We start from the raw sequence: 56553 nt of genomic DNA, 5'->3' as shown, positions 1-56553 counted from the left end.
GCAGGCCACCGACCAGGGCAGGCTGTACTGGGCCTGTTCGGTGTTGGCCGGATGGGGCGTATGCAGCCGCCGCGCCTCGTGAAAGGTGCGAATCTCGAGGCGCTCGATGGCGGAAGGCTCGACGGTGCCCAGGCCGAGCACGGCCTCTACGGCCGGTTGCGCCCAGCGACACACCGGGTAGGCCTTGACGTACTGCTCGAACAGGTACCAGCGCCGGCCGAGGTCATTCCAGAATGACGCGACATCGTCTTCCTGAAGGGTCACCGCCGGCGCCCCGGTGAAGCCGTCCCCGGCGAGCAGGGCGGCGGTGATGCCGGTCATCGCCCCCCAGCCGGAGCCATCCTTGAGCATGGTGGGGTGATCGATGCAGCGCATCATCTGGCTGCGCGGGCCGTAGAACTCGGCGATGCCCAGCGCCTCGCCGAGCGTGGCGCGATCCTGCCCCAGCAGGCGCGAGGCCACCGCGGCGACCCCCAGGGCGTTCCAGGCGCCGGAGGTGTGGTAGTCACCCGCCGTGGCGTGCAGGGCGATGCCGGCGCGGGTGGCCACCTCGTAGCCCAGGGCCAGCCAGCCCAGCAGTGCCCTGCCACTGAGCGATTCCACCTCGGGCAGGGCCAGCAGGCCTGGCAGCAGGGCGACCCCGGCATGGCCCTTGGTGAGCACCTGGCCGTCGTGGGCATCCAGCGCGTCGATCAGCCAGCCGCCGTGGAGCGCCACCCCCGTCGGCGAGGCCCGCCCCCCGGCGAACAGCAGCGGTCGCTCGCCGCCGTGCTGCGTGGTGACGAAGCGTTCGGCGAGGGTGGCCAGCGGCGTGCGCGTGGCGCCGGCGGCGACGCCGAGCAGGTCCAGCAGGCAGCGCCGGGCCTGGGCGTAATGCGTGTCGGGCAGGGTTTCCGGGTCGAAGGCGTGAATCCAGTCGAGCGGCGTGGCGGTGGTCATGGTGGGCAGTATCCCGAATCGCGGGTCAGCGGTAGCCGTCCATCAGTTGACGGACCAGCGGCGTGTCGGCATCGCGCAGCGTGGGCAGTTCGAAGCGCGCGCGGGCGATGGCGGTGCGTGAAATCTCGGCGACGATCAGCTGCTCGCCCGCGTCGGCGGCGGCCAGCAGGTCGCCGCGGGGCCCCAGGATGCGCGAGCCGCCCCAGAAATGGCTGTCGCCTTCCGCACCGTAGCGGTTGGCCATGATCACCGGCGTGCCGTAGGTCATGGCGTAGAAGCGCACGTTGAGCACCCAGTTGTCCTCGTTGGAGAAGGACTCGCTGACGATGCCCGAGGCGGAGTTGATCGGCGCGCAGAGCACCGTGGGGCGGGCCAGCAGGGCGGCGTGGACCAGTGCCGGGTTCCACAGGTCGGCGCAGATCAGTGGCGTGGCGGTCCAGCCGGGGCGAATCGTGGTGTGGGTCAGCGATTCGCCGTGGGCGAACCACTTGCCTTCTTCCAGCCCGCCGTAGGTGGGCAGGTTCAGCTTGCGATGCACCGCGGTGACGCGGCCGTGCTGGAGGATCGCCAGGGCGTTGTAGTATTCGCCGGGGCTGGCCTCCTCGACGAAGCCGACGATGACCTGCATCTCGCTGGCGGCCTCGGCGAGGCGGGCGAGTCGCGGGTCCTCCCGGGGGAACGCCACCTCGAGCACTCGCGGGCCCAGGCCGTAGCCGGTCAGCGAGAGCTCGGGAAAGACCAGCAGCTCCAGCCCCTGGCGGTGCGCCTGGGCGATGAGCTCGTGATGGTGGGCCAGGTTGGCGTCGACGTCGCCGAGTTCGGTGTTGATCTGCGCCGCGCCGACCTTGAGCGTGTCCTGATAGTGCATGCGATCTCCTGTGTCCGAAAAGGCGCATGGCCGCCCGGAGGCGGCCATGCGGTTGCTGCCGGACGTGTTTTACAGCAGATCGTGCGTCTCGAGGAAGTCCTGGGCGACGTTCTCGATGCTCTGCTTCTTGACGTCGACGCGGGCGTTCAGCGAGGCCATGGTGTCGTCGTCGAGCAGGGTGGAGAGCCTGGCCATCTGCTCGTCGAGCTTGGGGTTGGCCTCGAGCGTTTCCTTGCGCACCACCGGGGTCAGCGAGTAGGCCGGAAAGAAGTTCTTGTCGTCTTCCAGTACCCGGAAGTTGAAGGCCGGGATGCGGCCGTCGGTGGCGAAGACCAGCGAGACGTCGACCTGGCCGTCACGCAGGGCCGGATAGGTCAGGCCGGAGTCCATGCGCTTGACGTTGGGGCGTCCGAACCGGAAGCCGTAGGCCTTCTGCAGCGGGCGCAGGCCGTCCTCGCGAGCGTAGAACTCAGCGTTGGAGGCGAAGGTCAGCTTCTCGCCATCGTTGATGGCCTTGGCCAGGTCGGAGATGGTGGCGATGCCGCGCTTCTCGGCATCCTTCTCGCGCATGGCCAGGGCGTAGGTGTTGTTGGCGTTCGACGGCTCGAGCCACACCAGCCCCTTCTTGGCGTCGAGCTCCTTGACCTTCTGGTAGGTCTCCTCGGCGGAGAGGCCCTTGGCGGACTTGTCGTTGTAGTTGATCAGCGAGGTACCGGTGTACTCCCAGTAGAGGTCGATCTGGCCGTTTTCCTGGGCCTGGCGGAGTACCGCGGAGCCCATGCCGGCGCGCTTGTCGACGTCGTAGCCCAGCCCCTCGAGGTACTGGGTGGTCATGCTGGTGAGAATCTGCTGCTCGGTGAAGTTCTTGCCGCCGACGACGATTTCCTCGGCCTGGGCGGTGGCAGCGATGCCGGCGCTCAGGGCCAGGCCGGCGAGGGTGGCGGTCAGTGTGCGCATCATGGGCTTGTTTCTCCTTGCACTTGTTGTGTGACTTGCAGTGTTCGAGCCGTTCAGGCTCGTGACGGGTTGACGCCGCGCGGCACGACGAGGAAGGCGACGACGGCGACCAGCGCGTCCACGATCACCGCGAGCAGCGCGGTGGGGATGGCCCCGGCCAGCATCATCACCGTGTCGTAGAGGTCGATGCCGGTGAAGATCAGTTCCCCCAGCCCGCCGGCGCCGATCAAAAAGGCCAGCGGCACGGTACCCACGTTGATGGCCAGCGCGGTGCGGATGCCGGCGAAGATCACGTACAGGGCGTTGGGCAGCTCGACCCGGAACAGCCGCTGCGCCGGCGACATGCCGAGCCCGGCCGCGGCTTCCATCAGCGCCGGCGACACGCCCTTCAGGCCGACATAGGTGTTGCGGGTGATCGGCAGCAGGGTCGCCACGGTCAGCCCGAAGATGGCCGGCGTCGTGCCGATGCCCAGGAAGCTCATCGACAGCGCCAGCACCGCCAGGGTGGGGATGGTGGTGCCGACGTTGAGGACCTGCATCAGCGACTCGGCGAAGCGCGCCATGCTCGGCCGCGAGAGCACGATGCCCAGCGGCACGGCGATGACGATGGCCAGGCTGCCCGACACCGCGGTCAGGAACAGGTGCTGGACCGCCAGATAGCGCACGTCGGGCAGATAGTAGATGAAATCCTCGATGACGCCACTGCGCTGGGCCCAGACCCCGGCCGCGAAGAGCAGGATGGCGAGTAGCCAGCGCCCGGCGCTTTTCAGCGAGCGAATCGGCATGCCGTTACTCCTTGGTCTCGGGTTGCGAACGCAAGGGGGCGCTGTCCTCCGGCCGCGAGCGGTAGCGGGAGCCCAGGTGGTGGGTCATCGCACGCTGGGTGATGTGCCCACAGACCCGGCCTTGCGCGTCGACGCAGGGCAGCCAGGTGGTGTCGTTGGCGAACATCAGCGAGGCGACCTTGCGCAGGTCGTCGTCGAGCTGGGCCACCGGCGGGGCGGTCTGGTAATGGTCACGGCAGTAGCCGCGGGTGGTGCGGGCGACCGAGCGGGTGATCATGCCGGCGGGCTCGCCGTGGTCGTTGACCATCAGGATCGCGTTCTGGTAGCCGAAGTCGTCGATGCGGGCCAGGGCCGTCTCCAGGGTGTCGTCCGGCTTGACCGCGCCCATCTCGTCGGAGAACACCTCGCGCACCTTGACCAGGTTGAGGCGCTTGAGCGCGCGGTCCTCGCCGAGGAACGACTCGACGAAGCCGTTGCGCGGCGCGGAGAGCAGGTCGTCGGGCGCGGAGTACTGGACCAGCTTGCCCTCGCGGAAGATGGCGATGCGATCGCCCATCTTGATCGCCTCGTCGATGTCGTGGCTGACGAACAGGATGGTCTTCTTGAGTTCGGCCTGCATCTTCAGGAACTCGTCCTGGATCACCGCCCGGTTGATCGGGTCGATGGCGCCGAACGGCTCGTCCATCAGCATCACCGGCGGATCTGCGGCCAGCGCCCGGGCCACGCCGATGCGCTGCTGCTGGCCGCCGGACAGCTCGCTGGGGTAGCGCTTGAGGAAGGCCTCGGCGTCCATGGCGATCATGTCCATCAGCTCGCGGGCCCGCTTCTTGTAGGCGGCGCGGTCCCAGCCCAGCAGGCGCGGCACCACCGTGATGTTCTCCTCGATGGTCATGTTGGGGAACAGGCCGATCTGCTGGATCACGTAGCCGATGTTGCGGCGCAGGTCCTGGGTGTTCATGCCGGTGGTGTCCTCGCCATCGAGAAACACCTTGCCCGAGGTCGCCCGGACGATGCGGTTGATCATCTTCAGGGTGGTGGTCTTGCCGCAGCCGGAGGGGCCGAGAAGGATGCAGATCTCGCCCCGAGGCACTTCCATGTTGATGTGGTCGGCGGCGACGACGGCCCCCTTGGGGGTATCGAAGACCTTGGTCAGGTTGTCGAGTCGTATCATGGAAAAACCTTGTCGAAATCGGGTTGGCGCATTCAGGCGGCGGCGACGTCACGCTCCATGCCACGCGGCGTGAGGCGCTTCTGCAGCGCCAGCAGGGCGTAGTCGACGATGATGGCCAGCAGGCTCACGGCCACCGCGCCGACGATCAGCTGGCGCGGATCGGACTGCGAGATACCGCGGCTGATCAGCGTGCCCAGGCCGCCGGCGCCGATGTAGGCGGCGATGGCCATCACGCCGATGTTCAGCACCACGGCGGTGCGCACGCCGGCCATGATTACCGGTACCGCCAGCGGAATTTCCACCATGCGCAGCCGCTGGTTCTGGCTCATGCCGATGCCGCGGGCGGCCTCGCGCAGCGCGGGATTGACGTTGTTGATCGCGGTGTAGGTATTGCGAATGATCGGCAGCTGCGAGTAGAGCAGCACGGCGATCACCGCCGGCACGTAGCCGATGCCGTAACCGAAGATCGACAGCAGCGGAATCATGACCCCGAACAGCGCGATCGAGGGGATCGTGACGATGATCGAGGCCAGATACAGCACGCCCCTGGCCAGGCGTTCGTTCTTGGTGATGGCGATGCCGATGGGCACCCCGGTCAGGGTGGCGATTCCCACGGCAACGCCGACCAGGCTGATGTGCTCCAGGGTCAGTTGCCCCAGCAGCCCGGCGTTGTCGAGAACGTAGCGAAACAGTTCCAAGCGATGTCTCCTCCATTCGCGTGGACGTCATGGATGGTCGGCGTCGACGCAGATCGCCGACGCTGCCGAAAAGCGTCCAGCAGGGATAATAACCCGGCTTTGCGTCGAAACCGCGTTAGCTTAACAGAGGGGTATAGCAATTTTTTCTGTCAATGGATGAGTAATCAAAATTCAGATTATTGATGATCGTGATTCGCCGTCGTGGGGCGCGATGCGGGCGGGATAAAGAAAGCGTCGAGGTCGGAACGGCCGGCCTGAAGCGCCTGGCTGGGCGAGAAAGCGTGAAAACAGGCAGGGAAGTCGGTGAAACGCCCCCGTGTCGGCACGGGGGCGGAGGGGAGGTCAATCGGCCTGCGGTGATGTGGCTTCCGAGGAGCGGCTGGACACGATGGCAAAGCCGGCCAGCGCCATGGCGATGGAGATCAGCGGCACGCTGTAGTTGAGCACCGCGTAGGGGGCATAGCTCCAGGCACTGACACCGAGGGCGCTGTAGACGAAGATCGCATCGGTGCTCCACGGCACCAGCGCCGAGGTGACGGTACCGCCGTCCTCCAGCGCGCGGGACAGGTTCTTGGGGTGCAGCCCCTTGTCACGGAAGGCCCCGGCATACAGCCGGCCCGGAATGATGATCGAGATGTACTGCTCGGCGGTGACCACGTTGGTCAGGAAGGAGGAGCCGACGGTGACCGCGCACAGGGCACGACCGCTTCTGGCCATCGCGACGACGCCGCCGACCAGGGCATTGAGCATGCCGGTGCGTTCCATGATGCCGCCGAAGATCATGGCGATGATCGCCAGCGAGATGGTGTACATCATCGCATCCAGCCCCCCCTGGCTGAGCAGCTTGTCGACGCCGGCATTGCCGGTGTGGGCCACATAGCCGCTCTGCAGCAGGTGGAACAGCGAGGCTACGTCGCCGCCCTGCACGAACAGATAGGCCAGGCTGCCCAGCACGATGCCGACGATCAGGGTGGGGACGGCCGGTACGCGGGCGAGCGCCAGTGCCGGAACCGCCAGTGGAATCAGGAACAGCCAGGGCGAGATCACGCTGTCGGCCTGCAGGTTGCCGATCACGGCGGCGATGGCCTGGTCGAGCTCGGCGCCCTGATGGCCGCCGGCCATGGCCGTGAACACCACCAGGGCGATGATCAGCCCGGGCACCGTGGTGTACAGCATGTGGCGGATGTGGGCGAAGATATCCGTGCCGGCGATGCCCGAGGCGAGGATGGTGGTATCGGACAGCGGCGACATCTTGTCGCCGAAGAACGCCCCCGAGACGATGGCCCCGGCCAGCGCCGCCGGCGACAGGCCCATGCTGGTGCCGGCGGCCATGCCGGCCACGCCCAGGGTGCCGATGGTCGACCAGGAGCTGCCCATCATCAGCGTGCTGATGGCGCACAGCAGCATCAGCGTGGGCAGGAAGGCCCCCGGGGAGAGGTACTCCAGACCGTAGTAGACCATGGTGCCGACCACGCCGCCGGCGACCCAGGCGCTGATCAGCAGCCCCACCAGCATCAGGATCACCACCGCCGGCAGGACCTTGGTGATGCCCTCGTAGATGTAGCCTTCGATGTGCTTCCAGGTGTGACCGTAATGCCAGGCGACCAGCCCGGCGACCACGGCGCCGATGAGCAGGGGAAGATGGGGGCTGCCGTCGAAGATGAGGATCGTCGTCATCATCGTGACGATCATCACGGCGAAGGGCAGTAGGGCGGCAAGAAAGGGAGCGGTTCGTCGGGATTCGGACATGGACAGGGTTCAGGGCAATGGTGAAAGTGGAAAGCCCGCCGGGCACGAGGTCCGGCGGGCAGGGGTAACGCCGAAGGCGTGTTCGGTTCAGGAACGTGGGTCAGGCACGGCGATAAGCCTGGGGCAGTTCGGCGAGTAGACCGCGCCCCCCGGCGAGAGTCAGGGCGAGGTCATTGAGCGCGTCCCAGACGGGCAGCGGCAGACCGCCCTTGATCGCCTGGTCGATGCGCTGGGCGAACAGCAGCAGTTTGTGTAACCGGCGATGGGGCAGGCGTTGCAGCGCCTGCTGGTAGTTGGGACGGCGCTTCTCGGGAATCATCGGCCGCTGGGCCTTGCAGGCATGCTCGAGGCTCTGGCCCTGGTCGAGATGCTGTTGCAGGGAGAGCAGGGTGCGCATCTCGCGAGTCAGCGCCCACAGTACTACAGGCGCCTCGATGCCCTCGCCGCGCAGGCCGGCGACGATGCGCACCGCGCGTTCGCGTTCGCCACGCAGGCAGGCGTCGGTCAGCGTGAAGACGTCGTAACGGGCATTGTCCTCGACACCGCCGGCGATGGCGCCGGCATCCAGTCGGGCGCCGGGCGGGTACAGCAGCGCGAGCTTCTGTAGTTCCTGATCGGCGGCCAGCAGGTTGCCTTCGGTGCGTTCGCCGAGCAGCCGGGCGGCGTCCATGTCGAGCTGCAGGCCGTGCAGGGTGGCGCGATCGCGCAGCCAGAAGCCCAGGCGCGAGTGGTCCACCGGCCATACCGGCACGAACAGCCCCAGCGCATCGAGCGCCTTGAACCACTTGCTTTGTTGCTGGCGCCGGTCGAGCCGGCCCGCGGTGACCAGCAGGATATTGTCGCTGCCCTTGGCCTGGGCGGCATAGGCCTCCAGCGTCTTGCCACCTTCCTGGCCGGGCGCCTGGTCGCCCAGACGCAACTCGATCAGCTTGCTGGTGGCGAACAGCGACAGGCTGGCGGCGGATTCGGTAAGCCGCCCCCACTGGAAGCCGTTCTCGACGTGCAGAACCTCGCGCTCCTCGATGCCCTGCTCGCGGGCGACCCGGCGCACCGTGTCGCAGGCATCGCGGTGCAGCAATGGCTCGTCACCGGCGACGATGATCACCGGGGGCAGACGCTTGGCCAGCGCCTCGGGCAGCTTGTCGGGAAAGACCTTCATGGCGCGTCGGCGAGGCTCTGCAGGCGATCGATCAGGCGGCGTGCCGCTTCCTGGCGCAGCGACTGCACGGCCTGCTCGCGGCGATCATCGCGCGCCAGCAGGTCGCTGGTGCCCGCCTCGTAGGTGGTCGACACTCTCAGGGTCTGGCGCTCGATGCGATAGGCGTCGTCGCGCTGGCGCTGGACCGAGAAGGGCACGCCGAGCTGCAGCTCGACCGTCCGGCTGCCGGCATTGTTGGCCGTCAGGTTGATCTCGTCGAGTTGCTCCGCGCCCAGGTTGAGACGCCACGGCGCCTGCGCGTGCACCGCCACGCCCGCGCCCTCGAGCGCCTGGCGTACGGCGTCGGCCAGCGGGCCCGGCGGGGCGTCCAGGGCCAGGCTGTCGAGCCCGGCCAGGTTGCGCCCCTGCCCGCGCAGCTGGAAGCCGCAGCCGGCCAGTGCACCGGCCGCCACCAGCGCCACGCTGGTATGCAGGGCGCGATTCAGGAAGGTGCGACGCTTCATCCGGGCCTCCTAGCGACCGTGGGCTTGTCAGTTGGCGACGATATTGACCAGCTTGCCGGGGACGACGATCACCTTGCGCACCGTCTTGCCCTCGATATGGCGCTGGACGTTCTCGCTGGCCATGGCCTCGGCCTCGACGGCGTCCCTTGCGGCGTCCGGGGCGACCTCGATGCGCGCGCGCAGCTTGCCGTTGACCTGCACGGCCAGCTCGACGCTGTCCTTGACCAGGGCGCTCTCGTCGACGGCGGGCCAGCGGGCGTCGATCGCCGGCTCGTCATGACCCAGCGCCTCCCAGAGCGCATGGCAGGCGTGCGGGGTGATCGGGGCGAGCAGCAGCACGCAGGCTTCCACGGCCTCGCGGGTCACAGCCAGGCCCTGCGGGCTGTCGGCAGCGTTCTCGTTCTGGAAGCGGCCCAGCGCGTTGGTCAGCTCCATCACCGCGGCGATGGCGGTGTTGAAGGTGGTGCGCCGGCCGATGTCGTCGCTGGCCTTGGCGATGGTCTCGTGGGTCTTGCGACGCAGCGCCTTCTGGGCGTCGTCGAGCGCGGCGACGTCGAGTGCCGCCGGGGTGCCGGCGTTGACGTGGTCGGCGACCAGCTTCCACAGGCGCTTGAGGAAGCGGTGGGCGCCCTCGACGCCGGCGTCGGACCACTCCAGCGACTGCTCGGGGGGCGCGGCGAACATCATGAACAGCCGCACGGTGTCGGCCCCGAAGCGGTCGATCATCGCCTGCGGGTCGACGCCGTTGTTCTTCGACTTGGACATCTTCTCGATGCCGCCCATCGCCACCGGCTGGCCGTCGCCACGGTAGACGGCGCTGACCGGGCGGCCCTTGTCGTCGCGCTGGACGTCGACATCGGCGGGGTTGAACCAGTCCTTGCCGCCGTCCGGCAGCTCGCGATAGAAGGTCTCGGCGATCACCATGCCCTGGGTGAGCAGGCGCTGGAAGGGCTCGTCACTGTTGACCAGGCCGAAGTCGCGCATCAGCTTGTGGAAGAAGCGCGCATAGAGCAGGTGCAGGATGGCGTGCTCGATGCCGCCGATGTAGAGATCCACCGGCAGCCAGTAGTCGGCGCGCTCGTCGAGCATGGCCTCGGGGTTGTCGGCGCAGGCGAAGCGCGCATAGTACCAGCTCGACTCCATGAAAGTGTCGAAGGTGTCGGTCTCGCGGGTCCAGCCGTCGCCCAGGTCATAGAAGGCGGGCATTTTCTTGAGCGGCGAGCCGGTGGCGTCGACCTCCACTTCCATGGGCAGGGCGACCGGCAGCTCGTCGTCGGTGAGCGGCACGGTCTCGCCCTCGGGGCCGTACTTGACGGGAATCGGCGCGCCCCAGTAGCGCTGGCGGGCCACGCCCCAGTCGCGCAGGCGGAAGTTGGTCCTGACCTCGCCACGGCCCTCGGCCTGGAGCCGGTCGGCGATCGCCTGGAAGGCGGCGTCGAAGTCGAGTCCGTCGAACTCGCCGGAGTTGATCAGCCGGCCGTGTTCGGTATAGGCCGCGACGGAAAGGTCCGGCGCGTTGCCGTCGGCATCGGCGATCACCGCTTCGATGGGCAGGCCGTACTTGGTGGCGAACTCCCAGTCGCGCTGGTCGTGGCCAGGCACCGCCATCACGGCGCCGGTGCCGTACTCCATGAGCACGAAATTGGCGACATAGACGGGCACTTCGCGGCCGGTCAGCGGGTGGACCGCCTTGAAGCCGGTGTCGCGACCACGCTTTTCCATGGTCGCCAGGTCGGCTTCGGAGGTGCCGCCGCGGGCACACTCCTCGAGGAAGGCGGTCATGTCAGGATCGCCCTCGGCGGCCTGGCGGGCCAGCGGGTGACCGGCGGCGACGGCCACGTAGGTCACGCCCATCAGGGTGTCGGGGCGCGTGGTGTAGACCTCCAGCGGCGCGTCACGACCGGCCACGTCGAAGGTCAGCTCCACGCCGCGCGACTTGCCGATCCAGTTGCGCTGCATGGTCTTGACCTGGTCGGGCCAGTCGACGTGTTCGAGATCGGCCAGCAGCTCCTCGGCGTAGTCGGTGATCTTGAGGAACCACAGCGGGATCTCCTTGCGCTCGACAAGGGCACCGCTGCGCCAGCCGCGACCGTCGATCACCTGCTCGTTGGCCAGCACGGTGTTGTCGACCGGGTCCCAGTTGACGGTGGACATCTTCTTGTAGACCAGGCCCTTCTCCACCAGCTTGGTGAAGAACCACTGCTCCCAGCGGTAGTAGTCGACGTCGCAGGTGGCGAACTCGCGGCTCCAGTCATAGGCGAAGCCCAGTGCCTTGAGCTGGCTGCGCATGTAGTCGATGTTCTGGTAGGTCCAGTCGCCCGGCGGCACGCGGTTCTTGATGGCGGCATTTTCCGCCGGCATGCCGAAGGCGTCCCAGCCCATGGGCTGCAGGACGTTCCTGCCCTGCATGCGCTGGTAGCGCGAGACCACGTCACCGATGGTGTAGTTGCGCACATGCCCCATGTGCAGCTTGCCGCTGGGATAGGGGAACATCGACAGGCAGTAGAATTTCTCGCGGTTGGCGTCTTCCACGGCCTTGAAGCATTCATTCTTTTCCCAGTACTGCTGGGCGGCTGACTCGGTGGCGTGAGGCTGATACTGAGTGTCCATCGTCTGCGCGGTGCACCTTGCGTTGGGGCTTCGGTTCATCGGCGCGCTCGGCTCGACCCGGCCGGGGAGCGTGACGCGTGCCGGAGACAACACCCTGCCGTACACTGTATTGGAAAGGTACAGGGGCAGGTGTGAAAATCGTCGTGGTGGCCCAAGGATACCCTAGACGTGACGTGGCAGGTAGGGGCCGGCCGGGCGAGGCCCGCCGGCTGCCGCCTCGCCCCGGCGTCGATACCCAGCGAGGAGAAACAGCACTATGAGTGACGACCAGCAGCACGACCGCCGCCTGAATGCCGCCTACGAGCGTGTGCTCGAGCGGTTGCGCGACGGCGCCGATGACCTGTCCTGGGACACGCTGCAGAAGGAGCTCGACGAGGCGGTGGAGTTCGAGGCCGAGGTCGAGACATTCACCAAGAACGAGATGGCCCTGCTGCGTGCCTGGGTGGAGCGCGACCTCAAGGACCTGCGCCGCTATCTGGCGGCCGGCGGTGCCGGTGTGGCCAGCTGGCTGGGGATCGATCTGGACGTGCTGTCACGCAAGGTGACCGATGCGCTGTTCTCCATCGCCGATCGCAGCGTGGTGGAACGCGAACGCTTCGAGGACGATCTCGAGGCGGCCCGGGCCGATTACGTCGCGGGGGAACTGGCCGCGCCCGGGCGCATGGCCTGCGTGCACTGCGGCGAGACGGTGGTGCTGGAGTCGGTGACCCGCCTGGAGCCCTGTCACGCCTGCGGGCACCGCTACTTCATGCGTTCGCCCAGCGACGAGACGCCCCCCGCGGCTTCCTGACGCCGCGGAGGCCGCCCGTCACGAGGGGCGGGCGGCAGCGGTGCGCCGGCGCCCCGGGCGCCTGAGCCCGGGCAGCCACAGCAGACCGGCCAGCAGCCAGGCGGGCCAGCTGCCGGTGCGGGTGAACGGCGTCTCGCCCTGCATTCCCTGAACCGTGCCGGTGACCGTGGCGGTCTCGAACTGCGGCGCGCGTTTCACGATCCGGCCCTCGGGGTCGATGATCGCGGTCACGCCGTTGCTGGTGGCGCGCAGCACGTAGCGGCCGTTCTCCAGCGCCCGCAGGCGCGCCATCTGCACGTGCTGGAGCGGCCCGATCGAGCCGCCGAACCAGGTGTCGTTGGACACCGTGAGCAGCACGTCGGCGTCGCGGGCGCGGCTGGCGACCAGGTCCGGGTAGATGATCTCGTAGCAGATCGCCGTGCCGATGGCGAGCCCGGCGGCGTGCAGGGGCGGCTGGTCGCCGGCGCCGGCCGAGAAGTCCGACATGGGCAGGTCGAAGAAGGCGATGATGCCGCGCAGCAGCCCTTCCAGCGGCAGGTACTCGCCGAACGGCACCAGGTGCTCCTTGCGATAGCCGCCCTGCGTGTTGCCCAGCCCGATCACCGCGTTGTAGTAGCCGCCGTCGTCGCGCTCGACGATACCGGTGAGCAGGGCACTGTCCGGGGGCAGCGTCGCCTGCAGGCGCTCGAGGAAGGGGCGGGCCTGACGCTCGAACATCGGCAGGGCGGTTTCCGGCCAGACGATCAGCTCGGCGTCGTCGGCCACCGCCCGGGTCAGCCGCGCGTAGGTGTTGGCGGCGTTGCGCTGCCCCTCGGCGCTCCACTTCATCAGCTGGGGCAGGTCGCCCTGCAGCAGGGCGACCGTCACCGGCTGGCCGGAGCTCGTCGTCCACTGCGTGGGCAGCAACAGCGGCAGGCCCCACAGGGCGGCGAGCGGGGCCAGCGTCCACCAGCGCCGGCGCAGCAGCTCCACGCCGAGGGTGCCGGTCAGGGCGGTGATCAGCGACAGCAGGAAGACGCCGCCGACCGGAGCCAGCGGGGCCAGCGGCGAGTCGACGTGGGCGCTGCCCAGCAGCAGCCAGGGAAAGCCGGTGAACAGGTAGGTGCGCAGCACCTCGCTGGCGACCCACAGCCCGGCGAAGCTCAGGCAGGCCAGGCGGCGTCCGGTCACGTGACGGTAGAGCCAGAAGGGGACGGCGTAGAACAGCGCCAGGGTCACGGCGAACAGCGCGGTGAGGAACACGGCCAGCGCCACGCCGGTGTAGCCGTAGTCATGGATCGACACGTAGATCCACGAGGTGCCCGAGGCGAACAGGGCGAACCCGTAGCACCAGCCGCGCAGCGCGGCCTGGCGGGGCGTCAGGTCGTGAAAGCCGACATAGACCAGGCCGACGGCGACGGGGCCGAGCCACCAGAGGTGAAAGGGCGCGAAGGTGAGGGTGCTGAGCACGCCGGCCAGCAGGGCGGCGAGATGGCCCAGCCACGGGCGTTGTCGGGTTGGCATGGGGCACTCCTTGTCGGGACGGGGTATACGGATTTAATGGTTGATGGGGCACCTTCACCCCATCAATCTGATACCACCCTCAGATGGTTGATAGATCGACTCCGTAGTTGAGTTCCTCTGCGAAGTCCGGCAGTCCGTAACCGATGGTTTTCTTGTAGAAAGGAGAGACCTTCGCAGTCGGTGCCTTCTTCTTGTGCTTCGTGGTGTAGAGCATTCGTGCCCGCATCACCTCGAAGGAGTAACCGCGCCCTTCACGGTTCTTGTCCTTGGCCAGTCGGTTGATGGACTCCGTGTAAGCGTTGGTGACGGGCATGTCCGTCTCGAAGTAGGTCATGGTCTCTTCGCGCCAGTTTCCCACTGCCCTGACCAGATCGCTCCAGACTTCCTTTTGGCCCTTCGGGATGGTGGCTATCCACTCGTCCAGGGCGGCTTCTGCCTGGAGCCGTGTGGTGGCGTCCCAGATGCCGTAGAAGCGCTCCTTGTGCTCGTAGGCGGCCAGCAGTTGCGGGAACGCGCCTGTCCAGGTCTCCATGATGAGGCGCTCCCGGTCTGAGACTTCGTGAGCGCGTTTCAGCAGGATTTTCCGGTCTCCCTTGAGAGTCCGGCTCTGGGACGGTTTCAGCTCCTTTCTGAGGCCCTTGCGCACTCTCTCTAGGGCATCGTTGGCCATGCGCACCACATGGAACTTATCGACCACGATACGGGCCTGGGGCAGCACAGCCTTGACCGCTGCCCGGTAGGGGTTCCACATGTCCATGCTGACGATCTCGACCTTCTGCCGGTCTTTCAGCTTCATCAGGTAGTTGGTCACCACGTCCTGGCGGCGGGTGGCCAGCAGGTCGAGCAGGGTTCGCTCCTCAATGTTGGTCAGAATGCAGCGGTAGCGCTTGTTCAGGTATAGCTCGTCAATGCCCAGGATGCGGGGCGTCTCGAAGCGGTGCCAGCGCCCCAGGAATTCGGCGCGGGCGTTGAAGATGTCGCGCACCGTCTTCTCGTCCAGGCCGGTCTGTGCCGCCACAAAGGTGTAGGGGTGGTTGAAGGATTCCTTCTCCACGTACTCATGCAGCCGCAGTGTCATACGGAATCCGTCCACCATCTCCGGTAGCTGGGGCCTGAATGTTGTCTTGCAGGCCCGGCAGGTGTATCGGCGGCGGACCACCCAGAGAGTGACCCGCTTGCCGTGGATAGGCAGATCACGATAGGGAACGTCACGCTTGCCGAACCGTACGAACTCACCCTGCACGCCGCATTCCTCGCAGGCGATGGGATCGGGCACGTCCACCTGGAAGTGCATTTCGTCGTCGGTTGATTTGCAGCCCAGTACTTGGTATTGCGGCAGGTGAAGGATGTTGTCGGGAAGTTCGGTCATGGTGTTGTATAGGCGTAGGTGTCAGTCAGATCCATCCGGCTCGGCATTGGTGTTTGCTTTTTTACCCAACAAGCTGCTGGAAACGAAAAGTAAGGCACCGAGGACAATTGCAATATCAGCCAGGTTGAAGGCCGGCCAATGCCAGTCTCGCCAATAGAAATCAAAGGAATCCACAACATAGCCGCGAAAGACCCGGTCAATCAGGTTGCCCATGGCGCCACCGAGGATAAGACTGTAAGCGATGGCTTCTCCTTTATGACGATTTTCAAGGATCAGCTTGATCAGAAAAATCGAGACCACTACCGCGATTCCGATAAAAAAGTAGCGCTGCCAGCCTCCACCATTCGCAAAAAGACTGAATGCGGCACCGGTGTTCCATAGGTGCACCCAGTTAAAGAACGGGGTCACCGAAACATACTCGCCATAGGCCATTGATTGCTGCACCAGCCACTTTACAGCCTGATCAGACGCTGCCAGCAGGCCCGATATGGACAATAGGGCATACGGCGAGAGCTTTTTGCCAATAATGAGCATTATTTAACCCTTCAACGCCAAAATGCGTCTGGCACCGTTAAGTACAATGCCCCCCGCGATGGTGCCGATAATCAGATCCGGATAATTGGAACCGGTCCACGCGACCAGGGTGCCGGCGGTGATGACCCCCAGGTTGATCACCACGTCGTTGGCCGAGAATATCCAGCTTGCCTTCATGTGCGCCCCGCCTTCCCGATGTTTGGATATGAGCAGCAGACAACTGGTATTGGCAATCAATGCGACGAATGCGATAGCCATCATCACCAGCGATTCAGGCTCACTACCGAATACAAAGCGTCTCACCACCTCTACGAGCGCGCCCACAGCCAAGATCAGTTGCAGTACACCAGCAAGATGCGCGGCACGTACCTGCATTTTCACGCTATGTCCAACCGCATAAAGGGCAAGCCCGTACACCGCCGCATCGGCAAAATTGTCCAGGGATTCTCCAATCAGGCCGGTGGACTGGGCGATCAGACCGGCAGTCATTTCCACCACGAACAGAAGTGCATTGATGCCGAGCAACCAGCGCAGGGTCCCGGATTCTTGCTTAGCAGAAGCTGCCGAAAACTCGGCGGCCTTGATGGTCTCCGGATTTGCAGCGACGGTTTCCTGAAGCGAGGCGCCTAGCCCCAAGGTCTTCAGTTTCGAGGTGACGGGCTCGACCTCGCCGTCATGCACGACCTTCAGCCGGCGGTTCGACAAGTCGAAGGACAGCGCCCGAATCTCCTCAAAGCCGTTCAGGGCTAGGCGAATCATTCGTTCTTCTGATGGACAGTCCATCTTCGGCACGGCATAAACACTGACCCATCTCCCTGGCGCCTCGGAGGAGGCCTGTATATCGGTATCCGCTGCGGACGTTGCATCACCGCCACAGGCGCCACCACAGGATTTGCTCATGATACGACTCCACTTGAACAATGTTGTGGTACCATTTAAAACTATAAAGCTACTATAAGGTCAATAGAGTAAAGAATCCGTTGGGGAGGAGGCTGATGCGCATTGGTCAGTTGGCGCAGTTGGTAGGGGTCGAAACACAGACGATCCGCTTCTATGAACAGCAGGGCTTGTTGCCGCCGCCTGATCGGCAGGACAACGGTTACCGTGTCTATACCGAGAAGCATGGTGAGGGGCTGGCCTTCATCCGTCGCTGCAGAATCCTGGGCCTGTCACTGGCTGAGATTCACGAACTACAGAGCTATCAGGACGACCCTCATCAGCCTTGTACCGCCGTCAACGCCTTGCTCGATGATCACATCTCTCATGTGCGGTCGCAGATAACCGCTCTGCAAGCGCTTGAGAAACAACTCGTTTCACTGAGAGCGAGTTGCAACGATGACCGGGAAGTTGAGGCGTGTGGGGTTCTTGCTGGAATTAGCGAAGGAAACATGCACCAGCAGTAGGTGAAGCATCAACCAGATAATCCGATGAGATGCCGGTCTGTCTCACTCTCATGCAAAGGTAAGATCAACCATTTAATCCGCTTACCCTCGGGACGCTGCCCCTTATACCAGACCCGGCGGCGAACTCGAACCGTGCCGGCTCAGTCCTCGAGCGGCTCGTCGGCGAGCAGGGCGAGCGGTTCGGCCTGCAGCAGGCGAATCCGCCGGTTGTCGGCACCCAGCACGGTGAACCGCCAGCCGCCCAGGTCGGCATGCTCGCCGCGCCGCGGCAGGTAGCCGAAGCACTGCATCACCAGGCCGCCGACGGTGTCGAACTCGTCGTCGGAGAGGCTGGTGTCGAAGCGGTCGTTGAAGTCGTCGATGGGCGTCAGGGCGCGAATCGCGAAGGAGCCGTCACCCATGTCGCGGATGTCGTCTTCCTCGTCGGTGTCGTGCTCGTCCTCGATGTCGCCGACGATCTGCTCGAGGATGTCCTCGATGGTGATGATGCCCGCGGTGCCGCCGTACTCGTCCACCACCACCGCCATGTGGTTGTGGGTGTCGCGGAATTCCTTGAGCAGGCTGTTGAGGCGCTTGGACTCGGGGATGAACATCGCCGGGCGCAGCACCTCGCGCAGGGCCAGGCGCATGCGCTCGCTGTCGTTGACCTGCAGCAGCGGCAGCAGGTCCTTGACCAGCAGGATGCCGAGCACCTCGTCGAGGTTCTCGCCGACCACCGGGTAGCGGGAGTGGCCGGTCTCGAAGATCACCGGCAGGTAGTCTTCCGGGGGCTGGTCGATGCCGATGGCGGTGACCTGAGAGCGCGGGATCATCACTTCCCGGGTCTGCTGGTCGCTGATCTGGAAGGCGCCCTCGATGATCGTCAGGGCATCCTGGTCGAGGCGCAGGCGGGCGGCGGCCTCACGGAGAAACACCAGCAGTTCGTCGCGGGAACTGGGCTCGTCGGCATCGCTGGAAAAGGCGCTGAACAACTTCTCGAGCCAGGACTTGCCGCCCTGGCTGCTCGATCGGTCTTCGCTCATGCGTCGGGTCTCGTGTCCTCGCTGCGGCACTCGTCGGCGTCGAGCGCGTAGGGGTCGGGAATCGCGAAGTCGGCGAGGATGCGGCGCTCGAGCGCCTCCATCTCCTCCGCCTCGGCTTCATCTATATGATCGTGGCCGAGCAAATGCAAGGTGCCGTGCACCACCATGTGCGCGTAATGGTGCTCGAGCGCCTTGCCCTGGTCGCGGGCCTCGCGCTCGACCACGTCGTGGCAGATCACCAGGTCGCCGAGCAGCGGCAGGTCGAGGCCGGCAGGGGCCTCGAAGGGGAACGACAGCACGTTGGTCGGGCGATCCTTGCCGCGATAGTCGCGGTTGAGGGCCTGGCTCTCGGCCTCCTCGACGAAGCGCACGGTCAATTCCGGCGGCTCGTGGGGTGCGTCAAGGTCGTGGTGGCGGCGATGGTGCGCGAGCGCCGCGGCGGTCCAGGCCTGCAGCTGATCCGCCTCGGGCAGGCCGTCGGCGCGGACCGCCACCTGCCGGTCGATGACCGGCGGCGGCAGGCGGCTCATGCGTCGCCTCCCGCGGTGCTGCCGCCTGCAGCGGCCTCGCTGTCCCGGGCCTCCTGGCGCGCCTGTTCGCGGGCCTCGCGCCGGGCGCGCTCCTCGGCCTCCTGCTCGGCCTCGAAGACGTCGTAGGCCTCGATGATGCGCTGCACCAGCGGGTGGCGTACCACGTCCTTGGCGTCGAAGTGGGTCATGCCGATGCCGGACACATCCTGCAGGATCCGGGTGACATGGATCAGCCCGGACTTCTGGCCGCGGGGCAGGTCGACCTGGGTGATGTCGCCGGTGATCACCGCCGTGGAGCCGAAGCCGATGCGGGTCAGGAACATCTTCATCTGCTCGCGGGTGGTGTTCTGGCTCTCGTCGAGGATGATGAAGGCGTTGTTGAGGGTCCGGCCGCGCATGTAGGCCAGCGGCGCGATCTCGATCACCTGGCGCTCGATGAGCTTGGCGACCTGCTCGAAGCCGATCATCTCGTAGAGGGCGTCATACAGCGGGCGCAGGTAGGGGTCGATCTTCTGCGCCAGGTCGCCGGGCAAAAAGCCGAGCTTCTCGCCGGCCTCGACGGCGGGGCGGACCAGCAGGATGCGACGGACTTCCTGCTGGTTGAGCGCCTCGACGGCGGCGGCCACGGCCAGGTAGGTCTTGCCGGTGCCCGCCGGGCCGATGCCGAAGTTGATGTCGTGCTTGCGGATGCTGGCGACGTAGCTCTGCTGATTCAGGCCGCGTGGCTTGATCAGGCTGCGGGGCGTGCGGATCACCACCTCGGCGCCGTCATCGCCGCCTTCCTCTTCCTCTAGTGCCTCGACCCCCGACTCCTGCAGGAACAGGTGCACGGTGTCGGGCTCGAGCTGGCTGGCCTCGGTTTCCCGGTAGAGGTGCTCGACGACGTTGGCGGCAGCCTTGACCCGCGGGCCGGGCCCGGCGAGCTGGAAGGTGTTGCCGCGATTGCGCAACGTGACCCCGAGCCGCGATTCGACCAGCTTGAGATGCTCATCGCGCTCGCCGCAGAGGTTGGCCAGCCGCATCGGGTCGTTGGGTTCCAGGGTCAGGGTGATGACGCGATTTGCCGGAGTGCTTTGTTGGCTCAAGAACAGGGAATCCGTGCGTGATGGATGAGGGGATCAGCTTACTGCCCCGGAGCGGGCCGGGGCAATGTGCGTGGACGGCCATGATCTGCTGCGCGTCAGTCATGCGGCGTTGAAACCGTGATCAGACTGTTTATTCAGCGAGCTAAACTGCGCGTCTTTTCACGGTTTCGCCTTGTCTGTCCTGAGCTCGCGAGATCATGCATCGCCCCCGTCCGAAGAGAGAGGGGTCAGAAACATTCCGGCGAGGCCAGTTCGCCGCGCAGCGAGTTGGGCAGGGCCTCGGTGATCTCCACATCGACGAAGGCGCCGATCAGCTCGGTGGGGTTTGGCGCGCGGAAGTTGACCACGCGGTTGTTCTCGGTACGCCCGGAGAGCTGGCCCGGGTCCTTCGGCGAGAAGCCGGTGACCAGGATGCGCTGGGTGGTGCCGACCATGCGCCGGCTGATCTGCATGGCGTTCTGGTTGATGCGCTCCTGGAGGATCGCCAGGCGCTGCTTCTTGACCGCCTCGGGGGTGTTGTCCTTGAGCTGTGCCGCGGGGGTGCCGGGGCGCGCCGAGTACACGAAGCTGAACGAGACGTCGAAGCCGATGCGACCGATCAGGTCCATGGTCGCCGCGAAGTCGGCCTCGGTCTCGCCGGGGAAGCCGATGATGAAGTCCGACGAGAAGCTGATGTCGGGGCGCAGTTCGCGGATGCGCTCGAGCTTGGCGACGTACTCCTCGACGGTGTGTCCGCGCTTCATCGCCGCGAGGATGCGGTCCGACCCGGCCTGGACCGGCAGGTGCAGGTGGCTGACCAGCTCGGGGATCTCGCCGTAGGCCTCGATCAGGCTGTCGGAGAACTCCACCGGGTGCGAGGTGGTGAAGCGGATGCGGTCGATGCCGTCCACGGCGGCCACGCAGGCAATCAGCTCGGCGAGGTCGATCTCGTCGCCGAGGCTGTTGCGGCCACGGTAGGCGTTGACGTTCTGGCCAAGCAGGTTGATCTCGCGCACGCCCTGTTCGGCGAGGTGGATGACCTCGTCCATGACCGCTTCAAAGGGGCGCGAGACTTCCTCGCCGCGGGTGTAGGGCACCACGCAGAAGGTGCAGTACTTCGAGCAGCCTTCCATGATCGAGACGAAGGCGGTGGCGCCGTCGGAGCTGGGCTTGGGCAGGTGGTCGAACTTCTCGATCTCGGGGAACGTCACATCGACCACCGAGATCGGCTCGGCGCTCTTGCCGCGCTGCTCGAGCATGTTGGGGATGCGGTGCAGGGTCTGCGGGCCGAACACCATGTCGACATAGGGCGCGCGCTTGCGCAGGTTCTCGCCTTCCTGGCTGGCCACGCAGCCGCCGACGCCGATCACCAGGTCGGGGTTGCGCTCCTTGAGCTTCTTCCAGCGGCCCAGCTGGTGAAAGACCTTTTCCTGGGCCTTCTCGCGGATCGAGCAGGTGTTGAGCAGGATGACGTCGGCCTCCTGCTCGTCGTCGGTCAGCTCCATCTGGTGCGATTCGCCGAGCAGATCCGCCATGCGTGCGGAATCGTACTCGTTCATCTGGCAGCCATGAGTCTTGATGAAGAGTTTCTTCGCCATAGAGTCGCGTCGGCGCCGGGCGCCCGACATGTCCGTGAAATGGGGGTGAGTGCAGCGGCCGGGTCGGCCGGGATCGGAATGCGGCGATTATACGGACCCCGGGGCTGACTTGGCCAGTCCGCGTGCCGGGGCGTCCATGCTCTGTGGTATTCTTCGGGCACGGCCCGGGGCCGACGCGACGGGTGAACCTGCTAGAAACGGGAGAGACATGGCGGCAAAATCGATCTACCGGGTGGTCTTCCACAATCAGGGGGAAATCTGGGAACTGTATGCCCGGGATATCTACCAGAGCGACCTGTGGGGGTTCATCGAGGTCGAGACCTTCGTCTTCGAGGATGCCTCGAAACTGGTCGTCGATCCGTCCACCGACAAGCTGCGCCGGACCTTCGAAGGGGTCAGCCGCAGCTACATTCCGATGAACGCCATCGTGCGCATCGATGAAGTCGAGCGAGAGGGCACGGCCAAGGCCGTGAAGGCGGACGGCAAGGTGGCGGAGTTTCCGCGCCCCTTCACCCTGCCGCCGCGGGATGATTAAAAATTGACCGATCTGTTGCCCTGGCAGACGACTCGGACGATCGCGTGACGCGGTCACCGGGTTTTCCCAAGGTTTATCCACAGAAAGTGTGGATGATCGGCGACACGGCCTTGTAGCCGGGCATGGATGTCCCCGGTGATATCGCAACCTCGTGTCGAGCCAGCGTTTTTTCGAGCCTCCCGACAGCCACGAGACAACGTCGAGACATGTTCAAGTTCAAAACCTTGCTGATAGGCCTCGTCTGGGGCCTGAGTGCGGTCGGCGCCGTGTCGCCGGCCCTGGCCCAGGCGCCGGACGAGACGCGCTGGGTGGCCGATGACCTCAGCGCCTATGTGCGCAGCGGCCCGACGGACGGCTACCGTATCGTCGGCAGGCTGACCTCCGGCGCGCCGGTGACGGTGCTCGAGACCCAGGGCGACTACACCCGGGTGCGTGCCGAAAGCGGCGACGAAGTGTGGATTCGCAGCGACCAGCTGCAGAGCGACCGGAGCCTGCGCCAGCGCGTGCCGGCGCTCAAGGAGAAGGTCGCCACGCTCAGTGACAAGCTCGATGGCATCAACCAGACCTGGCAGTCGCGCACCGCGAGCATGACCGAGACGCTCAAGGCCCGCGAGCAGCGCATCGAGGACCTGAGCCAGCGCAACACGACGCTGGACCAGAAGCTGACGCAGACCGAGGCGACCCTGCGCCGCCTGAAGGCGCGGCTCGACACCCAGGAACAGGACCTGCTGATGCGCTACTTCCTGTATGGCGGGGGCGTGGCCGGCGCCGGGCTGGTGGCCGGCCTGCTGGTTCCGCACCTGCCGCGGCGGCGCAAGAAGCGCGACCGCTGGTTCTGAGCCGCGATCCGGGGAGATTGGCATGAACAACGAATGGCGCAATCGCTGGCGGGAAGGGCGCATCGGCTTTCATCGCGACGCCGTGCACCCGGCGCTGGAGCGCTACTGGCCGACGCTTGCCGTGGCCAGCGACAGCAAGGTGCTGGTGCCGCTGTGCGGCAAGAGCCTGGACATGCGCTGGCTGGCCGAGCGCGGGCATCCGGTGCTGGGGATCGAGCTGGCCGAGGAGGCCGTGGCGCAGTTCGTCGCCGAGGGCAGCGGTGAGGTCTCGCGCTATCGTCACGGCGTCTTCGAGGTCTGCCGACAGGGGCACGTGGAGCTATGGTGCGGCGACTTCTTCCACTTTCACATCGATCAGGCGCTCGAGGTCGAGGCCTTCTACGATCGCGCCGCGTTGATCGCGCTGCCCGAGGCCACGCGCCAGCGCTATGCCTTCCATCTGGCCCAGTTGCTGCCGCCCGGGGCCCGGGGGCTGCTGATCAGCCTGACGCGTCAGGATGGGCCGGACAAGGGGCCGCCGTTCTCGGTGGCGGCCGACGAGGTCGAGCGGCTCTTCTCGCCCAATTTCGAGCTCGACCGGCAGGCGGTGTCGCCGCCGGACGCGCGCGGCTTTGCCGAGGAGGTCTGGACCCTGGTGCGCCGCGGGCCCGAGCGCGACGCACCGGCCGGCGAGTGAGGGTCAGCGCGCCAGCAGCTCGCCGATCGCGGGATCGCTGAAGGCGCGGTTGAGCGCATTGGTCAGCAGGTCGCTGACCATCTGGTTGTTCTCCCGGGTATCCGGCTTCAGGGCGTAGGTCTGTTCGCGCTTGGCGGTATACACCCCGGTATAGGTGGTGCCGCCGTTGCGGGCCACGGCCTGGATGCGGGCGATCAGGCGGGCCTTGTCGAGCAGGGGCTTGGCGTCGGCCTTCTCGTAGCTCAGTTGGGTCAGCGTCAGGGTCAGGCTGGGCCGGCCCTCGGCGGTGGCCTCGGTGGGCTCGAAGCCCATGCGCTGCAGGGCCTGCTGCGCCTGCTGCTGGAGGCGTGGCATCAGCGTGTGCGCGGGGACCGTGATGGTGTCGGTGGCCATGCGCTTGCCGCTGCGGGTGCCCAGCACGTCGCTGTCGCGTCCGTCCACGGTGGCCAGGGTCACCGCCTGGCCGCTGCCGGCGCGGGGCACGGCGGTGGTCACCTGCGGCTCGACATTCAGGTATTGCGGGCTCTGTGCACAGCCCGCCAGCAGGCCCGTCGCCAGCGCGAGTCCGCCCAGTGTCTTGAGGCGAAATGCCATTATCCTTCCTCCCGGTTCGTCGTGTGCAGCCGCACGAGGCGGCGTCACGGCGCAGTATAACGCGCCGGGTGCCCGGGGTTCAGGCGGTGACGGCCTGGTCGGCCGGCTGTTGGTCGACGGCGGCGAAGCGGTGCCAGCGGCGCGGTTCGACGAACAGGCGCCGGCCGCGCTGGATCGTCAGGTGTTCGAAGTCCGCGTGGCGCACGGTGGCCAGCCACGGCTCGGCGAGCCAGTCGGCCGCGAGTTCGACGCGCACCTCGGCGCCCACCGGCGCGACCGCGGTCACCTGCACCGGCAGGTGGGCGGTGGCGCTCGGCGCATCGCTCAGGTGCAGTTCATGGGGGCGCAGCAGCAGTTCATGCCGCCCGGGCGGCAGGTCGACCGCCAGTCGCGCGCTGCCGCAGGTCAGCTCGCCGTCGCGTACGTCGCCCTCCAGGCGATTGACGTCGCCGAGAAACTCGAAGACGAAGCGGTTGGCCGGGTGGCGATAGAGCGTTTCCGGCGTGTCGACCTGTTCGATGCGGCCATTGCTCATCACCACGACCCGATCGGAGAGCTCCAGTGCCTCTTCCTGGTCGTGGGTGACGAACACGCTGGTGAAGTTCAGCTCGTCGTGAAGATGGCGCAGCCAACGGCGCAGGTCCTGACGCACCTTGGCGTCCAGAGCGCCGAACGGCTCGTCGAGCAGCAGCACGTCGGGGCGCAGTGCCAGCGCGCGGGCCAGCGAGACCCGCTGCTGTTGGCCGCCGGAAAGCTGCGCGGGGTAGCGGTCGGCGAAGGCCTCGAGCTGCACCATCTCCAGCAGGCGGCGGGCGCGGGCCTGGATCTCGCCGCGACTCGGGCGTTCGCGCCGCGGCAGGGCGGTGAGGCCGAAGGCGACGTTGTCGAGTACGCTCATGTGGCGAAACAGCGCGTAGTGCTGGAAGACGAAGCCGATGCGCCGGTCACGCACGTGCACGTGGGTGACGTCGCGCTCGCCGAAATGAATACTGCCGCTGTCGGCCTGCTCGAGTCCGGCGATGATGCGCAGCAGGGTGGTCTTGCCGGAGCCGGAGGGTCCCAGCAGTCCCAGCAGCTCGCCGTCGGCCACCGTCAGGTCCAGCGGCTCGAGCGCGGTGGCCCGGCCGAAGCGCTTGGTGACGTTGCGCAGTTGGATGCTCATGAAAGCCTCTCCCGGCGCGTGGCGCGCCATTCCAGTGCCGCCTTGGCCGCGAGCGTCAGCAGGGCGATCAGCGCCAGCAGCGACGCGGCGGTGAAGGCGCCGACGGTGTTGTAGTCCTGGTACAGCAGTTCGACGTGCAGCGGCAGGGTGTTGGTCTCGCCGCGGATCGCCCCCGATACCACCGAGACCGCGCCGAATTCACCGACCGCCCGGGCATTGGTGAGGATCACCCCGTAGAGCAGTGCCCAGCGGATATTGGGCAGGGTCACGCGGCGAAAGATCGTCCAGCCCGAGGCGCCGAGCGTCACCGCGGCTTCTTCCTCGCGGGCGCCCTGGGCCTGCATCAGCGGAATCAGTTCGCGGGCCACGAACGGGCAGGTGACGAACAGCGTGACCAGCAGGATGCCCGGCCAGGCGAACATCAGCTGGATGTCGTGCGCGTCCAGCCAGCCGCCGATCCAGCCGTTGCGGCCGTAGAGCAGCAGGTAGACCAGCCCCGCGACCACCGGCGAGACGGCGAAGGGGATGTCGATCAGCGTCTGCAGCAGGCGGCGGCCGGGAAAGTCGAAGCGGGTCACCAGCCAGGCGAGGAACACCCCGAACACCAGATTGATCGGAATGGTCATCACGGTGATGAACAGCGTCAGGCGAATCGCGGCCAGGGTGTCGGGGTCGCTCAGGTTGGCCGCGAAGGTATCGACGCCCTCGGCGAAGGCCTGGGCGAAGATCGCCGCCAGCGGCAGCAGCAGGAAGAGTGCCGCGAGCAGCACGGCAACGGCGATCAGGGTGCGGCGCACGCCCGTGCGGTCTCCGATTCGTCGCATCAGGCGTTGCCTCCATGCAGGCGGCGCACGAACCGCCCCTGCCAGACGTTGAGTGCCAGCAGCAGGACCAGCGAGGTGGCGAGCACCACCGAGGCGATGGCCGAGGCGCCGGCGTAGTCATATTCCTGGAGCTTGACGAAGATCATCAGCGAGGTGATCTCGGTTTCGTAGGGCATGTTGCCGGCGATGAAGATCACCGCGCCGAACTCGCCCAGCGAGCGGACGAAGGCCAGCCCCGTGCCGGTGACCAGTGCCGGCCACAGATAGGGCAGGATGACCCGGCGGAACGCCAGGGTGTCGCTGGCGCCCAGGGCCAGGGCGGCCTCGTCGACCTCGGCGGGCAGGTCCTCGAGGACCGGCTGCACCGTTCTCACCACGAAGGGGATGCTGGTGAAGGCCATGGCCAGGGCGATGCCCACCCAGGTGTAGGCGACCTCGATGCCCAGTGGCGCGAGCAGCCGACCCATCCAGCCCTCGCCCGAGTAGAGCGTGGCCAGGGTGATGCCGGCGACCGCCGTGGGCAGCGCGAAGGGCAGGTCCATCAGCGCGTCCAGCAGACGCTTGCCGGGAAACTCGTAGCGCACCAGCACCCAGGCCAGCAGCAGGCCGAAGGCGGCGTTGATCAGCGAGGCGACGGCGGCGCCGCCCAGCGTGACCAGATAGCTCGCCACCATACGCGGGGCGCTGATGATGGCCCAGTACTCGGCCGGGCTGAGCTGCGAGAGCTGGCCGACCAGGCTGGTCAGCGGGAGCAGCAGGACCAGCGAGACGAACAGCAGCGTGACGCCCAGCGAGAGACCGAAGCCCGGCAGGACCCGCTTGGACGACGCGCCGCTCAGGGAGGCGAGCGTGTTCATCGGCGCTGCAGCTGATCCAGGATGCCGCCGCTTTCAAAGTGTGTCTTCATCGCCTGCGGCCAGCCGCCGAAGACGTCCTCGACGCGCAGCAGTTCGGTTTTCGGGAAGCGGTCGGCGAACTCGGCGCGTACCGTGTCGTTGTTGACCCGGTAGTTGAAGCCGGCCAGCAGTCGCTGGGCCTGTTCGGTATACAGGTAGCTCAGGTAGTCATGCGCCAGCTCGGTATTGCCGTTGCGCTCGGCGTACTCGTCGACCACCGCGACCGGGAACTCGGCGAGGATGCTTACCGGCGGCACGACCACGTCGTACTGGTCGTCGCCGTACTCCTGGCTGATGTTGTTGACCTCGGACTCGAAGCTGATCAGCACATCGCCGATGCCGCGCTCGACGAAGGTGGTGGTCGCGCCGCGGCCACCGGTGTCGAAGACCTTCACGTTATGCAGGAAGCGCTTCATGAAGTCGCGGATCTTCGCCTCGTCGCCGTCGAACGTCTTGTCGGCGTAGGCCCAGGCGGCTAGATAGGTGTAGCGGCCGTTGCCCGAAGTCTTGGGATTGGGGAAGACGATATCGACGTCATCGGCCACCAGATCATCCCAGCTGTCGATGTGCTTGGGGTTGCCCTCGCGCACCAGGAAGGCGGTGGTCGAGTAGTAGGGCGAGGCGTTGTTGGGGAACTGCTGTTGCCAGTCCTTGGCGACCAGGCCGGCATCGGCGAGCACGTTGACGTCGGTGACCTGGTTATAGGTGACCACGTCGGCCTTGAGCCCCTGCATGATGGCGCGGGCCTGCTTGGACGAACCGCCGTGTGACTGCTTCACCTCGACGGTTTCGTCGTGGTTGGCTTCCCACCAGTCGACGAACTTGGGATTGATCGTGGCGAACAGCTCGCGAGCGATGTCATAGGAGGAGTTGAGCAGCTCGCGGTCGGCCGCGAAGGCCGGCGAGGCGACGCCCCCGGCGAGTGTGGCGGTGATGGTGGCGGCCAGCAGGCCGCGACGCACTACGTTCGGTGTAAGCATGGTCGTTCCCTGAATAATTGGAGTTGCAGAAAGGCTAATCCAATCATTATGGAATGACAATTATGTCTTTTATTCTTTTTTTATCTATTTGTCGGCAGCTTCGATCTAGCGGGATGTGGGTGCGGTACGGCCGATCAGCCATAGCCCGATCACCGGGCCGGGCAGCAGCAGCCAGCCCAGCCAGGGGCCGAGCCGGGGCCACAGCGGCATCAGGGCCAGCAGCGAGAGTACCGAGATGCCGAAGCCGATGGCGTTCTGCAGCGTCAGGCCGGTGCCCAGCCGGGACGGCGGGCAGGCGCGGGCCGAGAGCGCCGAGAAGTGCGGCGAGTCGATGACCGCCAGGGCGCTCCACAGCCCGAGGAAAGCGACATGCCAGACTGGCGAAAGGCCTTCCAGCCAGGGGTAGAGAAGGGCGCAGAGGGCCGATCCGGCCAGCCCCAGCGCGGCGACGCGGCGGCTGCCGTGGCGCTGACTGAGCCAACCGCCCAGCCAGCAGGCGGGGCCGCCGATGGCGATCAGCGCGAAGCTGCCCAGGGCCAGCGTGACGGCATCGATGCCGGGCACGGCATGGGTCAGCAGCAGCGGGATCAGCGCCCACAGCGTATACAGCTCCCACATGTGGCCGAAATAGCCGCCGGCGGCGCGCCGGTAGCCGGGGATCCGGAACACGCTGACGTCGAGTGCGACACCCTGGCCGCGGGGGGCACGTCGGCCGGCGCGCATGGCATCGGGTTCGCCCAGGGTCAGGATCATGGCGCCGCCGCCGAGCGCCAGCAGGGAGGCGCCCCACACCGCGCTGGCCCAGGGCAGGTCGAGGCGGCCCAGCAGGCTCAGCCCGTGCAGGGCGTGGGGCAGGGCCGTACCCAGCACCAGCATGCCCACCAGCCAGGAGAGCGCCAGCCCGGCCCGCTCGGGCGCCCAGCCGACCATCAGCTTCATGCCGACGGGATAGATGCCGGCGAGGGCCATGCCGGTCAGCAGGCGCAGGCCGGTCGCCGGCCACAGGCCGCCGGCGAAGGGCAGCAGGGCATTGCTGGCGGCACCCAGCAGGCAGGCGGCGAGAAACAGTCGGCTGGCATCGACCCGGTCGGCCAGCCCGCTCAGGCCGATGCCCAGCGTGCCCAGCAAAAAACCGCCCTGCACGGCGCCGGTCAGCCAGCCCAGGTCGGCGGGCGACAGTGCCCAGGTCGCCTGCAGCGACTCGATCACTGCGTTGGGGGTGAACCACAGGGCGGTGCCGAACAGCTCGGCGATGGCGATCACGACGATGGGCATGGAAGGCTCCGTGCAGACCGGCGAAGGCTTCGATTGGCCCATGCCGGTGACGGGCTGTCGATGGCACATTAGTCGTGCCGGAGAGTGTGCCGGAATAAAGACGCCCCGGGAGGTACCGGGGCGGTGCGGGGACGCGCGGGGGTTACAGGCCCATCGCCGAGGAGGTCGAGCGCCGGGGGTCGGCGCCGCCGTAGAAGGTGCCGTCGTCGATCAGGATCGACTGTGCGGCGCCCATCGCGTCCTGCTGATGGACGGTGTGACCCATCGCCTCGAGCAGGGCGATGGTATCGGGGCTCACGCCCTGTTCGATGCGGATCTCGTCGGGCAGCCACTGGTGGTGGATGCGCGGCACGCTGACCGCGGTCTGGACGTTCATGTCGTGGTCGATGACGTTCATCAGCACCTGCAGCGTGGTGGTGATGATCCGCGAGCCGCCGGGGCTGCCGGTGATCAGGAAGTTGTGGCCATCCTTCTTGACGATGGTCGGGGTCATCGACGACAGCATGCGCTTGTTGGGCTCGACCTTGTTGGCCTCGCCGCCGATCAGGCCGTAGGCATTGGGCACGCCGGGCTTGGCCGAGAAGTCGTCCATCTCGTTGTTGAGCAGGAAGCCCGCGCCCTCGACCACGATGCCCGAGCCGTAGCTGAAGTTGATGGTGTAGGTGTTGGAAACCGCCAGGCCGTTGTCGTCGGCGATCGAGAAGTGGGTGGTCTCGTTGGATTCGTAGGGCAGGGGCTTGCCGGGGGCGATCTCGGTGCTGGGCGTGGCGCGGTCGCTGGGGATCTCGGCGCGCAGTTCATCGGCGTAGGCCTTGGAGGTCAGCCCCTCGAGCGGCACGTCGACGAAGTCGGTGTCGCCCAGGTACTTGGAGCGGTCGGCATAGGCGCGCTTCATGGCCTCGGCCATGACGTGGATGGTGTCGGCCGAGTTGAAGCCCATCTTGCCGATGTCGTAGCCCTCGAGGATGTTGAGCATCTGCACGATGTGCACGCCGCCGGAGGAGGGCGGGCTCATGGCGTAGACGTCGTAGCCGCGGTAGGTGCCGTGGCTGGGCTCGCGAATTGTCGGCTGATAGGCGGCGAGATCCTCGCGGGTCATCAGTCCGTCGTGATCCTGCATCTCGGCGGCAATCAGACGCGCCGTCTCGCCCTCGTAGAACTCGCGCGGGCCCTTGGCGGCGATGCGCTTCAGGGTGGCGGCAAGATCCGGCTGACGATAGACGTCGCCGACGTCGTAGTTACTGCCGTCGGGCTTGAAGAACTTGGCCCGGGTCGCCGGCCACTTCTCGAGGCGGTCGCGGGCCTGCTCGACGCCGTCGACGAAACGCTGCGGCAGTGGAAAGCCGTTCTCGGCCAGGTCGATCGCCGGCGCCAGGGCCTCGGCGAGACTCAGGGTGCCGTATTTGTCGAGCGCCAGCGCCAGCCCGGCCACCGTGCCGGGCACGCCGGAGGCGTTGTGGGTGAAGCGCGACAGCCTGGGCACCGCCTCGCCCGCGTCGTTCTGGAACATCGTCTCGTAGGCGGCGGAAGGCGCCTTCTCGCGATAGTCGATGGCGATCACCTTGCCGCTCTTCTCGTCGGAGATCAGCATGAAGCCTCCGCCGCCGATGTTGCCGGAGCGCGGCTGGGTGACTGCCAGCGCGAAGCCCGCAGTCACCGCGGCATCCACGGCGTTGCCGCCGTCGGCGAGTACGTCGTGGGCGACCTGCGAGGCGAGGAAGTGGCTGGTGGCGACCATGCCGTGGGTGCCGACCTCGGGGTGAAAGCGTTCGCCCTCGAGGATCGCGCGTGAATCGGCGAAGGTCAGCGGTACGCTGGTCACCAGGGTGGTGGCGATCAGCAGGCGAAAGGTGCGTCGCCACAGTCGGCGCGGGCGGGAACGGACGATCGGCATCGGGGGTCTCCCTGACGATTCTAATGGAAGGGTCGGTTTCACTATCGACGCCGATGCCGGAACCTGCAAACCCGGCGCCCACAATACCCCGTGCCGTGGGTTAGAATGGCGCTTTCGCCAACCCGACGAACGAGCCATGCCTGACGTGACCCACGACTTTCAGATCGCGCCCTCGATCCTTTCCGCCGACTTCGCCCGCCTGGGCCAGGAAGTGGAGGACGTGCTCGCCTCCGGCGCCGACATCGTCCACTTCGATGTCATGGATAACCACTACGTGCCCAACCTGACCATCGGGCCGATGGTCTGCGAGGCGCTGCGCAAGTACGGCGTGACCGCGCCCATCGACGCCCACCTGATGGTCAAGCCGGTGGATGACCTGATCCGCCAGTTCATCGATGCCGGGGCCACCTATATCACCTTCCATCCTGAAGCCTCCGAGCACATCGATCGCTCGTTGCAGCTGATCCGTGACGGCGGCTGCAAGGCCGGGCTGGTGTTCAATCCGGCCACGCCGCTGCACTACCTCGACTACGTGATGGACAAGCTCGACATGGTACTGCTGATGAGCGTCAACCCCGGCTTCGGCGGTCAGTCGTTCATTCCCGGTGCGCTCGACAAGCTGCGCGAGGCACGCCGGCGCATCGACGCCAGCGGTCGGCCGATCCGCCTGGAGATCGATGGCGGCGTCAAGGTCGACAACATCGCCGAGATCGCCCGTGCCGGGGCCGACACCTTCGTCGCCGGTTCGGCAATCTTCAAGGCGCGCAACCCCGACGAACCGCACCGTTACGATGGCGTGATGCGCGCGTTTCGCGACCAGCTCGCCCGGGTCTGAACGCCGATGGACGACGCCGAGCCGCTCGCGTCGGCCGGGGAACGCAGCGCGGCGCCATGCTGGCATCTGTACGTCGTCGAGACCGCCGCGGGAGCGCTGTATACCGGGATTTCGACGGATGTCGAGCGGCGCTTTCGCGAGCATCAGCACGGCCGGCGCGGCGCGCGGGCGCTGCGCGGCAAGGGGCCGCTCAGGCTGGTGTATCGTCAGGCTGTGGGTGGCCGGGGCGAGGCGCTGCGGCTCGAGGCCTGGCTCAAGCGCCAGAGCGCTCCGGCCAAGCGCGCCTGGCTGGCGGCCAGGCGCGAGGCGCGCAGCATCGACGAATCGCGCTCCGCGGGGCTCAGTGAAGCTTCATCTTGGGGCGCAGGAAGCGATTGAGACCATCCACCACCACGGTCATGCCGGTCTTGACGGTGCCGTGGATCGAGCGCTGGTGCATGCGGTACAGCGAGGCGTAGAACAGCTTGGCCAGCCGGCCCTCGACGAACAGGCTGCGTGCCGAGGCGCCACGCATCAGGCTGCCCACGGCGTCGAAGTGGGCCAGCGAGATCAGTGAGCCACGGTCGCGGAACACGAAGTCCTTGAGAGGCTTGCCGGCAAGTGACGCGAGCAGGTTGCGATAGAGCTGGCTGGCCTGCTGGTGAGCCGCCTGGGCGCGCGGCGGGACACGCTTGCCGTCGGCCTGGGGGCAGGCCGCGCAGTCGCCCATGGCGAAGATGTGCGGATCATCGACGCTCTGCAGGGTCGGCTCGACGCGGATCTGGTGGTTGCGCTCGGTGGCCAGGCCCAGTTTGGAGAGAAAAGCCGGCGCGCGGATGCCGGCCGCCCAGACGTTGAGCGCGGTCTGGATGCGTTCGCCGTCGGCGGTAACGAAGCCCGATTCGTCGGCACAGGTGACCCGGGTGTTGACGTGGATATGCACGCCGAGCTTTTCCAGTTCGCGGTGGACCGTGCGCCCGAAGCGCTCCGGCAGGGCTGGCAGGATGCGCGGTGCGGCCTCGATCAGATGGACGTCGAGCTTGCCGCTGTCGAGCGATGTGAAACCGTAGTTGTGCAGCATCTTGGAGGCATCGAAGAGCTCCGCGGCGAGCTCCACGCCGGTCGCCCCGGCGCCGACCAGGCCCACCGACAGCTTGGGATGGGTGCGTCGCTCGGGATCGCTGTAGCGCATGAAGGTCTTGAGCATGTCCTTGCGGAACGCCTCGGCCTGCTGCGGGCTGTCGAGAAAGTGGCAGTGCTCGGCGACGCCCGGGGTGCCGAAGTCGTTGGAGACGCTACCCAGGGCGAGCACCAGGTAGTCGTATTCGATCCGGCGTGCCGGCAGGACCACGCTGTCGTCGTCATCGAGGATCGGTGCCAGGGTAATGGTGCGCGCCTCGCGGTCCAGGTCGCTCAGGGTGCCGCGTTGAAAGCGATAACCGTGGGCCTTGGAGTGGCCCTGGTAGGAGACCTCGTCGAGGCCCGAGTCGAGCACGCCGGTGGCGACTTCGTGCAGCAGGGGTTTCCAGATGTGGGTGGGGTTGCGGTCGACGAGAACGATGTCCGCCTGTCGGCGCTTGCCGAGACGCCGGCCCAGCCGGGTTACCAGCTCCAGTCCGCCTGCGCCGCCGCCGACAACCACGATACGTGGTGTAGCCATGGGTTACTCCTGTAGGTGGGTATATCAAGCGAGAAAGCGGGGTCGCCAGGGTCAGGAGAACGGCTCGGGTCTCGGGCTGCGGCCGAGGGCGTACGCCTGGAAGCGGCGACGAATGGCCTCTAGGATAAGCCCATCGATGAAAGATTCCTACATCCTGTTGTGTCATGGGGTATGTTTTTTCGTAATATTACATGCGTTTCAGGGGTGAGTTGGACAGGAACCGCACGCAAGGGAGAGAAGCATGTCGCCACATCTGCAGGGTATCCAGCTGGTCGTTTTCGATCTGGATGGCACCCTGATCGATTCCGTACCGGACCTTGCCGCCGCCGTGGATGCGATGCTCGCCGATCTGGCGCTGGCGCCGGCGGGCGAGGCAAAGGTCCGGGACTGGGTCGGCAACGGCTCGCGCAAGCTGGTCGAGCGGGCGCTGTGCCATGCCCGGGGCGAGGAGAGTGTCGAGGCCGCGTGCCAGGAGGCGGCGCATGAACGTTTCCTGCGCCACTATGCGGCGGCGCCCTGTGCATGCACGCGTCTCTACCCCGGGGCACGCGAGGCGCTGGCGGGGCTGCAGGCTCGCGGGATCGCGTTGGCGCTGGTCACCAACAAGCCCGAGGCCTTTATCGAACCGATTCTTTCGGCGCTGTCGCTGCAGGAATGCTTCGCCATGACCGTCGGCGGTGATTCCCTGCCGCGCAAGAAGCCCGACCCGCTGCCGCTCGTGCATGTCGCCCAGCGGCTCGGCGTGGTCCCCGAGGCCGCGCTGATGGTCGGCGATTCGCGCCACGACGTGGAGGCCGGACGCCGCGCCGGGTTTCGCACACTGGCCGTGCCGTATGGCTACAATCATGGCGAGCCGGTGTCGCTGGCGGGCCCCGACGGCGAAGTTGAATCGCTGGCGGAACTCGTTTAGGGTGGCGGAGCGTCATGCTGAAGACTATCAGTGGCGCCCTGTCAATAAGATTCCGCAATCAACGGATTCCGATCATGTTGAAGTCTCGTCTGCCCTTGCGGGGAACGTTCACGCCCCGGCGCGTCCCTTTCATGCGCTCCTGCGGCTGGCGATGGTGAAGCGCGACCGCTCTTTCTGCCGTTCGCCCTGACGCCGTCCCTTTCGTTTCAAGGAATCGACGAGAATGATGACTCCGCAACGCTTTGCCGAGCTGGCCGCGGCCGGCTACAACCGTATTCCGGTCACCCGCGAGGTGCTGGCCGATCTTGACACGCCGCTGTCCACCTATCTCAAGCTCGCGGATGCGCCCTGGACCTTCCTGCTCGAATCGGTGCAGGGCGGCGAAAAGTGGGGGCGCTACTCGATCATCGGCCTTCCGTCGCGCGAGCGCATCGAGGTGCGGGGCCATGAGGTGCGCCACATCGTCGATGACGACTGCCTCGGGGCGAGCGAGGTGGCCGACCCGCTGGCCTGGATCGAGCAGTTCCAGGCACGCTTCAAGGTGCCGCGTGTGGACGATCAGCCGCGCTTCGATGGCGGGCTGGTCGGCTACTTCGGCTATGACACCATCCGCTACATCGAGCCGCGCCTGGACGGCGCCAATGTGGCGGCCAAGCCCGATCCGATCGGCGTGCCCGACATCCTGCTGATGGTCTGCGACGATCTGGTGGTGTTCGACAACCTGTCCGGCCGGCTTACCCTGTGGACCCATGTCGACCCGGCGCTGGAAGGCGCCTACGAGCACGCCTCCCAGCATCTCGAGTCGCTCGAGGTCCGCCTGCGCAGCGCGACGCTCAATACCGTCAGCCCGGGGACCGGCCGGGCGGCGGTGGAAGAGGGAGACTTCACTTCGGGCTTCACCGAAGACGGCTTCAAGGCCGCGGTGGAAACTATCAAGGAGTACATCAAGGCCGGCGATATCATGCAGTGCGTGCCCTCGCAGCGCATGTCGATTCCCTATCAGGCGCCGCCGCTGGATCTCTACCGCGCGCTGCGCAGCCTCAATCCGTCGCCCTACATGTTCTTCTTCAACCTCGGCGATCATCATGTGGTGGGCTCGTCGCCGGAGATCCTCACCCGGCTCGAGGAGGGCGAGGTTACCGTGCGGCCGATCGCCGGCACCCGCAAGCGCGGGCGCAACGAGGAGGAGGACCGCGCGCTCGAAGCCGACCTGCTGGCCGATCCCAAGGAGATTGCCGAGCATGTCATGCTGATCGACCTGGGGCGCAACGACGTCGGCCGCATCAGCGAGACCGGCTCGGTCACGGTCACCGACAACATGGCCGTGGAGCGCTACTCCCACGTCATGCACATCGTCTCCCAGGTCACCGGGCGGCTGAAGCCGGGAATGACCGCCATGGACGTGCTGCGCGCGACCTTCCCGGCGGGCACGCTGTCCGGGGCGCCGAAAATCCGCGCGCTGGAGATCATCGACGAGCTGGAGCCGGTCAAGCGCGGCGTCTACTCCGGCGCGGTGGGCTACCTGTCCTGGCACGGCAACATGGACACCGCCATCGCCATTCGCACCGCGGTGATCAAGGATGGTGAGCTGCATATCCAGGCGGGCGCCGGGATCGTCGCCGACTCCGACCCCGACAGCGAATGGCAGGAAACCCTCAACAAGGGGCGGGCGCTATTCCGCGCCGTGGCCATGGCCGAGCGCGGCCTCGACAACCTCTCTTGATCCCCACGTTCCACGCGACGGCATGGACCATGCCCCGTCTGCCTCGGCAGGCGGGGCGCGGGTGCTTGTTGTGTCATGTCTGCGGGCCGCCGGGCTTGCTTACATTGGTTAAGAAATAGTGCGTATTCCGGCTTAAGGTTCATGCGCTTCCGCCGATAAAGGGAAAAGCAGCCCTTTCCCATCCATGCGTGGCGGAGTAAGTCGAATGAGCAACCTTTCCATACGCCGGAGCCTGACACTCGCTCTGGCGGCCCTGGTGCTGATGATCGCCCTGATCAGCGCCGTGGGAATCTATTCGAACCAGACAGGCTCCCAGGCAGTCAACGAACTGTCGGATATCAACATCGAGCAGGCCAACACGATCAACCCACCCAGGTGAACCTGCTCAACGCCGAATCGGCCCTGAAGGCCTACGCGACGTTCAGTCGCCAGGGCAGTACTCAGGAAGCCCAGGCCAGCAAGGCCGAGGCTCAGGAGTATCTCGACCGCGCCCGGGAACGCTTTCAGCAGTTCCAGGCCGTCCCGCTGCAGGATGGCTCAAGACGCGCTCCCTACGTGAAGACGATCACCCAAGCCTATCAGGGGCTCGTCGATAACACGCTGCAGCCCCTGCTGGCGAATCCCAGTCCGGCTGCCGTTCAGGAGCAGACAGCTGCACTGAAGGATGCCTATGGTAGCTTCGATACCGCCGTGCGTGATTTCGTCCATTATATCGAGACTCGTGGTGATGAGCTGATTGCCGAAACCGCGCGGATGGGGCAGGTCGTCAATGCTCTCTCCGTCGGTCTTCTGGTCCTCGCGCTGGTGCTGGCGGTGCTGCTTCGGGTGGGCATGATCCGTATCGTCGTGCGGCCGCTGGACGAGGCGGTGGAGCACTTCGAGCGGATCGCCAAGGGGGATCTCACCGCCCGTATCAACGAGCGGGGCAACAACGAGATCGGAAAGCTGTTCGGTGCCCTCGGGCGCATGCAGCAGCGGCTCAAGGACGTGGTCACCTCGCTGCGCCAGAGCAGCGACAGCGTCTTTACCGGTGCCCGCGAGATCGCGGCAGGCAGTCAGGACCTGTCGTCGCGCACCGAGGAGCAGGCCTCGGCGATTCAGGAAACCGCCTCCAGCATGGAGGAGATGGCTTCGACCGTGCGCCAGAACACCGACTCGGCCGTCGAGGCGGACCGACTGTCCAGCCAGGCGTCGTCGACCGCCGAAAGCGGTGGCGAGGAGGTCCAGCGCACCGTCACGCTGATGCGCGAGATCGCCGAGAGTTCGAAGAAGATCAACGACATCATCGGCGTCATCGACTCCATTGCCTTCCAGACCAACATCCTGGCGCTCAACGCCTCGGTGGAGGCGGCCCGGGCCGGCGAGCAGGGGCGCGGCTTCGCCGTGGTCGCCAGCGAGGTGCGCTCCCTGGCCAGCCGCAGCGCGGATTCCGCCCGCGAGATCCGCGAGATGCTCGAGGCTTCCACGGCGCGTATCGAGAAGGGTGCCGAGCAGGCCGAGCGCAGCGGCGAGACCATCAATGAGACGGTCGAGGCGATTCGCCGGGTCTCGCACCTGATGAGCGAAATCTCCCATGCCACCCGGGAGCAGAACAGCGGCATCGAGCAGATCAACGTCGCCATCACCCAGATGGACTCGGCCACCCAGCAGAACGCCTCGCTGGTGGAGCAGTCGAGCGCCGCCGCCGCCTCGCTCGAGGAGCAGGCCGAGCAGCTGCTGTCGATCGTCGGCACCTTCCGTGTCGATGGCTCCGCCGCCTCCGGACAGGGAAGCGGCGTGGCACGCCTGCCGGCTTCCGGCGGCAAGGGACGTTCGGCAAGTGCCGGGCATGGCGGGCAGAGTGCCGGTCGTCGTCACGCCCACCAGGATACCGCGCCGGAGGATGACTGGAGCGAGTTCTGAGCCTTGCAGCCCGGCCCCGGCGCTGCCGGGGCCGGCTTGACAGCCATCGCCTGCCGCCACACTATAATCGCCATGAACACTCTCGCGATCACGACCAACGGCAACGCTTGGCGCCTCGGCCAGTAAGAGGCGGCCGTCGTGTATCCGAGTATCAACGCCGCCTCCGGGGCGGCGTTTTTGTGTCTGCCGTCTCGAAATGGGGCTGATTTGGGCGTGGTAAGTACGCGGGTGGGCAAGATGGGCCGATCTCGCCACAGTGAATCAATGAAATCAGGAGCTTGCAGCCCAAATGATCTTGATGATCGACAATTACGACAGCTTTACCTTCAACGTGGTGCAGTATCTGGCCGAGCTGGGTGCCGAGGTCCAGACCCATCGCAACGATGCCATCACCCTGGCCGAGATCGAGGCCCTGGCGCCGTCGCATATCGTGATTTCGCCCGGCCCCTGCACGCCGGACGAGGCGGGGATCTCGATGGAGGTCATCCGGCATTTCGCCGGCAGGCTGCCGATCCTGGGCATCTGCCTGGGGCATCAGGCCATCGGTCAGGTGTTCGGCGGTTCGGTGGTGCGCGCGCCGCAGGTCATGCACGGCAAGACCTCGCGGGTGCGCCATCGCGGCGAGGGCGTGTTCGCCGGCCTGGACGATCCGCTGGAGGTCACCCGCTATCATTCACTGGTGGTCGCCGACGAGGGCCTGCCCGAGTGCCTGACGGTGACCGCCCGGGTCGACGAGGACGACGTCACGCCCGGACTGATCATGGGGCTGCGCCACAAGACGCTGGATATCGAGGGGGTCCAGTTTCATCCGGAATCCATCCTGACGCGCCAGGGCCACGAGCTGCTGGCGAACTTTTTGCAACGCGGCGCCTGAAGGGGGAACACAACATGCAGATGCGAGAAGCCATCGACGCGGTGATGCGCGGGCGCCATCTGAGCTACGCCGAGACCCATGCGGTGATGAACCTGATCATGACCGGCGAGGCGACGGATGCACAGGTCGGCGCCTTCCTGATCGGCCTGTCGATGAAGGGGGAGACGGTCGACGAGGTGGCGGCCGCCGCGCAGGTCATGCGCGAACTGATGCTGCCGGTGCCGGTCGGCCTGCCGGACGTGGTGGATATCGTCGGCACCGGCGGCGACGGGGCCAACCTGTTCAACGTGTCGACGGCGTCGAGCTTCGTGGTGGCGGCGGCCGGCGGCCATGTCGCCAAGCACGGCAACCGCAGCGTCTCCTCCTCCTCGGGCAGCGCCGACCTGTTCGACGTGGCGGGCATCAAGCTCGACCTCAGGCCGGTCGAGGTGGCGCGCTGCATCGAGGAAGTCGGCGTGGGCTTCATGTTCGCGCCCATGCACCACCCGGCGATGCGTCACGCCATCGGCCCGCGCCGCGAGATGGGGGTGCGCACGGTCTTCAACATCCTGGGGCCGCTGACCAATCCGGCCGGGGCCCTGCACCAGCTGCTGGGCGTCTATCAGCCCGAGCTGGTGCCGCTGATGGCCGAGGCGGTCAAGCGCCTGGGCAGCCGTCACGTGCTGGTCGTGCATGCCGAGGACGGGCTCGACGAGATCTCGCTGGCGGCGCCGACCCGGGTGGCCGAGCTGCGCGATGGCGAGATCCACGAGTACACCATCGCCCCCGAGGACTTCGGCATCGAACGCCAGTCGCTGGAGCCGCTCAAGGTGGTGACCGCGGAGGACAGCCTGCGGCTGGTGCGCGAGGCGCTCGCCGGCGAGGGCGAGGCGGCGGACATCGTCGCGCTCAACGCCGGGGCGGCCCTCTACGCCGGTGACATCGCCGACAGCATCGCCGAGGGGGTGGCCATGGCCCAGGATGCGATGGGCAGCGGCCTGGCGCTGGAGAAGATGCGCGAGCTGGCCAACTTCACACGGGTATTTGCCGATCAGGGCGGGGAGGTGTCATGAGTCCATCCAATCTGCCGACCATCCTGGCACGGATCCTGGCCCGCAAGGAGGAGGAGATCGCCGAGCGGCGCGCCCGGGTCAGCGAGGCCACCCTGCTCGAACAGGCCGCGGCCCAGTCGGCGCCGCGCGGCTTCACCGCCGCGCTGCAGCGCGCCATCGACGACGGCGACCCGGCGGTCATCGCCGAGGTCAAGAAGGCCTCGCCCTCGAAGGGCGTGATCCGCGAGGCGTTCGATCCCGAAGCGATCGCCCGCGCCTATGCCGAGGCCGGTGCCAGCTGCCTGTCGGTGCTGACCGATGCCGACTACTTCCAGGGCTGCGAGGCATACCTGCAGTCGGCGCGCGCGGCCTGTCAGCTGCCGGTGCTCCGCAAGGATTTCATCGTCAACGGCTACCAGGTCAGTGAGGCGCGGGCGATCGGCGCCGACAGCATCCTGCTGATCGTGGCGGCGCTCGACGATGCGCAGCTCAAGGACCTGCACCAGCAGGCGCTGGCGCTGGGCATGGACGTGCTGGTCGAGGTTCACGACGCCCTGGAGCTCGAGCGGGCGCTGAACCTGGATCTGGCGCTGGTGGGCATCAACAACCGCGACCTGCGCACCTTCGAGACCAGCCTCGACACGACCTTCCAGCTGCTGACGCGGGTGCCCGAAGGGGTGACCGTGGTCACCGAATCGGGCATCCATACCCGTGGCGACGTGGAGCATATGCGCGAGCACGGCGTCAACGGCTTCCTGGTGGGCGAGGCCTTCATGCGCGAGGCCGACCCCGGCGCCGCGCTGCGCCGTCTGTTCTTCTGAGCCGTCGCCTCGCTGGCAACCGGTATCGGCCGCCCCGCGTGGGCGGCCGATGCGTTTCAGGCGTGCTGTGTCGAGTGCCGGTCGTCCCGTTTCGGGGCATATTCCGGGGAATCGGGAAAGATCAGGCTGATCAGCGTCTCGCCCGCCCGGGGCGCGAGAGGCTGGCGGTTGCTGGCGATGCGCAGGCGGCCGCCCTGGCCGATGCAGAACATCGGCAGCAGGCGATCGTCATGGATCGCGCGATAGTCGTCGATGCCGAAGGACTCGCTGAGCCGGGCACTGCGCAGCTCGGCGCCGCCGGCGATCAGACTGGACAGGCGCGCATAGGTGGCGTCCTCGGCGAACAGCAGCGGCAGGTGAGCCAGTGCCTGTTCGCGAAGACGGTGGGCGCCGGGGTCGTCGTGCTCGGCCAGGCGAAAGACCTTGCCGTGGCCGAGCAGGTGTTCGAAGTGCAGGGCCGCCAGGTTGTTGAGTTCCCGGTAGGGCGAGAGCGGCAGCAGGTGGCCGATGCCGGTCAGCTCCAGGTGCTGGGCGGCGTGCTCCGAGAGCGGGTTGCCGTAGTAGACCGGCAGGCCGGCCATGCGGGCCTCCTGCACGGCGTCCCAGTTGGTGTCGGCCAGACGCACCGCGAAGCCGGCGTCGGTCAGCGCCCGGGCCACGGCACGCGCCAGGGGGTTGGCGCCGAGGATCAGAAAGCCCGAGGGCGGTGGTTCGCTGACTCCGAGCAGTCGGGCGATCGGCCGCGACAGCAGGCTCTGTACCACCACGGTGCTGATGATCACCAGGAAGGTGATCGGCACCAGCCGGTCGGCGTCGGCGACCCCGGCGTCCTCGAGCTTGATGGCGAACAGCGAGGCCACCGCGGCGGCGACGATGCCGCGGGGGGACAGCCATGCCAGCAACGCCTTCTCGCGCCAGTGCAGGCCGCTGCCCAGGGTGCACAGCCAGACCGCCAGCGGGCGGGCGACCCATACCAGCACGATCAGATAGCCCCAGGCCGACCACGACAGCGATGCCAGCTGGTCGGTGGTCAGCCGCGCGGCCAGCAGGATGAACAGCCCCGAGATCAGCAGTACCGAGAGCGTTTCCTTGAACTCGATGATCTGCTGGGTGGGCACGGCGCGCATGTTGGCCAGCCACACGCCCATCACCGTCACGGTGAGCAGTCCCGATTCGTGGAAGAGCTGGTTGGAGACCGTGAACAGCCCGAGCATGGTCATCAGGGTGCCGAAGCTGTGCAGGCGCTGAGGCAGCCAGTGATGGCGCAGCACCAGCCCCCACAGATAACCGCCGATCATGCCCAGGCCGAAGCCGATGAACAGCGTCTTGCCGAACAGCACCAGGGTGTGGGTGATCGCTCCCTGGGCGAGTCCCAGGGCCACGAACTCGTAGACCAGAACGGCGCCGATCGCGCCCACCGGGTCGATCAGGATGCCTTCCCAGCGCAGGATCTGCGTCAGGTGGGTGCGGGCGCGCAGTGTCTGCAGCAGGGGCAGCACCACGGTCGGCCCGGTGACCACCAGCACCGCCCCCAGCACGCTGGCCATCTGCCAGTCGAGCCCGAGAAGCCAGTGAGCCGCCAGTGCGCCGATCACGCCGGTGACCAGGGCACCCCACATCACCAGTCGGCGCACCGTGCGGCCGTGGCCGCGCAGGTCCTTGAGGTCCAGGGTCAGGCTGCCCTCGAAGAGGATCACCGCGACCGCCAGCGAGACCAGCGGGAACAGCAGCTCGCCCAGCAGGGCGTCCGGCTCGAGCAGGCCGGTGACCGGGCCCGCGGCGATGCCGCCGAGCAGCAGCGGCAGGATGGCCGGCAGGCGCAGGCGCCAGGCGAGCCACTGGCAGGCGAGCGCCAGCAGGCCGATGCCGGTCAGCACGAGGGCAGGATGCTGCATGATGACGATTCCCCGGTGTGGCGAGCAGAACGAGCGCGCAGCCTAACCGGCCGCCGGTCGGGGCGCAATCGCGCAGCGGTGACAACCAAGGCTAGCGTAGTTCGTGTCGTCGCCAGGGTCTGATCCGTCGACAGCTCTGCGAGGGGGCGCTGTGAAACCCTCCATGGGCGCTACCTGCGCCATCCATGGCGCAGGACCCCCTCTTCGAGCTGTCCCCGGCGCCCCTGGCCCGAGCCAACTGCGCTTGTCCTGCATTAGCGACAGGGTTAGCGATGAAAGAGCCAGGCCAGCAGCGACAGGACCGCGCTGATCAGCACCATGGTGGTCACGGGGATGTAGAGGGTGACGTGTTCGCGCCGGATCAGCAGGTCGCCGGGCAGACGGCCCAGCGGTAGCTTCGACAGCCAGGGCCAGAGCAGCCCGACGACGACGATGCCCAGGCCGATCAGGATCAGTGTCCGTGACATGGCGACCTCCGCTACGGCGTGCCGTGGAGTGGCGGGGCCGGGCGGCCCCGTCAGTGTCTCATGCCGGATGATGCTGGCGCTTGAGGGCCAGCAGCAAGCCCTGTAGCGGATGCGGCAGTGTCGTATCCGACAGGCGTTTGGCCTGGCTGCGGCAGGAGTAGCCGGTGGCCAGCAGGCGCCCGGCGTTGGCCGGGTCCTCGACCCGTTCGCGCCAGGAGAGGTCGTAGACGGCTTCCGAGGTCTCGCGGTTGCGGGCCTCGTGACCGTAGGTGCCGGACATGCCGCAGCAGCCGGTGGCCAGCGGTTCGAGCTGCAGGCCGAAGCGGGCGAACAGCCGTTGCCAGGCCCTGGGGCTGCCCGGGGCATTGGTGGCCTCGGTACAGTGGATCAACAGCCGGAAACCGGGGTCGTCGTGGATAACGCGTTCGGGCAGTGCCTCGTCGGGCAGATCGAGCAGCCACTCCTGAAGCAGCTTCACCTCGGGGACGGCCTCGGCGCCCAGCGCCTTGACGTATTCCTGGCGGTAGGTGAGCGTCATCGCCGGGTCGATGCCCACCAGCGGCACGCCGAACTCGGCGAGGGTCGACAGACGCCGGGCCTGTTTCTCGGCGGTGCGCGCGAAGGCGCCCAGAAAGCCCTGGACGTGCAGCGGCTTGCCGTTGGGCGCGAAGGGCGCGACGAACACGCGGATATCGAGCCGGCCCAGCAGTTCGACGATATCCATCACCAGCTTGGCCTCGAAGTGGCTGGTGAAGGCGTCCTGGACGAGGATCACGCTGCGTGCCTTCTGGGCCTCGGTGAGCCGGCCCAGCGTCGTCGGCGTGGCCTCGGCGATGCCCCAGGCGCGCAGCTGCTTGGCGAGGTTCGCCCGCGACAGCCGCGGGCTGTCGACCATGCCGATCGGGCCGGCCAGCAGACGGTCCACCAGGCGGGTGTCGAGCAGGGCGTTGTAGAGCGGTGCCACCGGGCGCAGGTAGGGCACGAGGAACTCCAGCCCGCCAATCAGGTAGTCGCGTACCGGTCGCAGGTAACGGCCGTGGTAGATCTCCAGGAACTGTGACCGGAAGGTGGGCACGCTGACCTTGACCGGGCACTGCCCGGCGCAGGACTTGCAGGCCAGGCAGCCGGCCATGGCGTCGTAGACCTGGTGGGACACGTCCGGTTCGCCGCGCCGCGCCGCCAGGGTATTGGCGAGACGCTTCGGGAAGCCGCGCACGAAGCCCCAGGCGCCTTCCCGGCGGGTGCGGCGTGATTCGTCCAGCACGTCGATGCCGGCGTTGCCCTGCAGGCGCAGCCACTCGCGCATCAGGCTGGCGCGCCCCTTGGGCGAGTGGACGCGATCGCGCGTCGCCTTCCACGACGGGCACATGGCGTCATCGGGATCGTAGTTGTAGCAGGCGCCGTTGCCGTTGCAGTACACGGCCTCGCCGTGGGCCTGCCAGACGCGCTCGTCGATCTGCCGGTCGTGCTCGCCGCGGGTCGGCACACCGTCGATGCGCAGCAGGCCGGGGTCGACCCATTTCACGGCCTGCTCATCACCATCGTCGCTCGTCCTCGTCCCGGAAGCCGACTCGCCCGTGGCTCCGGGCGGCGTGGCGGCTTCCGCGGCTTCGGGCGGGATAGAGAGCGGAGTCGCGATCTTGCCGGGGTTGAGCTGGTTGCGCGGGTCGAAGGCGCCCTTGAGGCGCTGCAGGCTGGGGTAGAGGTCGCCGAAGAACCTGGGTGCGTATTCCGAGCGCACGCCCTTGCCGTGCTCGCCCCACAGCAGGCCGTGGTACTTGTGGGTCAGTGCGGCCACGGCGTCGGAGATCGGCCGGATCAGCGCCGCCTGCTCGGGGTCCTTCATGTCGATCGCCGGGCGCACGTGGAGCACCCCGGCGTCGACATGGCCGAACATGCCGTAGCTCAGGCCGTACCCGTCGAGCAGGTCGCGGAATTCGGCGATGTAGTCGGCCAGGTGCTCGGGCGGCACCGCGGTGTCCTCGACGAACGGGATGGGGCGTTTTTCGCCCTGCACGTTGCCCAGCAGGCCCACCGAGCGCTTGCGCATGGCGTAGACGCGGCCGATCTGCTCGCGGCCTTCGGCGAGGGTGTAGCCCAGGCGCTCGACGCTGGTGTCGGCCTCGAGATGCTTGCAGAAGTCGGCGACCCGCGAGGCCAGGCGCTCGGGGTCGTCGTCGTTGAACTCGATCAGGTTGATACCGCGCACCGCCGGCGCCCCGGACTCGCCGGTGGGGAAGAACTCGGCGACGCTGTCCCAGACGAAGTCCTGCATGGCCAGTAGCAGCACCCGGTCGTCGACGGTCTCGATCGAGGTGGGCGAGGCCGTGGCGGCCATCAGCGCCTTGGCGTCGCGCAGGGCGTCCATGAAGCCGGCATAGCGAACGTTGACCAGCGTCGAGTGCGCCGGAATCGGCAGCACATTGAGCGTCGCCTCGGCGAGAAAGGCCAGGGAGCCCTCCGAGCCGCACAGCACGCTGTTGAGGTCGAAGTGACCGTCCTTGGCGCGCAGGTGCGCCAGGTCGTAGCCGGTCAGGCAGCGGTTGAGCGGCGGAAAGGTGGCGTCGATCGCCTCGCGTTGGGTGTCGATGATATCGCGGGCGGTCCGGTGCACGTCGCCGACGATGCCCTCGCGTTCGCACAGCGCCGCGAGCCCGGCGTCGTCCACCGGGCGGCTCTCCAGGCGCTCGCCGCCACGCAGCACCACGTTCAGGGCCAGCACGTGGTCGCGGGTCTTGCCGTACTCGCAGCTGCCCTGGCCGCTGGCATCGGTGGAGATCATGCCGCCGATCGTCGCCCGGTTGGAGGTGGACAGCTCCGGCGCGAAGAACAGCCCGTGGGGCTTCAGGGCGGCGTTGAGCTGGTCCTTGACCACCCCGGCCTGCACGCGGACGCGGCGGTTCTCGACGTCGATCTCGAGGATGCGGTTCATGTGCTTCGAGACGTCGATGACCAGCCCGTCGGTGAGCGACTGGCCGTTGGTGCCGGTGCCGCCGCCGCGCGGGGCGAGCACGATCTCGCGGAAGTCCTCGCGGGCGGCGAGCCGGGCGATGCGTTCGAGATCCTCGGCGTCGCGCGGGTAGAGCACCGCCTGGGGCAGGCGCTGGTAGATCGAGTTGTCGGTGGCGAGCACGGTGCGGTCGGCGTAGTCCGGCGCGATGTCGCCGGTGAAGCCGGCCTCGCGCAGGGCGTCGAGGAAGGCCACGTAACGCGCACCGGTCCGGGAAGCAGGGTCCAGTCGTGCGATCATGTTGGTCGTCGGGTCGGGCATGCGAAGGAATCGGGAGAGCGTCCTACCTTACCCGAGATCGCCTTGCTGCGCATCCGCGTGCCGGTCGCAGCCAAGCTCGACAAGGATAGCCTCCGCATCTTTCTGGGCTAACCCGTCGACAGGTCTTCGAGGGGCGCTATGTACCCCTCCTTGGGCGCTGCTTTGGCTATCCATGGCCAAAAACCCCCTCTACGACCTGTCCCCGGTGCCTCTGTGTCTGGCTGGCAAGCAGCAGTTGCCCCGCGGTCGCGGCGGGGAGCGCTTTTCCTTACAATGACAGCCCTTGCCGGACCCGCCGTGGCGGGTTCGCCCTCTATCATGACTGGATTCGTCAACGGAAAAGGCACCCATGCTCGATCCCAAACTGCTTCGCAGTGACCTCGAAGACGTGGCGCAACGCTTGGCCAAGCGAGGCTTCACGCTGGATACCGCGCAGTTCGAGGCGCTGGAGAGCCAGCGCCGCACGCTGCAGACCGAAACCGAACAGCTCCAGAACGAGCGCAACACGCGCTCGAAGGCGATCGGCAAGGCCAAGGCGGCCGGCGAGGACATCCAGCCGCTGCTCGACGAGGTCAGTGACCTGGGAGACCGACTGGATGCCGCCAAGTCGCGCCTCGCCGAGGTTCACGCCGAGCTTGACGCCCTGCTGGCGAGCCTGCCCAACCTGCCCCACGAGAGCGTGCCGGAAGGCAATGACGAGGCCGACAATGTCGAGCTGCATCGCTGGGGCACGCCGTCGACCTTCGACTTCCCGGTCCAGGACCACGTCGATCTGGGGGCGCGTCACGGCTATCTGGATTTCGAGATGGCCGCCAAGCTGACCGGCTCGCGCTTTGCGGTGATGCGCGGGCCGATCGCGCGGCTGCACCGGGCGCTCGTGCAGTTCATGCTCGACCGCCAGACCCTCGAGCACGGCTACGAGGAGTGCTACGTCCCCTACATCGTCAACCGCGACTCGCTGACCGGGACTGGCCAGCTGCCGAAGTTCGGCGAGGACCTGTTTCGCCTCGAGGGGGAGAGCGACTATTACCTGATTCCCACCGCCGAGGTGCCGCTGACCAACTTCGCCCGCGACCACATCTTCGAGGCCCGGGAACTGCCGGTTCGGCTGACCGCGCACACCCCGTGCTTCCGCAGCGAGGCGGGCGCCTACGGCAAGGACACCCGCGGCATGATCCGCCAGCACCAGTTCGACAAGGTCGAGATGGTCCAGATGGTCGACCCCGAGACCAGCTACGACGCCCTGGAGGAAATGCGCGGCCATGCCGAGGCGATCCTGCAGGCGCTGGAGCTGCCGTATCGGGTGGTCACCCTGTGCGCCGGCGACATGGGCTTCGGCGCCGCCAAGACCTACGACCTCGAGGTCTGGCTGCCCAGTCAGGAGACCTACCGCGAGATCTCGTCGGTTTCCAACTGCGAGGACTTCCAGGCGCGGCGCATGCAGGCTCGCTTCCGCCGCCCCGAACAGAAGAAGCCGCAGCTGCTGCACACCCTGAATGGCTCCGGCCTGGCCGTGGGGCGCTGCCTGCTGGCGGTGCTCGAGAACAACCAGCAGGCCGATGGCTCGATCCGGGTTCCGCAAGTCCTGCGCGGTTACATGGGCGGGCTCGAGGTCATCAACGTCGACTGAGCCCGTCGAGGGACGACGACGTCACTCGCCGTCGGGGCCGGCGATCGCCCAGGTGACCGCTACCCCGGCGTCGATCTCGATCTCGCCCGCGCGGTATTCGCTGCCGCCCTTGGCCTGGGCCGCCTCGGCCCGCATCGCCAACGTGCGGGGTTGCACGTCGGGGGCGGTGGTTTCCGCGACGCGCACCACCGGCCCCAGCGAGATGCCCAGGCGCTGCGCCATCAGCTGCGCCTTGTGTCGGGCCTTGTCGATGGCACGTTCCAGGGCCTGGTCAGCGGCGGCGTCACGATCGGTGAGGTCGTAGGTGACGCCGTCGAGGGCATCGACGCCGGCTCCGGTCAGGATGTCCAGCACAATGGGCAGCCTCGAGAGCGTATCCAGGTGGATCGTGATCGGCCGTTCGAGCTGGGTGCGTACCCGGGGTCCGGCATCATCGTCCCGGTTCGTCGCCGGCAGATAGTCGGGATGCACGCTCAGCGAGCCGGCCTGAATGGCCCGGCTGGAAACGCCCTTGACCTCCAGTGTGCGGATCACCTCGGCGATGCGTGCCTCCAGGCGTTGCCGAGCCTCGGCGAGTGCCTCGGGATCGGTTGACTGCGCGGCGCTGCGGGACACGGCCGGTGTGCGCTCCCACAGGCGGGCATTGAGCGTCGCCGTGTCCGGTGCCACGTGGAGCGTGGCGCGGGCCTCGACGCTCAGGCCGTCGTCGTGGGTCGGCGCCTGGGCGTGAGCGGCGAGGGGAGTGCCGATCAGGGCGACGGCCGCCGTGATGCGCAGCCAGGAAAGTGGGGGCATGGAACCTCCTTCGAATGAGTGTCGGGTGCCAACAAGGATACGCCATCATGCGGTCTGCACGGTTCACTTGTCTGCTGGTGCTGTTCGCGCTGTGTCGAATCGGCGCGGCTGAGGCGGCCATCACCGTGACGGACGCTCGCGGCGAGACGGTGACGCTCGAGGCACCGGCTAAACGCATCGTCGCCCTGGCCCCGCATGCGGTGGAGCTGCTCTATGCGGTTGGGGCCGGCGATGCCCTGAGCGGCGTGATCGCGGGCAGCGACTATCCGCCCGCGGCGCAGGCCCTGCCGCGGGTGGGCAGCTATCAGGGGATTTCCCTGGAGGCGATCCTGAGCCGGCGGCCCGACCTGGTGGTGAGCTGGCTGAGCGGCACGCCGCATGCCGTGACCGCGCGCCTGCGCGCGCTGGGCATCCCCGTCTACGCCAGCGAGCCGCGCCGTCTTTCGGACATTCCCGAAGAGCTGCGCGAGCTGGGGCGGCTGACCGGGCACGCGGAGCAGGGCGAGGCGCGGGCCGAGCGCTTCGCGGCACGCCTGGCCAAATTACGCCAGAGTTTCGCCCGGCCGCCGCGGGTCTTCTATCAGGTGGCGCCCGCGCCCCTGACCACGCTGGGGGGCGGCCAGATCATCACCCAGGTGATCCGCGCCTGTGGTGGGCAACCGCTGTTCGCCGACTCGCCGGTACTGGTGCCGCAGGTCAGTCGCGAAACCCTGCTCGCGGCCCGGCCGACGGTGATTCTCGCGGCCGGCGACGACGATGACTGGCAGGCCGCCTGGCAGCGCTGGACCACGCTGCCGGCGGTGCGTGATGGCCACCTCTATACCCTTGACCCCGACGGGATCAGTCGACCGGGGCCGCGCCTGCTCGACGGCATGGCGCAGGTCTGCAGGGTGCTGGCCGAGGCCGCCACCGCTCAGTAGTCGATGCCGCGGCGGGCCTGGATGCCGGCGTCGAAGGCGTGCTTGACGTCGCGCATCTCGGTGACGGTGTCGGCCATGTCGATCAGTTCGCGATGGGCGTTGCGGCCGGTGACGATCACCGTCTGCTCCGCGGGGCGCTCCCGCAGGGCACGTTCCACCGTGGCGATGTCCAGATAGCCGAACTTGAGCATGTAGGTGATCTCGTCGAGGACCACCAGGTAGACGTCGGGGTCGCGCAGCAGGCGCTCTGCCTGCTGCCAGACTTCGCGACAGGCGCGGGTGTCGCTCTCGCGGTTCTGGGTCTCCCAGGTGAAGCCGGTGGCCATGATCGCCACCTCCAGGTTGGCATCCTCGGCCAGCCGTTCGCGCTCGCCGCATTCCCACTGACCCTTGATGAACTGCACCACGCCGACCCGGTAGCCGTAGCCCAGCGCACGGGTGACGGTGCCCCAGGCGGCGGTGGTCTTGCCCTTGCCGTTGCCGGTGAAAACCAGCAGCAGGCCGCGTTGTTCATTGGCGGCGGCGATGCGCTCGTCGACGTGGGTCTTGAGCTTCTGCATCGATTGCCGGTGGCGGGTATCGCGATCACTCATGGGGCCTCTCGGAATAGAAGGAAGAAGAAGGCGCTCGGCCGTGTGGCGGGTGCCCTCATTGTAAAAAACGTGACGAAAAGCGGTGTAATTTTGCCTTCACGTTGGCCGATATTCGACGAATTTCGGTTGACTTGCCGCCGTCTTGTCGCAAGTATGACTTTCCATGCCCGATCCGGGCAGGCACTGTCAAGGACGATAGTCTCCCGCCGCTCCACCGTGGGCTGCCTCCCTTGAGCGTCTGTCCCGTCGATCCGACCCACGCTCCGCCGCGACCGGCGGTCGCTTCGGCACCGCTTGCGCCTTTCGTGCATGACGAAGAGGAGACGTTCCGTGCTACCCGACACGCTCAGCCAGTCCCTGGCACGCTGTACCGCGCTGCCATCGCTGCCGGCGGTGGTGATGCGCGTCATCGAGATGGCCGGGGACCCCGAGGTCAGCCTGCGCGCGGTGGCGGCGACGCTGAGCCAGGACCCGGCCCTGGCGGCGCGCCTGCTGTCGCTGGCGAATACGGTGCTGCACGTCGGCCGTTATCCGATCGAGGACGTGCAGCAGGCCGTTCAGCGTATCGGGCTCGACCGCACCCTGTCACTGGCACTGGGCTGCAGTCTGGTCTGCAATCCCCGGGATGCTGACGAGGCGCCGTTTCTGGAGCGTTACTGGCAGCGGGCGTTGATCAGCGCCATGGTCGCCCGGTCGCTGGCCGAGGCGCTCGCGCTGGAGTCCCGCTCGGGGTCGGCGTTCACGGCCGCGCTGCTGCAGGATATCGGCATGCTGGCGCTGCAGGCCGCCCTTCCCGAAACCTACCGGCCGCTGCTGGGACAGACGATGCCTCATGCCCGGCTGGTTCGGGCGGAACGCGAGCTGCTGGGTACCGACCATGCGGAAGTCGGCGCCTGGCTGGCACAGCGCTGGCGGCTGCCCGAGCGCATGGTGGGCTGGATTCGTGACAGCCATGCGGTGCTAGAACCCGGTGCCGAGGGTGATCGTCTGGCGCTCAACTGTGTCATTGCGGCGGGGCGGATCGCCGATGGCTGGCAGCAGGGCGAAGCCGAACTGAGCGGCGTGATGGCGGCGCTCGAGACGGGGCTCGGGATGGAGGCCCCGCAGATGGTCGAGCAGCTGATGATGCTGCAGGCACAGTTGCCCCGGCTGGCGGCGCTGTTCCGTGTCGGTGCCCCGGACGCGCTGGATGCCCAGCAGCTGATGCTCGAGGCCAAGTGGTTGCTGGCGGAACAGAATGCGCGCCTGCAGCACGACCTGCATCGTCAGCGGGCCGAACTGGAGGCACTGCGCGACCAGCACCAGCGGCTGGCCCGGCAGGCGCATTGCGATGCATTGACCGGCCTGGCCAACCGCCGCCAGCTCGAGGACAGCCTGAACCGGGCGTTTGACGCGGCGTCGCTCGACGATACGGCGCTGACGGTGGTGTTCATCGATCTGGATCGCTTCAAGGCCTTCAACGATCGCCACGGCCATGCCTGCGGCGATGAGGTGCTGCGCCGCTTCGGCCGCCTGCTGGCCGAACTGGTTGCGCAGCGTGGCGGCGAAGTGGGGCGCTACGGCGGCGAGGAGTTCCTGTTGATCCTGCCCGGCATCGACAGCCAGGCCGCCGAAGAGGTGGTCGCCTGCTTCCAGTCTTGGCTGTCACGCACGCCCATGGCCGAGGTCGAGGGCGAGGCGCTGTTCGTGACCGCGTCCTACGGCATCGCCACCCATTGCCCCGGCGACCAGGCCTTCGCCGACGTCGCCGCCCTGGTCCACGCCGCGGATGCCGGCATGTATCGGGCCAAGGGGCGGGGCGGCAGCCGTGTCACCATCCATGAAGCCGGCGATCCTGCGCGTCAGGTGTCCAAGCGCCTGAACTGACGCCACGAGGGCGCCGGGCGGGCCGGCGTCACGACAGGTGCCCGGGATTGTGCAGTTCGCGCTCGTCGACGGGCGGCGGCGTCCACTGGTAAAGCCAGGTCTCGGTGAGCGGTCGATCACCGGCCTTGAGGTAGACACGCAGGTTGATGGGGTCGGTGTTTTCCGGCGGGACCAGATCGAACATCGCGCGATAGCCGTCGATGGCATGCAGCGGCCGCGCCGAGGTGATTTCCACGCGGCCGGCGCTGTGCTCGATGACCGGTACCACCTCCACGTCCTGGACGGCATCGAAAGGGAAGGGACCGCCCCGGAAGTCGATCACGAAACGCCAACTGAAGTAGTCGCGCCGCTGACCGACCACGCCGCCGAGACCGGTACGGGTGGCCACGCAGCGGGCCAGTTCGGGTTGCGACGGCGGTGTATTGCACCAGTAGAGGCGGTAGGCGTAGAGCATCTCGTTGCCCGGTTGCACGGGCTCGTCGGGGTGCCAGAAGGCGACGATGTTGTCGAAGGTTTCGTCGATCGTGGGGATCTCGACCAGCTGAACCGAACCCTTGCCCCAGTCGCCCCGGGGCTCGACCCACACCGAGGGGCGACGGTCATAGTACACGCCGTCGTCCTGGTAATGGTCGAAGTCGCGATCCCGTTGCAGCAGGCCGAAGCCCCTGGGATTCTGGTCGCTGTAGGCGTTGAAGCGCAGATGCGGCGGGTTGACCAGCGGACGCCACAGCCATTCGCCGGCGCCGGTGTGCATCGCCAGGCCGTCGGAGTCGTGAATTTCCGGGCGCCAGTCCCAGTCCGCCTGGCGATCGTTCTCGCCGACCAGGTACATGCTGGTCAGCGGCGCGATGCCCAGGCGCTCGATCGGCTGGCGCGGATAGAGCGCGGCGTCGACGTCCATGGTGACATCCTCGACGATGCGAATGACGAAGCGATAGGCCCCGGTGACGCTGGGCGATTCCAGCAGGGCGTAGACCGTCAGCTCGTTGCTGCCGGAGGCGGGCCGCTCCAGCCAGAAGCGGGTGAAGTCGGGAAACTCCTCGGGCCGGGGCAGACCCGTGTCGACCGCCAGGCCGCGGGCCGACATGCCGTACTGCAGGGTGCGGCTGGTGGCGCGGAAGTAGCTGGCGCCGAGAAACGCCACCCGGTCGCGTTCCCAGTCGTCGTCGTGCAGCAGGCGGAAACCGGCGAAGCCGAGGTCGCTCGGCAGGGCGTCGCCGTCGATGCCCGAGTCGCCGTAGTCGAACATCGCCGGGTCGTAGGCGATCTCGTGCGCCCGACCGTCGACGACTTCGTGGATGGTGATCGGTTTCTTGAAGTAGAGGCCCAGGTGAAACAGTTCGGCGCGATAGCGGGCCTGTTCGTCGTCGGACCACAGGGCATGATCCTTGCGAAAGCGAATGGCCTGGTATTGATCCCAGGTCAGCCCCAGCAGCTCGGGAGGCAGGTTTGCCTCTTCGGCCCGGGGCGGTTGGTCGGCGAGGTGGCGTGCCAGGCCTTTCAGTCGCGCGTAATCGAAGGGCGTGCCCTGCCCGCTACTGGCGGACGAGGCGTCGGGAGCGGCCGCCAGCACTCGGGAAAGCGGCAGAAAGACCCCGCCCAGCGCGCTGGCGGCCTTGAGGAAATCGCGTCGATGCATGAGTCGTCCCTGATGGTCGATGAAGCGTCATCGACGTTCACTATAGGAATCGCGTCGGGCCCCGGCAATCCATGCCGGGGCGCATGACGGCCGCCGTACTACAGACGGAGGATGATCCCGCCTTCCAGGTAGCGGCCCTGGGTGTTGTAGCCGTCGACGAGCTGATAGTCGCGATCCAGCGCATTGTCGAGCTTGGCGGACAACGCGATGCGGGGGGTGAGCTGCCAGTCGGTGCGCAGGTCCACCACACCGTAGCCGGCTGTGGTGGTATCGGCATAGGTGGCGGCATCCGTGTCGCGGCGGTCGCCGGCGCTGCGCAGCGTGGCGCCGAACGACCAGTCCCCGCTCGTGTAGTCGGCATCGAGGCGGCCGAAGGTGCGCGCGCGGCGCTTCAGGCGCTCGCTTGTCTCGCGATTCTCGGGGGTCTGGTGCGTCAGGGCGGCGTGCAGCGCGAAACCACCGTATTGCCAGTCGCCCGCCAGCTCGATGCCACGGATCCGGGCCTTGCCGACGTTGTAGGGGATGAAGGTGGTCGGGTCGTAGTCGATCAGGTCGTCGATGCGGGTATCGAAGGCGGTCGCCGACAGGCCCCAGGCGTCGCGATCGAGGCGCCAGAACAGCTCGCGGGTGCGCGAGGTTTCGGCGTCGAGATTCGGGTTGGCGCCATAGGGACCGTAAAGATCGAGCAGGCTGGGGGCCTTGTAGGCGGTGCCGTAGCTGGCGCCGATCTGCTGATTCTGGGTCAGCGAGTAGGCATAGGCGAGGCTGCCGGTGGTGGCGCCGCCGAAGCGGGTGTCATCGTCGTGGCGAATCCCGGCCGACAACTGGTGGCGGGCCAGGCGCTTGTTCCAGTTGGCAAACACGCCCCAGTTTCGGCGGCCGTCCTCGGCGTAGGTCAGCGGCGAGTCGAGCGAGGCATCGCGGAAGTCGGCGCCCAGGGCGGTATCTCCCCAATCGCCCGTCAGACGGTTGGTTAGCGACACCTCATTGCGCCGGGTTAATGTCTCGCCGGATGAATGGCCGTCGATGATCCGCTCGCGGCTTTCGCTGACTCGGGCGACGGCCAGCTCGGTGTCCCAGCCCGGTCTTGCGTGCGTGGTCAGCGAGGCGGAGAGGACTTGCTGGTCGCCCTGGCCACGGCAATTCTGGCTGAGTGTGTAGCCGCAGTCGTCGTAGTCGTAGTCATTGCGGGTACGCAGCAGCGAGACGTTCAGGTCGGCCCGCTCGCCGAAGGCGTGGCGCATGGCCAGCTTGCCGGTGCGCTGTCCGAAGCCGTCGTCGTCACCGCCGTTGGCACGGGCCGAGAAGCCGTCGGTGCTCTGGTGATCGATCAGCGCCGAAAGTTGAGTGTCGGCCTGGTTCGCGGTGAACCAGGCGGTTTCCTGACGGCTGTTATCACTGCCACGGCGCAGCGTCAGGGTGGCGTGCTCGCCGTCGGCTTCGGCTTGGCGGGTGATGATGTTGATCACGCCGCCGATGGCATCGGCCCCGTAGGCGGCGGCGCGGGGGCCGCGCACGATCTCGATGCGCTGGATGGCCGCTACCGGCAGGAACTCCCAGTTGATCGAGCCGTCGGTAGCCGAGGCGATGCGCGCCCCGTCGATCAGCACCAGGGCGTGGTCGGAATTGGTCCCTCGCAGGAACAGGCTGGTCTGGTTGCCGCGGGCGCCGTTGCGGGTCAGCTCGACGCCGGCCCGGGCCTGGAGCAGCTCGGTCACGGAGTTCGGCTGCAGGCGCTCGATCTCGTCGCGGTCGATGATGGTGGTGCTGGCGAGCACATCGGCGCGTGTCTGGGGCAGGCGATTGGCGGTGACCTGCAGGGTGTCCAGGCGCTGGTCGGCCTGGGTCAGGGGGGCCACCGTGACGCCGATGGCGAGCCACAGCGGGCTCTTGTGAAGCTGCATGGAAATATCCTCAAGCGCGTCGTGACAGTCGATCGCGATGAGGAGGACAGATAAGGGTGACGACGGCCCGCCACGCACGGACGGCTTGCCGCTACGCCAGCCGGAAGTTCCGGAGGACGCACCGGCCCTGTCGCCACTGGCGAAGCCCTCCGCATCAGCCAGTGAAGAGACGCAGGCCGGTCTCCGGACTGACGCGCTGGGCCGTGGACGTACGACCGCGGATCGATGTCACCTTCCCGCCTGGCGGCAGTGGTCGGCGCTGGGCCAGACATCGATCGACGCGAACACCGTTGCGGGGGCAGTGCGGGAGTGTCACCCGCTTCCCGAGCACCTGGGTCTCGACGGTGGGGAATTCTGCGGGGCCGGGGAGGGCAAGTCAACGCCGTGGCGTAGGGGGTGGCGGGGGCAAGAACCCGGTCGTCCCTGACCGGGCGTGCGCGGTGCATCCTTGCTGTCCCGTTGGGCGTTTCCATGCTCAACAGGCTAACCATGGCACCTGATCCGCGTTTTTGCGCTTAACTCAGGTTATGAAGCGTCAAAAAAGGTTCGGATATCGGAGTCATGATGTGGGGCGCTGTTCATGGATGACCAGTTCCACTCGGCGATTGGCGGCACGATCGTCCGGCGAATCGTTGGGTCGCAGCGGGCGAGTGTCGGCATAGCCGATGGCGCGCAGTCGGTCGGCGGTGATGCCCTGTTCCTGCAGGTAACGCAGCACGGCGCTGGCCCGGGCACTGGAGAGTTCCCAGTTGGACGGGAAGCGGGCGGTGTGGATGGGCACGTCGTCGGTATGCCCCTCCACGGAGATCGTCCCCCGGGTGCGTTCGAGAAGCGCCACCAGGCGATGGAGCACCGTGGCGCCGGGCCGGGTCAGATCGGCCTGGCCGCTGGCGAACAGCAGGTGGTCCTGA

51 protein-coding genes and 1 riboswitch (2 of these 52 running past the window's edge) are annotated in these 56553 nt (G+C 67.1%); of the genes, 17 read left to right on the top strand and 34 right to left on the bottom strand.

Going from position 1 to position 56553, the window contains the following annotated elements; all coding sequences use genetic code 11:
* The 10 genes from ACTCB7_RS02675 to leuS form a co-directional block, all read right to left on the bottom strand.
* Nucleotides 1-939 carry the 5' portion of an MmgE/PrpD family protein gene (locus tag ACTCB7_RS02675; protein WP_463005460.1) on the bottom strand. Its footprint begins 363 nt before the window's first position, so the window shows 939 of its 1302 coding nt (coding positions 1-939); it begins with the start codon at nt 937-939; its stop codon lies off the left edge, out of view.
* A 25-nt stretch (nt 940-964) separates the two neighbouring features.
* On the bottom strand, nt 965-1807 hold the full coding sequence (locus ACTCB7_RS02670; protein WP_463005459.1) for a nitrilase-related carbon-nitrogen hydrolase: 843 nt from the start codon (nt 1805-1807) through the stop codon (nt 965-967).
* Between the two features lie 69 nt (nt 1808-1876).
* On the bottom strand, nt 1877-2764 hold the full coding sequence (locus ACTCB7_RS02665; RefSeq protein ID WP_463005514.1) for a glycine betaine ABC transporter substrate-binding protein: 888 nt from the start codon (nt 2762-2764) through the stop codon (nt 1877-1879).
* A 53-nt stretch (nt 2765-2817) separates the two neighbouring features.
* Complete coding sequence (locus ACTCB7_RS02660; protein WP_463005458.1) at nt 2818-3549, bottom strand: ABC transporter permease; 732 nt, start codon at nt 3547-3549, stop codon at nt 2818-2820.
* Nucleotides 3550-3553: 4 nt separating this feature from the next.
* The gene (locus ACTCB7_RS02655) at nt 3554-4720 is read right to left on the bottom strand and encodes an ABC transporter ATP-binding protein (RefSeq protein ID WP_463005457.1); all 1167 of its coding nucleotides are present in this window, start codon (nt 4718-4720) and stop codon (nt 3554-3556) included.
* Between the two features lie 32 nt (nt 4721-4752).
* Nucleotides 4753-5418: an ABC transporter permease gene (locus tag ACTCB7_RS02650; protein ID WP_163650475.1), complete on the bottom strand. Its 666-nt coding sequence runs from the start codon at nt 5416-5418 to the stop codon at nt 4753-4755.
* 342 nt (nt 5419-5760) lie between these two features.
* Nucleotides 5761-7167 (bottom strand): Na+/H+ antiporter NhaC, encoded by a 1407-nt coding sequence (nhaC, locus tag ACTCB7_RS02645; protein ID WP_463005456.1) that lies wholly within the window; start codon nt 7165-7167, stop codon nt 5761-5763.
* Nucleotides 7168-7267: 100 nt separating this feature from the next.
* Nucleotides 7268-8326, bottom strand: coding sequence for a DNA polymerase III subunit delta (holA, locus tag ACTCB7_RS02640; RefSeq protein ID WP_224414689.1), 1059 nt, complete (start codon nt 8324-8326; stop codon nt 7268-7270).
* Entirely contained in the window at nt 8323-8829 is a 507-nt protein-coding gene (locus ACTCB7_RS02635) for an LPS-assembly lipoprotein LptE (protein WP_463005455.1), read from the bottom strand. The genes holA and ACTCB7_RS02635 overlap by 4 nt, the downstream gene beginning before the upstream one ends.
* Nucleotides 8830-8856: 27 nt before the next feature.
* Nucleotides 8857-11439, bottom strand: a complete 2583-nt coding sequence (gene leuS, locus ACTCB7_RS02630; protein ID WP_463005454.1) for a leucine--tRNA ligase — start codon at nt 11437-11439, stop codon at nt 8857-8859.
* 256 nt (nt 11440-11695) lie between these two features.
* On the opposite strand from leuS, the gene ACTCB7_RS02625 reads away from it, so the two are divergent.
* Nucleotides 11696-12229, top strand: coding sequence for a zinc ribbon-containing protein (locus tag ACTCB7_RS02625; protein WP_224414691.1), 534 nt, complete (start codon nt 11696-11698; stop codon nt 12227-12229).
* 18 nt (nt 12230-12247) lie between these two features.
* On the opposite strand, the gene lnt is transcribed toward ACTCB7_RS02625, so the two are convergent.
* From lnt to ACTCB7_RS02605, 4 genes are all read right to left on the bottom strand, one after another.
* Nucleotides 12248-13732, bottom strand: a complete 1485-nt coding sequence (gene lnt, locus ACTCB7_RS02620) for an apolipoprotein N-acyltransferase (protein WP_463005453.1) — start codon at nt 13730-13732, stop codon at nt 12248-12250.
* A 79-nt stretch (nt 13733-13811) separates the two neighbouring features.
* Nucleotides 13812-15101 (bottom strand): ISL3-like element ISPpu12 family transposase, encoded by a 1290-nt coding sequence (locus tag ACTCB7_RS02615; protein ID WP_004574636.1) that lies wholly within the window; start codon nt 15099-15101, stop codon nt 13812-13814.
* Between the two features lie 21 nt (nt 15102-15122).
* On the bottom strand, nt 15123-15635 hold the full coding sequence (gene lspA, locus ACTCB7_RS02610; RefSeq protein WP_004863699.1) for a signal peptidase II: 513 nt from the start codon (nt 15633-15635) through the stop codon (nt 15123-15125).
* 3 nt (nt 15636-15638) lie between these two features.
* Nucleotides 15639-16535 carry a cation efflux transmembrane domain-containing protein gene (locus ACTCB7_RS02605; RefSeq protein WP_432415673.1) on the bottom strand — a complete coding sequence of 299 codons (897 nt, stop codon included), beginning with the start codon at nt 16533-16535 and terminating at the stop codon, nt 15639-15641.
* Between the two features lie 95 nt (nt 16536-16630).
* Here ACTCB7_RS02605 and cadR point away from each other — a divergent pair, with 95 nt between their 5' ends.
* Nucleotides 16631-17038, top strand: coding sequence for a Cd(II)/Pb(II)-responsive transcriptional regulator (cadR, locus tag ACTCB7_RS02600; RefSeq protein WP_004364961.1), 408 nt, complete (start codon nt 16631-16633; stop codon nt 17036-17038).
* 140 nt (nt 17039-17178) lie between these two features.
* On the opposite strand, the gene ACTCB7_RS02595 is transcribed toward cadR, so the two are convergent.
* The 4 genes from ACTCB7_RS02595 to miaB all read right to left on the bottom strand — a co-directional run bounded on the left by ACTCB7_RS02595 (nt 17179) and on the right by miaB (nt 21252).
* Nucleotides 17179-18060, bottom strand: coding sequence for an HlyC/CorC family transporter (locus ACTCB7_RS02595; protein WP_463005452.1), 882 nt, complete (start codon nt 18058-18060; stop codon nt 17179-17181).
* Entirely contained in the window at nt 18057-18590 is a 534-nt protein-coding gene (gene ybeY / locus ACTCB7_RS02590; RefSeq protein ID WP_163650467.1) for an rRNA maturation RNase YbeY, read from the bottom strand. The genes ACTCB7_RS02595 and ybeY overlap by 4 nt, the downstream gene beginning before the upstream one ends.
* Nucleotides 18587-19675 (bottom strand): PhoH family protein, encoded by a 1089-nt coding sequence (locus tag ACTCB7_RS02585; RefSeq protein ID WP_463005451.1) that lies wholly within the window; start codon nt 19673-19675, stop codon nt 18587-18589. The genes ybeY and ACTCB7_RS02585 overlap by 4 nt, the downstream gene beginning before the upstream one ends.
* A gap of 227 nt (nt 19676-19902) precedes the next feature.
* A complete protein-coding gene (gene miaB, locus ACTCB7_RS02580; RefSeq protein WP_224414695.1) occupies nt 19903-21252 on the bottom strand; it encodes a tRNA (N6-isopentenyl adenosine(37)-C2)-methylthiotransferase MiaB in 1350 nt (449 codons plus the stop codon).
* Between the two features lie 208 nt (nt 21253-21460).
* On the opposite strand from miaB, the gene ACTCB7_RS02575 reads away from it, so the two are divergent.
* The 3 genes from ACTCB7_RS02575 to ACTCB7_RS02565 all read left to right on the top strand — a co-directional run bounded on the left by ACTCB7_RS02575 (nt 21461) and on the right by ACTCB7_RS02565 (nt 23302).
* Complete coding sequence (locus ACTCB7_RS02575; protein WP_224414696.1) at nt 21461-21787, top strand: DUF1820 family protein; 327 nt, start codon at nt 21461-21463, stop codon at nt 21785-21787.
* 206 nt (nt 21788-21993) lie between these two features.
* A complete protein-coding gene (locus tag ACTCB7_RS02570; RefSeq protein ID WP_224421232.1) occupies nt 21994-22626 on the top strand; it encodes a TIGR04211 family SH3 domain-containing protein in 633 nt (210 codons plus the stop codon).
* A gap of 22 nt (nt 22627-22648) precedes the next feature.
* Complete coding sequence (locus tag ACTCB7_RS02565; protein ID WP_463005450.1) at nt 22649-23302, top strand: thiopurine S-methyltransferase; 654 nt, start codon at nt 22649-22651, stop codon at nt 23300-23302.
* Between the two features lie 3 nt (nt 23303-23305).
* Here ACTCB7_RS02565 and ACTCB7_RS02560 read toward each other — a convergent pair whose 3' ends face one another.
* From ACTCB7_RS02560 to ggt, 7 genes are all read right to left on the bottom strand, one after another.
* Entirely contained in the window at nt 23306-23896 is a 591-nt protein-coding gene (locus ACTCB7_RS02560; protein ID WP_463005449.1) for a YajG family lipoprotein, read from the bottom strand.
* Between the two features lie 79 nt (nt 23897-23975).
* Nucleotides 23976-25058, bottom strand: coding sequence for a sulfate/molybdate ABC transporter ATP-binding protein (locus tag ACTCB7_RS02555; protein ID WP_463005448.1), 1083 nt, complete (start codon nt 25056-25058; stop codon nt 23976-23978).
* Nucleotides 25055-25882 (bottom strand): sulfate/thiosulfate ABC transporter permease CysW, encoded by an 828-nt coding sequence (gene cysW, locus ACTCB7_RS02550; RefSeq protein WP_463005447.1) that lies wholly within the window; start codon nt 25880-25882, stop codon nt 25055-25057. The genes ACTCB7_RS02555 and cysW overlap by 4 nt, the downstream gene beginning before the upstream one ends.
* A complete protein-coding gene (gene cysT / locus ACTCB7_RS02545; RefSeq protein WP_463005446.1) occupies nt 25882-26739 on the bottom strand; it encodes a sulfate ABC transporter permease subunit CysT in 858 nt (285 codons plus the stop codon). Before cysT ends, cysW begins: the two co-directional genes overlap by 1 nt.
* Nucleotides 26736-27758, bottom strand: coding sequence for a thiosulfate ABC transporter substrate-binding protein CysP (gene cysP, locus ACTCB7_RS02540; protein WP_463005445.1), 1023 nt, complete (start codon nt 27756-27758; stop codon nt 26736-26738). The genes cysT and cysP overlap by 4 nt, the downstream gene beginning before the upstream one ends.
* Before the next feature lie 105 nt (nt 27759-27863).
* Complete coding sequence (locus tag ACTCB7_RS02535) at nt 27864-29033, bottom strand: MFS transporter (RefSeq protein WP_463005444.1); 1170 nt, start codon at nt 29031-29033, stop codon at nt 27864-27866.
* A 142-nt stretch (nt 29034-29175) separates the two neighbouring features.
* Nucleotides 29176-30927: a gamma-glutamyltransferase gene (ggt, locus tag ACTCB7_RS02530; protein ID WP_463005443.1), complete on the bottom strand. Its 1752-nt coding sequence runs from the start codon at nt 30925-30927 to the stop codon at nt 29176-29178.
* A gap of 136 nt (nt 30928-31063) precedes the next feature.
* On the opposite strand from ggt, the gene rpe reads away from it, so the two are divergent.
* Both rpe and ACTCB7_RS02520 read left to right on the top strand, forming a co-directional pair.
* Nucleotides 31064-31762, top strand: coding sequence for a ribulose-phosphate 3-epimerase (gene rpe / locus ACTCB7_RS02525; protein ID WP_463005442.1), 699 nt, complete (start codon nt 31064-31066; stop codon nt 31760-31762).
* 6 nt (nt 31763-31768) lie between these two features.
* Nucleotides 31769-32140 carry a GIY-YIG nuclease family protein gene (locus ACTCB7_RS02520; RefSeq protein WP_463005441.1) on the top strand — a complete coding sequence of 124 codons (372 nt, stop codon included), beginning with the start codon at nt 31769-31771 and terminating at the stop codon, nt 32138-32140.
* Here ACTCB7_RS02520 and ACTCB7_RS02515 read toward each other — a convergent pair.
* Entirely contained in the window at nt 32103-33401 is a 1299-nt protein-coding gene (locus tag ACTCB7_RS02515) for an NAD(P)/FAD-dependent oxidoreductase (protein ID WP_463005440.1), read from the bottom strand. The two genes, ACTCB7_RS02520 and ACTCB7_RS02515, sit on opposite strands and share 38 nt — an antisense overlap.
* A 241-nt stretch (nt 33402-33642) precedes the next feature.
* Here ACTCB7_RS02515 and ACTCB7_RS02510 point away from each other — a divergent pair, with 241 nt between their 5' ends.
* From ACTCB7_RS02510 to trpC, 7 genes are all read left to right on the top strand, one after another.
* Nucleotides 33643-34311 carry a phosphoglycolate phosphatase gene (locus ACTCB7_RS02510; RefSeq protein WP_463005439.1) on the top strand — a complete coding sequence of 223 codons (669 nt, stop codon included), beginning with the start codon at nt 33643-33645 and terminating at the stop codon, nt 34309-34311.
* Nucleotides 34312-34537: 226 nt separating this feature from the next.
* On the top strand, nt 34538-36034 hold the full coding sequence (gene trpE / locus ACTCB7_RS02505; protein ID WP_463005513.1) for an anthranilate synthase component I: 1497 nt from the start codon (nt 34538-34540) through the stop codon (nt 36032-36034).
* A 205-nt stretch (nt 36035-36239) separates the two neighbouring features.
* Nucleotides 36240-36413 (top strand): Tar ligand binding domain-containing protein, encoded by a 174-nt coding sequence (locus ACTCB7_RS02500; RefSeq protein ID WP_224421225.1) that lies wholly within the window; start codon nt 36240-36242, stop codon nt 36411-36413.
* Nucleotides 36410-37936, top strand: coding sequence for a methyl-accepting chemotaxis protein (locus ACTCB7_RS02495; protein WP_463005438.1), 1527 nt, complete (start codon nt 36410-36412; stop codon nt 37934-37936). Before ACTCB7_RS02500 ends, ACTCB7_RS02495 begins: the two co-directional genes overlap by 4 nt.
* A 289-nt stretch (nt 37937-38225) precedes the next feature.
* Nucleotides 38226-38810, top strand: a complete 585-nt coding sequence (locus tag ACTCB7_RS02490; RefSeq protein WP_463005437.1) for an anthranilate synthase component II — start codon at nt 38226-38228, stop codon at nt 38808-38810.
* A 14-nt stretch (nt 38811-38824) separates the two neighbouring features.
* Nucleotides 38825-39862, top strand: coding sequence for an anthranilate phosphoribosyltransferase (gene trpD, locus ACTCB7_RS02485; protein WP_463005436.1), 1038 nt, complete (start codon nt 38825-38827; stop codon nt 39860-39862).
* The gene (gene trpC / locus ACTCB7_RS02480; RefSeq protein WP_463005435.1) at nt 39859-40662 is read left to right on the top strand and encodes an indole-3-glycerol phosphate synthase TrpC; all 804 of its coding nucleotides are present in this window, start codon (nt 39859-39861) and stop codon (nt 40660-40662) included. The genes trpD and trpC overlap by 4 nt, the downstream gene beginning before the upstream one ends.
* Before the next feature lie 56 nt (nt 40663-40718).
* Here the strand turns inward: trpC and ACTCB7_RS02475 are convergent, their stop codons facing one another.
* The 3 genes from ACTCB7_RS02475 to ACTCB7_RS02465 form a co-directional block, all read right to left on the bottom strand.
* Nucleotides 40719-42557, bottom strand: a complete 1839-nt coding sequence (locus tag ACTCB7_RS02475) for a cation:proton antiporter (protein ID WP_463005434.1) — start codon at nt 42555-42557, stop codon at nt 40719-40721.
* Between the two features lie 266 nt (nt 42558-42823).
* The gene (locus ACTCB7_RS02470) at nt 42824-43024 is read right to left on the bottom strand and encodes a DUF2905 domain-containing protein (RefSeq protein ID WP_463005433.1); all 201 of its coding nucleotides are present in this window, start codon (nt 43022-43024) and stop codon (nt 42824-42826) included.
* A gap of 58 nt (nt 43025-43082) precedes the next feature.
* Nucleotides 43083-46274, bottom strand: a complete 3192-nt coding sequence (locus tag ACTCB7_RS02465) for an FAD-binding and (Fe-S)-binding domain-containing protein (protein WP_463005432.1) — start codon at nt 46272-46274, stop codon at nt 43083-43085.
* A gap of 370 nt (nt 46275-46644) precedes the next feature.
* Here ACTCB7_RS02465 and serS point away from each other — a divergent pair, with 370 nt between their 5' ends.
* Nucleotides 46645-47925 carry a serine--tRNA ligase gene (gene serS / locus ACTCB7_RS02460; protein WP_463005431.1) on the top strand — a complete coding sequence of 427 codons (1281 nt, stop codon included), beginning with the start codon at nt 46645-46647 and terminating at the stop codon, nt 47923-47925.
* A gap of 21 nt (nt 47926-47946) precedes the next feature.
* Here serS and ACTCB7_RS02455 read toward each other — a convergent pair whose 3' ends face one another.
* On the bottom strand, nt 47947-48720 hold the full coding sequence (locus ACTCB7_RS02455) for an SIMPL domain-containing protein (RefSeq protein WP_463005430.1): 774 nt from the start codon (nt 48718-48720) through the stop codon (nt 47947-47949).
* 47 nt (nt 48721-48767) lie between these two features.
* Between ACTCB7_RS02455 and ACTCB7_RS02450 the strand changes: the two genes are divergently transcribed.
* The gene (locus ACTCB7_RS02450) at nt 48768-49640 is read left to right on the top strand and encodes a cobalamin-binding protein (protein ID WP_463005429.1); all 873 of its coding nucleotides are present in this window, start codon (nt 48768-48770) and stop codon (nt 49638-49640) included.
* On the opposite strand, the gene cobO is transcribed toward ACTCB7_RS02450, so the two are convergent.
* Nucleotides 49634-50233 (bottom strand): cob(I)yrinic acid a,c-diamide adenosyltransferase, encoded by a 600-nt coding sequence (gene cobO, locus ACTCB7_RS02445; RefSeq protein WP_463005428.1) that lies wholly within the window; start codon nt 50231-50233, stop codon nt 49634-49636. The genes ACTCB7_RS02450 and cobO overlap by 7 nt on opposite strands.
* Nucleotides 50234-50563: 330 nt before the next feature.
* On the opposite strand from cobO, the gene ACTCB7_RS02440 reads away from it, so the two are divergent.
* Nucleotides 50564-52099 (top strand): sensor domain-containing diguanylate cyclase, encoded by a 1536-nt coding sequence (locus ACTCB7_RS02440; protein WP_463005427.1) that lies wholly within the window; start codon nt 50564-50566, stop codon nt 52097-52099.
* Nucleotides 52100-52127: 28 nt separating this feature from the next.
* On the opposite strand, the gene ACTCB7_RS02435 is transcribed toward ACTCB7_RS02440, so the two are convergent.
* The 3 genes from ACTCB7_RS02435 to ACTCB7_RS02425 all read right to left on the bottom strand — a co-directional run.
* A complete protein-coding gene (locus tag ACTCB7_RS02435) occupies nt 52128-53738 on the bottom strand; it encodes an OpgD/OpgG family glucan biosynthesis protein (RefSeq protein WP_463005426.1) in 1611 nt (536 codons plus the stop codon).
* Between the two features lie 98 nt (nt 53739-53836).
* Entirely contained in the window at nt 53837-55642 is a 1806-nt protein-coding gene (locus tag ACTCB7_RS02430) for a TonB-dependent receptor domain-containing protein (protein ID WP_463005425.1), read from the bottom strand.
* A 157-nt stretch (nt 55643-55799) separates the two neighbouring features.
* Nucleotides 55800-55992: riboswitch (cobalamin riboswitch) on the bottom strand.
* Nucleotides 55993-56201: 209 nt separating this feature from the next.
* On the bottom strand, nt 56202-56553 hold the 3' portion of the coding sequence (locus tag ACTCB7_RS02425) for an OmpA/MotB family protein (RefSeq protein WP_463005424.1). It continues 290 nt past the right edge of the window; 352 of the gene's 642 nt are visible here — the last part of the coding sequence; its start codon lies off the right edge, out of view; it ends in the stop codon at nt 56202-56204.

The organism is Modicisalibacter sp., assembly GCF_055145905.1.
The sequence above is the reverse complement of the archived record's forward strand: the minus strand, read 5'-3'. Positions and strand labels throughout refer to the sequence as shown.

Coding starts and splice junctions, on each gene's coding strand:
- ACTCB7_RS02670 (WP_463005459.1), bottom strand. CDS start 1,807: ATGCACTATCAGGACACGCTCAAGGTCGGCGCGGCGCAGATCAACACC.
- ACTCB7_RS02665 (WP_463005514.1), bottom strand. CDS start 2,764: ATGCGCACACTGACCGCCACCCTCGCCGGCCTGGCCCTGAGCGCCGGC.
- ACTCB7_RS02660 (WP_463005458.1), bottom strand. CDS start 3,549: ATGCCGATTCGCTCGCTGAAAAGCGCCGGGCGCTGGCTACTCGCCATC.
- ACTCB7_RS02655 (WP_463005457.1), bottom strand. CDS start 4,720: ATGATACGACTCGACAACCTGACCAAGGTCTTCGATACCCCCAAGGGG.
- nhaC (WP_463005456.1), bottom strand. CDS start 7,167: ATGTCCGAATCCCGACGAACCGCTCCCTTTCTTGCCGCCCTACTGCCC.
- holA (WP_224414689.1), bottom strand. CDS start 8,326: ATGAAGGTCTTTCCCGACAAGCTGCCCGAGGCGCTGGCCAAGCGTCTG.
- ACTCB7_RS02635 (WP_463005455.1), bottom strand. CDS start 8,829: ATGAAGCGTCGCACCTTCCTGAATCGCGCCCTGCATACCAGCGTGGCG.
- leuS (WP_463005454.1), bottom strand. CDS start 11,439: ATGGACACTCAGTATCAGCCTCACGCCACCGAGTCAGCCGCCCAGCAG.
- ACTCB7_RS02625 (WP_224414691.1), top strand. CDS start 11,696: ATGAGTGACGACCAGCAGCACGACCGCCGCCTGAATGCCGCCTACGAG.
- lnt (WP_463005453.1), bottom strand. CDS start 13,732: ATGCCAACCCGACAACGCCCGTGGCTGGGCCATCTCGCCGCCCTGCTG.
- ACTCB7_RS02615 (WP_004574636.1), bottom strand. CDS start 15,101: ATGACCGAACTTCCCGACAACATCCTTCACCTGCCGCAATACCAAGTA.
- lspA (WP_004863699.1), bottom strand. CDS start 15,635: ATGCTCATTATTGGCAAAAAGCTCTCGCCGTATGCCCTATTGTCCATA.
- ACTCB7_RS02605 (WP_432415673.1), bottom strand. CDS start 16,535: ATGAGCAAATCCTGTGGTGGCGCCTGTGGCGGTGATGCAACGTCCGCA.
- cadR (WP_004364961.1), top strand. CDS start 16,631: ATGCGCATTGGTCAGTTGGCGCAGTTGGTAGGGGTCGAAACACAGACG.
- ACTCB7_RS02595 (WP_463005452.1), bottom strand. CDS start 18,060: ATGAGCGAAGACCGATCGAGCAGCCAGGGCGGCAAGTCCTGGCTCGAG.
- ybeY (WP_163650467.1), bottom strand. CDS start 18,590: ATGAGCCGCCTGCCGCCGCCGGTCATCGACCGGCAGGTGGCGGTCCGC.
- miaB (WP_224414695.1), bottom strand. CDS start 21,252: ATGGCGAAGAAACTCTTCATCAAGACTCATGGCTGCCAGATGAACGAG.
- ACTCB7_RS02575 (WP_224414696.1), top strand. CDS start 21,461: ATGGCGGCAAAATCGATCTACCGGGTGGTCTTCCACAATCAGGGGGAA.
- ACTCB7_RS02570 (WP_224421232.1), top strand. CDS start 21,994: ATGTTCAAGTTCAAAACCTTGCTGATAGGCCTCGTCTGGGGCCTGAGT.
- ACTCB7_RS02565 (WP_463005450.1), top strand. CDS start 22,649: ATGAACAACGAATGGCGCAATCGCTGGCGGGAAGGGCGCATCGGCTTT.
- ACTCB7_RS02560 (WP_463005449.1), bottom strand. CDS start 23,896: ATGGCATTTCGCCTCAAGACACTGGGCGGACTCGCGCTGGCGACGGGC.
- ACTCB7_RS02555 (WP_463005448.1), bottom strand. CDS start 25,058: ATGAGCATCCAACTGCGCAACGTCACCAAGCGCTTCGGCCGGGCCACC.
- cysW (WP_463005447.1), bottom strand. CDS start 25,882: ATGCGACGAATCGGAGACCGCACGGGCGTGCGCCGCACCCTGATCGCC.
- cysT (WP_463005446.1), bottom strand. CDS start 26,739: ATGAACACGCTCGCCTCCCTGAGCGGCGCGTCGTCCAAGCGGGTCCTG.
- cysP (WP_463005445.1), bottom strand. CDS start 27,758: ATGCTTACACCGAACGTAGTGCGTCGCGGCCTGCTGGCCGCCACCATC.
- ACTCB7_RS02535 (WP_463005444.1), bottom strand. CDS start 29,033: ATGCCCATCGTCGTGATCGCCATCGCCGAGCTGTTCGGCACCGCCCTG.
- ggt (WP_463005443.1), bottom strand. CDS start 30,927: ATGCCGATCGTCCGTTCCCGCCCGCGCCGACTGTGGCGACGCACCTTT.
- rpe (WP_463005442.1), top strand. CDS start 31,064: ATGCCTGACGTGACCCACGACTTTCAGATCGCGCCCTCGATCCTTTCC.
- ACTCB7_RS02520 (WP_463005441.1), top strand. CDS start 31,769: ATGGACGACGCCGAGCCGCTCGCGTCGGCCGGGGAACGCAGCGCGGCG.
- ACTCB7_RS02515 (WP_463005440.1), bottom strand. CDS start 33,401: ATGGCTACACCACGTATCGTGGTTGTCGGCGGCGGCGCAGGCGGACTG.
- ACTCB7_RS02510 (WP_463005439.1), top strand. CDS start 33,643: ATGTCGCCACATCTGCAGGGTATCCAGCTGGTCGTTTTCGATCTGGAT.
- trpE (WP_463005513.1), top strand. CDS start 34,538: ATGACTCCGCAACGCTTTGCCGAGCTGGCCGCGGCCGGCTACAACCGT.
- ACTCB7_RS02500 (WP_224421225.1), top strand. CDS start 36,240: ATGAGCAACCTTTCCATACGCCGGAGCCTGACACTCGCTCTGGCGGCC.
- ACTCB7_RS02490 (WP_463005437.1), top strand. CDS start 38,226: ATGATCTTGATGATCGACAATTACGACAGCTTTACCTTCAACGTGGTG.
- trpD (WP_463005436.1), top strand. CDS start 38,825: ATGCAGATGCGAGAAGCCATCGACGCGGTGATGCGCGGGCGCCATCTG.
- trpC (WP_463005435.1), top strand. CDS start 39,859: ATGAGTCCATCCAATCTGCCGACCATCCTGGCACGGATCCTGGCCCGC.
- ACTCB7_RS02475 (WP_463005434.1), bottom strand. CDS start 42,557: ATGCAGCATCCTGCCCTCGTGCTGACCGGCATCGGCCTGCTGGCGCTC.
- ACTCB7_RS02470 (WP_463005433.1), bottom strand. CDS start 43,024: ATGTCACGGACACTGATCCTGATCGGCCTGGGCATCGTCGTCGTCGGG.
- ACTCB7_RS02465 (WP_463005432.1), bottom strand. CDS start 46,274: ATGATCGCACGACTGGACCCTGCTTCCCGGACCGGTGCGCGTTACGTG.
- serS (WP_463005431.1), top strand. CDS start 46,645: ATGCTCGATCCCAAACTGCTTCGCAGTGACCTCGAAGACGTGGCGCAA.
- ACTCB7_RS02455 (WP_463005430.1), bottom strand. CDS start 48,720: ATGCCCCCACTTTCCTGGCTGCGCATCACGGCGGCCGTCGCCCTGATC.
- ACTCB7_RS02450 (WP_463005429.1), top strand. CDS start 48,768: ATGCGGTCTGCACGGTTCACTTGTCTGCTGGTGCTGTTCGCGCTGTGT.
- cobO (WP_463005428.1), bottom strand. CDS start 50,233: ATGAGTGATCGCGATACCCGCCACCGGCAATCGATGCAGAAGCTCAAG.
- ACTCB7_RS02435 (WP_463005426.1), bottom strand. CDS start 53,738: ATGCATCGACGCGATTTCCTCAAGGCCGCCAGCGCGCTGGGCGGGGTC.
- ACTCB7_RS02430 (WP_463005425.1), bottom strand. CDS start 55,642: ATGCAGCTTCACAAGAGCCCGCTGTGGCTCGCCATCGGCGTCACGGTG.